This window comes from Streptomyces muensis, assembly GCF_021474425.1.
Taxonomy (GTDB): Bacteria; Actinomycetota; Actinomycetes; order Streptomycetales; family Streptomycetaceae; genus Streptomyces; species Streptomyces muensis.
Window position 1 is genome coordinate 1 of record NZ_JAKEIP010000046.1, and the last position, 45349, is coordinate 45349.

The 45349-nt window shown below is 71.4% G+C and carries 32 protein-coding genes and 1 pseudogene; 16 read left to right on the forward strand and 17 right to left on the reverse strand.

What is annotated here, in order from left to right; translation table 11 throughout:
* The first annotated feature begins 404 nt into the window (after positions 1 to 404).
* Together L0P92_RS14505 and ptsP are read left to right on the forward strand one after the other, a co-directional pair.
* Complete coding sequence (locus L0P92_RS14505; protein WP_234763065.1) at positions 405 to 854, forward strand: PTS sugar transporter subunit IIA; 450 nt, start codon at positions 405 to 407, stop codon at positions 852 to 854.
* 82 nt (positions 855 to 936) lie between these two features.
* Positions 937 to 2607 carry a phosphoenolpyruvate--protein phosphotransferase gene (ptsP, locus tag L0P92_RS14510; protein WP_234763066.1) on the forward strand — a complete coding sequence of 557 codons (1671 nt, stop codon included), beginning with the start codon at positions 937 to 939 and terminating at the stop codon, positions 2605 to 2607.
* Positions 2608 to 2673: 66 nt separating this feature from the next.
* Here ptsP and L0P92_RS14515 read toward each other — a convergent pair whose 3' ends face one another.
* Positions 2674 to 3567, reverse strand: coding sequence for a DUF8829 domain-containing protein (locus tag L0P92_RS14515; RefSeq protein ID WP_234763067.1), 894 nt, complete (start codon positions 3565 to 3567; stop codon positions 2674 to 2676).
* A gap of 135 nt (positions 3568 to 3702) precedes the next feature.
* Entirely contained in the window at positions 3703 to 5670 is a 1968-nt protein-coding gene (locus L0P92_RS14520) for an acetoacetate--CoA ligase (protein WP_234763068.1), read from the reverse strand.
* A 212-nt stretch (positions 5671 to 5882) separates the two neighbouring features.
* Here L0P92_RS14520 and L0P92_RS14525 point away from each other — a divergent pair, with 212 nt between their 5' ends.
* Positions 5883 to 8255, forward strand: a complete 2373-nt coding sequence (locus L0P92_RS14525) for a glycoside hydrolase family 31 protein (protein WP_234763069.1) — start codon at positions 5883 to 5885, stop codon at positions 8253 to 8255.
* Here the strand turns inward: L0P92_RS14525 and L0P92_RS14530 are convergent.
* Positions 8246 to 8782: an NUDIX domain-containing protein gene (locus L0P92_RS14530; RefSeq protein ID WP_234763070.1), complete on the reverse strand. Its 537-nt coding sequence runs from the start codon at positions 8780 to 8782 to the stop codon at positions 8246 to 8248. The genes L0P92_RS14525 and L0P92_RS14530 overlap by 10 nt on opposite strands.
* Positions 8783 to 9103: 321 nt before the next feature.
* Between L0P92_RS14530 and L0P92_RS14535 the strand changes: the two genes are divergently transcribed.
* The 5 genes from L0P92_RS14535 (at position 9104) to glpK (ending at position 15216) form a co-directional block, all read left to right on the forward strand.
* Positions 9104 to 9529: a Zn-ribbon domain-containing OB-fold protein gene (locus L0P92_RS14535; RefSeq protein WP_234763098.1), complete on the forward strand. Its 426-nt coding sequence runs from the start codon at positions 9104 to 9106 to the stop codon at positions 9527 to 9529.
* Positions 9526 to 10716: a lipid-transfer protein gene (locus L0P92_RS14540; RefSeq protein WP_234763071.1), complete on the forward strand. Its 1191-nt coding sequence runs from the start codon at positions 9526 to 9528 to the stop codon at positions 10714 to 10716. The genes L0P92_RS14535 and L0P92_RS14540 overlap by 4 nt, the downstream gene beginning before the upstream one ends.
* A 107-nt stretch (positions 10717 to 10823) precedes the next feature.
* Entirely contained in the window at positions 10824 to 12476 is a 1653-nt protein-coding gene (locus tag L0P92_RS14545; RefSeq protein ID WP_234763072.1) for an EAL domain-containing protein, read from the forward strand.
* A gap of 480 nt (positions 12477 to 12956) precedes the next feature.
* Entirely contained in the window at positions 12957 to 13682 is a 726-nt protein-coding gene (locus tag L0P92_RS14550) for an MIP/aquaporin family protein (protein WP_217208585.1), read from the forward strand.
* A 22-nt stretch (positions 13683 to 13704) separates the two neighbouring features.
* On the forward strand, positions 13705 to 15216 hold the full coding sequence (gene glpK / locus L0P92_RS14555) for a glycerol kinase GlpK (RefSeq protein WP_234763073.1): 1512 nt from the start codon (positions 13705 to 13707) through the stop codon (positions 15214 to 15216).
* 134 nt (positions 15217 to 15350) lie between these two features.
* On the opposite strand, the gene L0P92_RS14560 is transcribed toward glpK, so the two are convergent.
* The 5 genes from L0P92_RS14560 to L0P92_RS14580 are packed head-to-tail and all read right to left on the reverse strand — an operon-like array spanning position 15351 to position 23318.
* Complete coding sequence (locus L0P92_RS14560; protein WP_234763074.1) at positions 15351 to 15956, reverse strand: GTP-binding protein; 606 nt, start codon at positions 15954 to 15956, stop codon at positions 15351 to 15353.
* Complete coding sequence (locus tag L0P92_RS14565; RefSeq protein ID WP_234763075.1) at positions 15937 to 19587, reverse strand: hydantoinase B/oxoprolinase family protein; 3651 nt, start codon at positions 19585 to 19587, stop codon at positions 15937 to 15939. The genes L0P92_RS14560 and L0P92_RS14565 overlap by 20 nt, the downstream gene beginning before the upstream one ends.
* A gap of 24 nt (positions 19588 to 19611) precedes the next feature.
* Positions 19612 to 20007, reverse strand: a complete 396-nt coding sequence (locus L0P92_RS14570; protein WP_234763076.1) for a DUF742 domain-containing protein — start codon at positions 20005 to 20007, stop codon at positions 19612 to 19614.
* A gap of 9 nt (positions 20008 to 20016) precedes the next feature.
* Positions 20017 to 20454 carry a roadblock/LC7 domain-containing protein gene (locus L0P92_RS14575; protein ID WP_234763077.1) on the reverse strand — a complete coding sequence of 146 codons (438 nt, stop codon included), beginning with the start codon at positions 20452 to 20454 and terminating at the stop codon, positions 20017 to 20019.
* On the reverse strand, positions 20451 to 23318 hold the full coding sequence (locus tag L0P92_RS14580) for a sensor histidine kinase (RefSeq protein WP_234763078.1): 2868 nt from the start codon (positions 23316 to 23318) through the stop codon (positions 20451 to 20453). Before L0P92_RS14580 ends, L0P92_RS14575 begins: the two co-directional genes overlap by 4 nt.
* A 421-nt stretch (positions 23319 to 23739) precedes the next feature.
* On the opposite strand from L0P92_RS14580, the gene L0P92_RS14585 reads away from it, so the two are divergent.
* Positions 23740 to 24390, forward strand: a complete 651-nt coding sequence (locus L0P92_RS14585) for a hypothetical protein (protein ID WP_234763079.1) — start codon at positions 23740 to 23742, stop codon at positions 24388 to 24390.
* A 40-nt stretch (positions 24391 to 24430) separates the two neighbouring features.
* Here L0P92_RS14585 and L0P92_RS14590 read toward each other — a convergent pair whose 3' ends face one another.
* The 4 genes from L0P92_RS14590 to L0P92_RS14605 form a co-directional block, all read right to left on the reverse strand.
* Positions 24431 to 29143 carry a hypothetical protein gene (locus tag L0P92_RS14590; protein ID WP_234763080.1) on the reverse strand — a complete coding sequence of 1571 codons (4713 nt, stop codon included), beginning with the start codon at positions 29141 to 29143 and terminating at the stop codon, positions 24431 to 24433.
* A gap of 115 nt (positions 29144 to 29258) precedes the next feature.
* Positions 29259 to 30140, reverse strand: a complete 882-nt coding sequence (locus L0P92_RS14595) for a hypothetical protein (RefSeq protein WP_234763081.1) — start codon at positions 30138 to 30140, stop codon at positions 29259 to 29261.
* A gap of 31 nt (positions 30141 to 30171) precedes the next feature.
* Positions 30172 to 31698 carry a hypothetical protein gene (locus L0P92_RS14600; RefSeq protein WP_234763082.1) on the reverse strand — a complete coding sequence of 509 codons (1527 nt, stop codon included), beginning with the start codon at positions 31696 to 31698 and terminating at the stop codon, positions 30172 to 30174.
* 99 nt (positions 31699 to 31797) lie between these two features.
* Complete coding sequence (locus tag L0P92_RS14605; protein WP_234763083.1) at positions 31798 to 32490, reverse strand: GntR family transcriptional regulator; 693 nt, start codon at positions 32488 to 32490, stop codon at positions 31798 to 31800.
* Positions 32491 to 32619: 129 nt separating this feature from the next.
* On the opposite strand from L0P92_RS14605, the gene L0P92_RS14610 reads away from it, so the two are divergent.
* The 5 genes from L0P92_RS14610 to L0P92_RS14630 all read left to right on the forward strand — a co-directional run bounded on the left by L0P92_RS14610 (position 32620) and on the right by L0P92_RS14630 (position 37154).
* Positions 32620 to 33933: an MFS transporter gene (locus L0P92_RS14610; RefSeq protein ID WP_234763084.1), complete on the forward strand. Its 1314-nt coding sequence runs from the start codon at positions 32620 to 32622 to the stop codon at positions 33931 to 33933.
* A gap of 20 nt (positions 33934 to 33953) precedes the next feature.
* On the forward strand, positions 33954 to 34823 hold the full coding sequence (locus L0P92_RS14615; RefSeq protein ID WP_234763099.1) for a putative hydro-lyase: 870 nt from the start codon (positions 33954 to 33956) through the stop codon (positions 34821 to 34823).
* 62 nt (positions 34824 to 34885) lie between these two features.
* A complete protein-coding gene (locus L0P92_RS14620; RefSeq protein ID WP_234763085.1) occupies positions 34886 to 35644 on the forward strand; it encodes a LamB/YcsF family protein in 759 nt (252 codons plus the stop codon).
* Positions 35641 to 36288: a 5-oxoprolinase subunit B family protein gene (locus tag L0P92_RS14625; RefSeq protein WP_234763086.1), complete on the forward strand. Its 648-nt coding sequence runs from the start codon at positions 35641 to 35643 to the stop codon at positions 36286 to 36288. Before L0P92_RS14620 ends, L0P92_RS14625 begins: the two co-directional genes overlap by 4 nt.
* Complete coding sequence (locus L0P92_RS14630) at positions 36285 to 37154, forward strand: 5-oxoprolinase subunit C family protein (protein WP_234763088.1); 870 nt, start codon at positions 36285 to 36287, stop codon at positions 37152 to 37154. The genes L0P92_RS14625 and L0P92_RS14630 overlap by 4 nt, the downstream gene beginning before the upstream one ends.
* A gap of 271 nt (positions 37155 to 37425) precedes the next feature.
* On the opposite strand, the pseudogene L0P92_RS14635 reads toward L0P92_RS14630, so the two are convergent.
* The 5 genes and pseudogenes from L0P92_RS14635 to L0P92_RS14655 all read right to left on the reverse strand — a co-directional run.
* Positions 37426 to 38250 (reverse strand): annotated as a pseudogene (locus L0P92_RS14635) (SGNH/GDSL hydrolase family protein); the annotation flags it as partial.
* Positions 38247 to 39434 carry a glycosyltransferase gene (locus L0P92_RS14640; RefSeq protein ID WP_234763092.1) on the reverse strand — a complete coding sequence of 396 codons (1188 nt, stop codon included), beginning with the start codon at positions 39432 to 39434 and terminating at the stop codon, positions 38247 to 38249. The gene L0P92_RS14640 and the pseudogene L0P92_RS14635, both read right to left, overlap by 4 nt.
* Before the next feature lie 8 nt (positions 39435 to 39442).
* Entirely contained in the window at positions 39443 to 40573 is a 1131-nt protein-coding gene (locus L0P92_RS14645) for a glycosyltransferase family 4 protein (RefSeq protein WP_234763093.1), read from the reverse strand.
* 198 nt (positions 40574 to 40771) lie between these two features.
* Positions 40772 to 42190, reverse strand: coding sequence for a HEAT repeat domain-containing protein (locus L0P92_RS14650; protein WP_234763094.1), 1419 nt, complete (start codon positions 42188 to 42190; stop codon positions 40772 to 40774).
* 301 nt (positions 42191 to 42491) lie between these two features.
* On the reverse strand, positions 42492 to 42884 hold the full coding sequence (locus L0P92_RS14655; RefSeq protein ID WP_234763095.1) for an ankyrin repeat domain-containing protein: 393 nt from the start codon (positions 42882 to 42884) through the stop codon (positions 42492 to 42494).
* A 355-nt stretch (positions 42885 to 43239) separates the two neighbouring features.
* Between L0P92_RS14655 and L0P92_RS14660 the strand changes: the two genes are divergently transcribed.
* Positions 43240 to 43434 carry a hypothetical protein gene (locus L0P92_RS14660; protein WP_004002760.1) on the forward strand — a complete coding sequence of 65 codons (195 nt, stop codon included), beginning with the start codon at positions 43240 to 43242 and terminating at the stop codon, positions 43432 to 43434.
* A 40-nt stretch (positions 43435 to 43474) separates the two neighbouring features.
* Entirely contained in the window at positions 43475 to 45139 is a 1665-nt protein-coding gene (locus L0P92_RS14665) for a hypothetical protein (RefSeq protein ID WP_234763096.1), read from the forward strand.
* The last annotated feature ends 210 nt before the right edge of the window (positions 45140 to 45349 follow it).

Consider the following 45349-nt stretch of genomic DNA (forward strand, 5'->3'; position numbering starts at 1 on the left):
TGACTTTTGGCACGCTGTTGAGTTCTCAAGGAACGGACGCTTCCTTTGTACTCACCCTCTCGGGCTTTCCTCCGGGCTTCCCTTCGGTGTTTCAAACTCTATCAGGGTTTTTCCGCCCCCCTGACCACCGTCCTGCAGGCATGCAGAAAGCGACCCCAGGGATAGGATCTGACAAGTTTGGTGCTGCTGGGCGAGGATGCGTAGTTGCGTCACTCACTCCCAAGCAGGAGTACGACTGTACACGCGCTGACACAGCGGGTGCAAATCGAAATGGGGTATGGTCTAGACCACTCTGGAGTGCCCGCGCGGAACCGGCACTTCGTGTGACATACCCTGCTGAACAGTGTGCCGTCCGGCACAGGCAGCGACGGCCCATACCGATCTCCACCCCTGGGAGGCTTCCCATGACCACCGTCACGTCCCCACTTGCAGGACGCGCCGTCGGACTGGCGTCGGTGCCGGATCCGGTCTTCTCCGGGGCCATGGTCGGCCCGGGCACGGCGATCGACCCGGTGCGCGAGCCGTCCGAGGCGGTGTCGCCTGTGGACGGAGTCATCGTCTCCCTCCACCCGCACGCCTTTGTCGTCGTCGACGAGCACGGCCACGGTGTACTCACCCACCTCGGTATCGACACCGTGCAGCTCAATGGCGAGGGCTTCGAGCTGCTCGTGAACAAGGGGGACACCGTGACGCGCGGCCAGGGCATCGTCCGCTGGAACCCGTCGGCCGTCGAGGCAGCCGGCAAGTCCCCGGTCTGCCCGATCGTGGCTCTCGAAGCCACGGCAGAGGCCCTCTCCGAACTGCGTGACGACGGCGATGTGAAGGCCGGCGACAGTCTCTTCGTCTGGAAGTGACTTCGGTGCCGTCCTACGGCGGCAAGTAAGGACGACAACCACCGCGGCGGCGGGACCCGCCGCACTATCGGAGACGGGTGAGATGGAGACAACGCTGCGAGGCGTCGGCGTGAGCCACGGTGTGGCGATCGGCGAGGTTCGGCACATGGGAACGGCGGTACTCGAGCCGCCTGCCAAGCAGATTCCGGCCGAGGACGCGGAGCGTGAACAGGGGCGCGCCCGCAAGGCCGTGGAGGCCGTGGCAGCCGATTTGATGGCGCGCGGCAATCTGGCGGGGGGCGAAGCACAGGCAGTGCTCGAGGCCCAGGCCATGATGGCCCAGGATCCGGAACTGATGGCGGACGTGGACCGGCGTATCGCCGTGGGCAGCACTGCCGAGCGTGCTGTGTACGACGCGTTCGCCGCGTACCGCGAGCTGCTGGCGGGTGCCGGCGAGTACCTCGCCGGTCGTGTGGCTGACCTCGATGACGTGCGGAATCGTATCGTCGCTCGTTTGCTCGGAGTCCCGATGCCGGGTGTCCCTGACAGCGACGAGCCGTATGTCCTGGTCGCTCGCGATCTCGCTCCGGCCGACACGGCGCTGCTGGACCCGGCTCTCGTTCTCGGCTTCGTCACCGAGGAAGGTGGGCCGACCAGTCACAGCGCGATTCTGGCGAGGGCGCTGGGTGTGCCGGCCGTCGTCGCGCTGCCGGGTGCCGGTGAGCTCGCCGAAGGCACGGTCATCGCTGTCGACGGCAGCACGGGCGACATCTTCGTGAACCCGACCGATGCCAAGAAGGCGGAGCTGGAGGCCGCGGCCGCGGCGCGCAAGGCCGCACTCGCGGCGTCGACCGGGCCGGGTGCCACCGCGGACGGCCACAAGGTGCCACTCCTTGCCAACGTCGGCGGGCCGTCGGACGTGCCGGCCGCTGTCGAGGCGGGTGCTGAGGGTGTCGGTCTGTTCCGGACCGAGTTCCTCTTCCTCGACGACAGCAAGAAGGCGCCGTCGGAGGAGAAGCAAGTAGAGGCCTATCGGCAGGTGCTGGAGGCCTTCCCCGAGGGCCGTGTCGTCGTACGTGTCCTGGATGCGGGCGCGGACAAGCCGCTTGACTTCCTGACTCCGGCCGATGAGCCGAACCCGGCGCTGGGTGTGCGGGGTCTGCGGACGCTGCTGGACCACCCCGAGGTGCTGCGCACCCAGCTGACGGCGCTCGCGAAGGCGGCGGAGGGGCTTCCTGTCTACCTCGAGGTCATGGCCCCGATGGTGGCGGACCGTACCGATGCGAAGGCGTTCGCGGACGCGTGCCGTGCGGCCGGGCTTCAGGCGAAGTTTGGTGCGATGGTGGAGATTCCGTCGGCCGCGCTGCGGGCGCGTTCGATCTTGCAGGAGGTCGAGTTCCTGTCGCTGGGTACGAACGATCTCGCGCAGTACACCTTTGCCGCGGACCGTCAGGTGGGTGCGGTGTCCCGGCTTCAGGATCCGTGGCAGCCGGCGCTGCTCGACCTGGTCGCGTTGTCCGCGGAGGCGGCGAGGGCCGAGGGCAAGAGCTGTGGTGTGTGTGGTGAGGCGGCGTCGGACCCGCTCTTGGCGTGTGTGCTGACCGGTCTGGGCGTCACCTCCCTGTCCATGGGTTCGGCGTCGATTCCTTATGTCCGCGCGACGCTGGCGAAGTACACGTTGGCGCAATGTGAGCGTGCTGCTGCGGCCGCGCGGGCGGCGGACAGCGCCGAGGAGGCGCGCAACGCCGCTCAGGCGGTGCTGTCCGGCGAGTAGGGCCGGCCGGTCGCGTCGGTTTTGTCGTGGGGCGCTCCACTCTTTGGGTGGAGCGCCCCACCGCGTTCAGTGGTGGTGTGCCGGTGGGGTTTCCTCATTGCCGAGATCCGGCGGCACGCAGTAGTCGACGTCCGATTCCGGGGCGATGAGGTCTCCGGAATCGATGTCGGTGCAGTAGGCGTCGAAGACCTCGCCTGCTGTGAGAGGTTCCAGGCCCTCTCCGCGCAGGCGCCATCCGTAGATGCGGTCGGAGGTGCCGGGGGCGCTGGTCCGCATGACGAGTCCGCCTGGGCTCTGGGTGGCGAGGCCGAGGGCGAGGACGGTGGTGAATTCGAGGGCTTCGGCCTCGTCGAGGTGTGTGGCGCCCTCGGTGTCTTCGTCGGCGTGCAGGACGGAGACGAGTGTCTCGGGGGTTCCCGTGACACTGCAGACGAGGTGTCGGCTTCCCGGGTCGGCCGTGTCGAGGATGCGGACGAGCAGGTTCGAGGCGCGGGCGAAGGCCGCGCGGCCGATGTCCTCGCCGCAGGTGGCGCATGCTCCGAGGCGTGCCAGGAGTGTGGACGCGTACTCCCAGGTGGCTTGGCGGACGGCTTCGTCGACCAGGGCTGGGACGAGGTCTGCCAGGGGCTGGCCCTGGTAGGGGATGGTGGGGCCGGTCGTGGAGAGTTCGGCGGTGAAGCGAGTGCGGCTCTGCGGGTTGTCGGGTTCAAGGCCCGTTGCCGTGCAGAACTCGGCGTATTCCTGTGGGTCGAAGAGGGCGATCGTCGTATGGCTGCCTTGGGAGGCCCGGGTCCTGAGGAGGGCCTCCACCTGTTGGAGATAGATCTTGTGATCGTCGAAGGTGAAGCTGCGATAGTGCCTCATGGCGCGGAAGTCGTGCTCGTCGGTCAGCAGGCCGATCGTGCCGGCGATTTCGCGGCGCAGGATGCGTCGCATCGTCTGGTCGTCGGTGTGTGCCATGTTTCCCCCTGTACGCAGTCGATCAATGCTCACTCACAGTAACCGGCGGCACTGACAACGGCGTCGGGCGATGGTGGCGCAGGCGTCCAGCCTGGGGCTTTGCCTGGTTTGGCGAGGCCCGAGGCCGGGTGCGGTTCAGGCGCGCTTGCGGGCGAGGTCCTCGTAGAAGTGCAGGAGGTCGAGGTTGTCGATGGAGCCCGGGTTGACCGCCTTCTGTAGCGGGGTGCCCTGGAGGAGGCGCTTGACCGGGACCTCGATGCGCTTTCCGGTGAGGGTGTGGGGGATGCCGGGGACCTCGATGACCTCGTCCGGGACGTGGCGTGGTGAGAGTTGTTCGCGGATGGTCCGCTTGATGCGGTTGAGGAGGTTCTCGTCGAGTACGGCTCCCGGAGTCAGGTGCACGAACAAGGGCATCCAGTAGCCGCCGTCGGGCTGTTCGATGCCGATGACCAGGGATTCCTTGATCTCGGGGAGGCGCTCCACCGCTTCGTAGATGTCGGCCGAGCCCATGCGGACTCCCTGGCGGTTGAGCGTCGAGTCGGAGCGGCCGTGGATGACGACGGAACCGCGGGAGGTGACGGTGATCCAGTCTCCGTGGCGCCATACGCCGGGGTAGGTGTCGAAGTAGCTGTCGTGGTACCGGCTGCCGTCGGGGTCGTTCCAGAAGTAGATCGGCATGGACGGCATGGGGTTGGTGACCACGAGCTCGCCGACCTCGTCGGTGACGGGCTTGCCACTGGGGTCCCAGGACTGCAGGTCGGTGCCGAGGCTGGGGGCCTGGAGCTCGCCGATGTGGACGGGCAGGGTGGGCACGGCTCCCGCGAAGCAGGAGCACACGTCCGTGCCGCCGCTGACGGAGGCGATCCAGAGGTCGTCGCGGACCTCGTCGTGCAGCCAGCGGAATCCGTCGGGCGGCAGTGGTGATCCGGTGGTGGCGACGCACTGCACCTTGGTGAGATCGAAGTCGCGTCCTGGGTGGATGTCGGCCTTGCGGCAGGCCATGACGTACGCGGCGGAGGTGCCGTAGAGGGTGGCTCCGGTGCGTTCGGCGATGCGCCATTGCGCGCCCGTGTCGGGGAAGCCGGGACTGCCGTCGTACAGGACGATCGTGGTGCCGGTGAGGAGGCCGGAGACGAGGAAGTTCCACATCATCCAGCCCGTCGACGTGTACCAGAAGAAACGGTCCTGGGGGCCCAGGTCGCAGTGCAGGCCGAGTTGTTTGAGGTGCTCGACGAGGATGCCGCCCTGGGACTGGACGATGGCCTTGGGGAGGCCGGTCGTGCCGGAGGAGTAGAGCACCCAGAGGGGGTGGTCGAAGGGGACCTGCTCGAAGACCGGTTCCTCGTCGGCGGCGGTGAGGGCCGACCATTCCAGCGCGCCTTCGGGAGCCTCGGTGCCGAGGAGCGGGATGTGCACCACGGCGCGCAGTGTGGGCAGTTCGCGGCGCAGTTCGGCGACGATGTCGCGACGGTCGTGCTCCTTGCCGCCGTAGCGGTAGCCGTCGACGGTGAACAGGACGATCGGTTCGATCTGCTGGAAGCGGTCGAGGACGCTGCGGGCGCCGAAGTCGGGGGCGCAGGACGTCCAGACGCCCCCGACCGCGGCGGTGGCCAGGAGGGCGACGACGGCCTGGGGGATGTTCGGGAGGTAGGCGCTGACGCGGTCTCCGGGGCGTACGCCGAGGGCGCGCAGTTCGGCGGCGAGGGAGCCGACCTGGCGGCGTAGTTCGGCCCAGGTCACGGGGCTGGGGTCGTGGGCCTCGTCGACGTACAGGAGCGCGGGTTCGTTCGCGCGGGTCGCGGCTGCGCGCAGGGCGTGCTCGGCGTAGTTCAGGGTCGCGCCGGGGAACCACTCGGCGCCTGGCATCGAGCGGTCGCCCAGCACGCGCGCGTAGGGGGTGGAGAAGCGTACGTCGAACCACTCCGTGACGGCTTTCCAGAAGGTGTCCAGTTCGTCGACGGACCAGCGGTGCAGGGCCGCGTAGCCGCCCGTGGCGGGGGCGCCGTGGTTTTCGGCGGCCCAGGCCTGGAATTTGGTGACCTGAGCCTGGGCGATGCGTTCCGGATCTGGCTGCCAGAGCGGCTGAGGGTTCATGATCGACATGGAGCGGCTCCCGGACTGTGCGCGTCGTGTGCGTCTCCCGCGCACGGCTGGGTTGTGCGCGTGACGCGGCTGACACGGACGATGCCATGTGATCGACTTCTACACCAGGGTCCGCCCCACATAGTCCGTGTCGTGAAGATGTGGTCCCGGCACGGGTGAACGGCAGTTGAACGACACGCGCGTGTGGGGCGGTCGATGGCAGGCTGAGCAGCATGGACGGTCGTGACCTGGTGCGTTCGATGAAGGTGGTCGGTTCTGTGGGGGCGGCCCAGAGGTTGCGTACCGTACGAGCGGCGTGGCGCCGGAGGCGTGTCGACGCCGCAGGGCTGCCGCCCCGGGGGGCCGAGCGCGCTCGGGTGCCCGGTCCTGTGCAGGATGTGCGGCCCGGTCCGGGTGGTGGTGTCATCCGGTTCAGCCGGTCCGAGCTGCGCGTCGCCGTCGCCGTGAACGGGGCCGTCTTCTGGGGCTGGGACGGGGCCGCTCCCGAGCCGTCGTACGCGCTCGTGGACCGCTGTCCGGAGCCGGATCCCCGGGCGGTGCTGGAGCCTGACAAGGACGGTGGCTGGCGGGTCGTGGCCGAGCGGGTGACGGTCGTCATCTCGCGGCACGGCGCCGTGGAGGTGCAGACGCCCGGGGGCGTGACGCTTCGGCGTGAGTTGCCGCCGCGCTGGTGGGAGCCGGTGGGTGGTGGGTCCGCACGGTGGATGCAGCGGTCGGAGGTGGCTGCGGACGCTCGGTTCTTCGGGCTCGGGGGGCGGGCGTCGGGCCCTCGGTTGAGGGACGGAACGTATCGGCTGTGGAACACCGACCCCGGCCGTGCGTTCGGCCCGGGCGACGACCCGCTGTACATCACCATGCCGGTGCAGCTGGTGGTGGCAGACGCGGCCACGCACCTGGTGTTCTACGACACCACGTGGGACGGCGTGGTGACGCTGCGGGAGGGCGAGGAGGGCGCCGGTTCCGGGCATGACCGAGCGGGGACGAGCGAACTGCGGATGGACGGCGGTCCGCTGCGTTGCTGGGTCATAGTGGGTACCCCCGCGCGCGTGCTGCTCGTCTGGGCCTCTCTCACCGGTGCGGCCGCGCTGCCGCCGGCCTGGGCGCTGGGCCACCAGCACGCGCGGTGGGGCTTCGGCAGCGAGCAGGAGGTGCGGCGGATCGTCTCGGGGTATCAGGAGCGGGATCTGCCGTTGGATGCCGTCCATCTGGACATCGACCACTACGACGACCACCAGGTGTTCACGGTCGACCAGGAGGGTTTCCCGAAGCTGCCGCGGCTCGCCGAGGACTTGCGCGGGGACGGCGTCCGCCTGGTGTCGATCGTCGACCCGGCGGTCAAGGCCGCGCCGGGCAATGCCGTGTATGACAGCGGGTCGGCCGAGGACGCGTTCGTGAGGGACGCCTCCGGGCGGCTCGTGCGAGGGGTCGTCTGGCCCGGGGAGGCGGTCTTCCCGGACTTCACGCACGCGCGCGTGCGTGCGTGGTGGGGTCGTCTGTATGAGGAACGGCTGGGGCAGGGGTTCTCGGGCTTCTGGCATGACATGAACGAGCCGACCTCGTTCGCGGCGTTCGGGGAGTCGACGTTGCCGCGTTCGGCGCGGCACTCCCTGGAAGGGCGGGGCGGGGACCATCGGGAGGCGCACAACGTCTACGGCCTGTGCATGGCCCGGGCCGGTTACGAGGGGCTGCTCGAACTGGCGCCCGAGGAGCGGCCCTTCGTCTTCTCGCGTTCGGGGTGGGCCGGCATGCAGCGCTACGGCGGGACGTGGTCCGGGGATGTGGCGACGGGTTGGCCGGGGCTGCGGGCCTCGTTGTCGCTGGTCATGGGCCTCGGGCTGTGCGGGGTGCCGTACTCGGGGCCGGACGTGGGCGGATTCGACGGGAGTCCGTCGCCGGAGCTGTATCTGCGGTGGTTCCAGTTGGCCGCGTATCTGCCGCTGTTCCGCACACACGCGAGTCTGCGGGCGGGGCGCCGGGAGCCATGGGAGTTCGGTCCCGAGGTGCTGGAGCACGCGCGCGTGGCGCTCGTCGAACGTCGGAGGCTGCTGCCGTACTTCGTGACGCTGGCGCATCTGGCGCGGCGCACCGGGGCTCCCTATGTGCGTCCGTTGTGGTGGTCGGCGCCCGAGGACCGCGCGCTGCGCGACTGTGAGGATGCGTTTCTGCTGGGCGACTGCCTACTGGTGGCGCCGGTGCTTGATCCGGGCGCGGACCGGCGTGCGGTGCAGCTGCCTCGAGGGCGTTGGTACGACACGGCGACGGGTCGGGCGTACGAAGGGCCGGGACAGGTTCTCGTCGAGACGCCCGCGTCCCGGATCCCGGTACTGGCGCGCTCGGGCGCCGTCGTCCCCGTGCGTGGGGACGACGGCGGGCTGGAACTGGAGGTGTGGGCGCCCGCTCAGGGGCGTACCGGGGGCGGGCTGGTCGTGCCTGACGCGGGTGACGGGTGGGACGAACCGGAGATCGAGCGCTACGTCACCCGCTGGGAGGGCCGAAAGCTGCTGGTCGAGCTGGAGCATGAGGACGGCGTGATCGCCTCACCCCGGCCGGTGCGCGTGCGAGGGCTCGATGAGCGTCAGACGTAGCGACCCTCGAAGAACGCCTTCACGGCCAGCGTGTGCAGTGGGAAGGCCAGCTCCTCAGGCCTGCGCAGGAGGTGCCAACCCTCGGTCTCGTCCGTGGCGGCCGAGGTCGGGAGACGGTCGGCGGGCCGTTCCGGCAGGAGACCGAACAGCAGCAGATGGCCGTCCGGGGAACTCATCGCGTCGACGAGTCGTACGTCGCGGCCGGCCGCGTCGATGCCGGTCTCTTCCTTGAGTTCGCGAACGACGGCCTGCCGCCAGTCCTCGCGATCGTCGATATAGCCGCCCGGCAGGGCGATGCCCCCGCGCGCGGGCGGGACGGTTCGGGTGATGACGACCAGGGCCGTGCCCTTGGTGTCGTACACGGGCTGGAGCGCGACGGCTACCGGCAGCGGGTTGCGGTAGGCCACCGTGCCGCACGCCGGGCAGGTGCGAGGCCAGCCGGAGACGCCCTCTCCGTAGGGCGCGCCGCAGCTCGAACAGTGGGAGCCTGCTGCGGAGTTGGGGGTGGAGAACTGAGTTTCGGACACGCGGCGGACTGTATCCGATCAACGGAAGGGCGTCTTCCGGGGGCCGGTCGTCAGGGCCTGGTGAGGCCGGGCTTCGCTTGCGCGGTGGCGGAAGCGGCGATCACAGCGAGAAGGGTGGCGAGGATGGTGACCAGCCCTCGTGCCGCGATCGAGAGTCGTGTCATGTCTCCTGCATCTATCAGGAGGCCGTTCCGCGAGGGAAGCGGTGGGACGCAGTCCACTCGCAAGGTCACTCTGCCGCTTCACGGTTGTCCGTGACACACTTCTGATGCTCCGTCAGATTTTGCCTCGGGAGGGACCATGTCACGCACACGCACGCCTGTGGTCGCCGGGTGGTTCGCAGGTGATGGCGACGAGTTCCGGCTGCTGGGCACCCGTTGTTCGACCTGCGCCTCGGTCTTCTTTCCACGCGAGGACGCCCACTGCCGGAACCCGGACTGCTCGGGCGGCGATCTGGAGGAATTCCCGCTCTCCCGGCGCGGACGCGTCTGGTCGTACACGGACAGCCGGTATCGACCTCCGTCACCCTATGTGACCGATCCGGAACTTCCGTGGGAGCCGTACGCGTTGATCGCTGTGGAGCTGGAATCCGAGCGCCTCGTGGTGCTGGGGCAGGCAGCTCCCGGGTTCACCGTCGCCGATCTGACGGTGGGCATGGAGGTCGAGGTCGTCCCGGGCGTGCTGCACGAGGACGCCGAGACCGTCTGGACGACCTGGCATTGGCGGCCTACGGGGGTGGCAGCGTGACGGACGAGGTGGCGGTGCTCGGGGTGGGCATGCACCCCTGGGGCAAGTGGGGGCGCGGGTTCGTCGAGTACGGAGTGGCGGCGGCCCGCGCGGCACTCGCTGATGCGGGCCTGGAGTGGCGGGACATCGGGTCGATCGTGGGTGCGGACACCGTGCGGGGCGGCTATCCGGGCTATGTGGCCGGGGCGACGTTCGCGAAGGCGCTCGGCTGGCAGGGCGCCCGGGTCACGAGCGTCTACGCGGCGTGTGCGTCAGGGGCGCAGGCCGTCAACACCGCGCGGGCGCAGATACTTTCGGGGCTTGCGGACGTGGTGCTGGTGGTGGGCGCCGATGCGGCACCCAAGGGGTTCTTCCGGCCTGCGGGCGGTGACCGACCCGACGATCCGGACTGGCTGCGCTTCCGGGTTCTCGGTGCGACCAATCCCGCGTACTTCGGGCTGTACGCCCGTCGGCGGATGGCCGTGCACGGGGACACAGCGGAGGACTTCGCGCAGGTCAAGGTGAAGAACGCCGCCATGGGTGCGCTCAATCCCCATGCCCGTTACCGCAAGGCGGTCACCGTCGAGGAGGTCGCCGCCTCCGCGATCGTCGCCGACCCGCTGCGGCTGCTCGACATCTGCGCGACCTCGGACGGAGGCGCGGCGCTCGTGCTGGCCGGAATGGAGTTCGCGCGTCGGCACGGTGCCACGGATCCGGTGCGGATCCGTGCGGTGTCCACGGTGACGCCGCGCTACCCCAACACGGTCCTGGACCTGCCCGACATGGCGACCGATTCGGCGGCGGCCGTGCGACCGGCGGAGGGGACGTTCCGGGAATCGATCGCGCGCGCTGCCTACGAGGAGGCGGGCATCGGCCCCGAGGACCTGGCCTTCGCGGAGGTCTACGACCTGTCCACCGCACTGGAGTTGCAGTGGTACGAGGATCTGGGGCTGTGCGGCCAGGGCGAGGCCACGAAGCTGCTGCGGGAGGGCTCGACAGCGCTGGGTGGACGCGTACCGGTGAACATGAGCGGGGGCCTGGCGTCGTTCGGGGAGGCTGTTCCGGCCCAGGCCATCGCCCAGGTGTGCGAGCTCACTTGGCAGTTGAGAGGAGGTGCGGGTGACCGGCAGGTCGCCGGGGCGCGGGTGGGCATTGCCGCGAACCAGGGGCTGTTCGGGCACGGGTCCGCGGTGATCGCGGTGCGCTGAGGAGCGACGACCAGGCATGCGTCTACGCTGCGTAAGCGACCCGGAATCCTGTGTGAACGTCTCATGAACTGGGCTCGGGCATGCGTGGTCGGCGCAATCATGCTGCCGTGGACTCCTGGACGGATACTCTCCGCTTCGCTTTCCAACCGGTGGTCAATCTGACGACCGGAGGAGTCGCGGGGCTGGAGATACTCGCCCGCCCGGAGACCGGCGACGTCCTGGCGGAGGCCCGCCGCGACCCTGAACTCGACGGTCGGCTGGCCGTGTTGGCGTTTCGTTCGGCAGCTCGCAAGGAGACACTGCTGCCGCTGTACGTCAACGTGTTCGCCGGCACTCTGGCCGATCTGGGCGGGCTCACGCCGTTGCACGACGCCGTGCGCGCGGCTGGTCGGCTGCCCTGGGAGGTGACCATCGACATCGGGCCGCCGTACACACACGTTCCTCAGCAGGCACTGCTGGAAGCGATCGGCGCGCTCCGTGGCCAGGGTTTCCGGATCTGTGCGGACGGCGTCGGCGACGGAGACGTCCCGTTGCGGTTGCTCACGGACATGGCACCGGACCTGGTGAAGCTCGACGCGTCCCTGCTGGCGCGGCCGGCGGGGGTACGGGCGATGCGGACGCTGTGCGAGCAGTTGGGCGCGCTCCTGTGCGTCGAGGGCGTGGAGACGGAGTTGCAGTGCGCGTCCGCTCGGTCGGCCGGTGCTCAGCTGGCTCAGGGTGAGCTGTTCGCCCCGCCGGCTCGGTTGCCCGCGGCGGAGGTATACGTTCCGCCGCGCTCCCCCGGACCGACGGCGACACCACGATCGGGGCCGTCGGTACGGGAGTTCGTGCGGCCGGCCGCACTGCTGCCCGCCACCGCGTCCGCGGGCCAGGTTCGGGCGCTGCTGACCGGGTCGCCGGATGTGTCCGGGGTCCTGCTGGTGGACCGGAGCGGTGTTCCCGTGCGATCGGTGCATCGCTCCCGCTTCCTGCTGTCCATGTCGGGGCGATACGGCCACGCACTGTACGCGGACCGCCCTGCGGCCAAGCTGGGGGACCGGCCGCGCACGGTGGGCGTCGACGCCACAGCGTGGGAGGTGCTGGACGTCGTCGCGGACGGCGGCAGGGACCGTACGTCGGACGATGTGGCCGTGGTCGACCGGTACGGCCGGTGTGTGGGCGTCGTGCGGCTCGCGGATCTCGTGCGGGCCCTGGCCGAGACCCGGGTCGAGGAGGCGGCCGGGCTCAACCCGCTGACCCGGCTGCCGGGCTCGGACGCGATCACCGGCGAGGTTGACCGGCGGATCGCGGACGGGCGGGCGTTCGCACTGAGTTGGCTGGATGTCGACCACTTCAAACAGGTCAACGACGGGGCCGGCTTCGCGGCGGGCGACGAGCTCATCCGGTCGGTGGGACGGGCGCTGCAGCACGCGGCGTCGGGGAGCACGCGCGTGGGCCACATCGGAGGGGACGACTTCCTGGTGCTGGCGGATCCGGAGGGGTTGAGTCCGCTGGCCTCGTCGGTCCTCGACGCACCTTGGTCGGCTGCTGGACATCCCGTCACATTGTCCCTGGCCACCGTCCTGTGCGAACCCGGAAGCGTGACGGATCACCGACAGGCGGCCTCCTGTCTGGCTCCGCTGAAGAAGGCCGCGAAGTCACTGAGCGGGGCGAGCTGGGTGCTGGGCCGCGCGGGGCTGCCCGGGCTGGAGATCCTGCGTGGGGTGTCGGCCGCCCCGCCCCAGGCCGAGTGCGCGGTGGCGGAGCCCGGCAGGGGGTGAGACGCTTTCTCCACGTGGCCGACGGTGGCTGAAAGGTGACCGCTGGCCTCAGCACAGCCATGACCATCGGCCTCTGCCGGGTCCAGCAGGAACTGGCCTGCCTGCCGGCCTCAGCAGGGCCTCGGTGCCCATCCCACCCACCAGCGGGCGCGCCGGGAGCACGGTCGGCGTGGGTCCGTGACCCGTCGGCACGCCCTCAACCGTTGGCGTCGGCGACCTTGACGCCCCCTGGACGCCGGTGAACACTTCCCGGTGTCAGCCGACATCGTCGTACATTCTCGGCGTATCCACGCACTGCGCCGTGCGGTTCTGCCTGTACCAAGGCCCACTCCCCCACGGGCGATTCGGCTGCTACGGCACGCTCGTCACGGACGCCGGGCGGGGCTCGGGACCTTCCCTGCCTTCGGCTGAAGTCGCCATGGGAAACGCACCCCGCACAAGCACCGGGCCGATGGTCCCGGTCAGGGCCTAGGAGCCGCCATGAGCAATGGAGACATATTCCTCGGTGAGGTCATCGGGACCGCGATCCTGATCCTCTTCGGGGCCGGCGTGGTCGCCGCTGTCGTTCTCAACTACTCCAAGGCCAAGGACGCGGGCTGGGTCGTCATCGCCTTCGGCTGGGGCTTCGGCGTGATGGCCGGGGCGTACACCGCCGCGCCGCTGTCCGGCGGACAGCTCAACCCGGCCGTGACGCTCGGGATCGCCATCGACACCGGGGAATGGGACAAGGTGCCGGTCTACATCGCCGGCCAGATGGTCGGCGCGATCCTCGGTGCGGTGCTGTGCTGGCTCGTCTACTACGCGCAGTTCCAGGCCAACGCCGACGAGGACATCGCTCAGCCGACCCTCGGGATCTTCTCCACCGCGCCCGCGATCCGCAACACCGTGGCGAACCTCATCACCGAGATCATCGCGACGATCGCGCTGGTGCTGCCGATCCTCGCATTCGGTCTGACCAAGGGCCTCGGTGTCTCCGGCACCGCGATCCTGATCGTCTCGTTCCTGGTGGTCGGCATCGGTCTGTCGCTCGGCGGTCCCACGGGATACGCCATCAACCCGGCCCGTGACCTGGGTCCCCGCATCGTCCACGCCCTGCTCCCGATTCCCAACAAGGGCACCTCGGACTGGGGTTACTCGTGGATTCCGGTGGTGGGACCGCTGATCGGCGGGGCCCTGTCCGGGCTCATCTTCAACGCAGCCTTCTGAAGGAACCGACGAAGGGGACGCCATGACGGACAAGTTCGTCGCCGCCATCGACCAGGGCACGACCTCGAGCCGCTGCATCATCTTCAACCAGGACGGCGCCATCGTCGCCGTCGACCAGCGAGAGCACCGGCAGATCTTCCCCAAACCCGGCTGGGTGGAACACGACGCCACCGAGATCTGGTCCAAGGTGCAGGCCGTGGTCGCCGGCGCCATCGCGAAGGCCGGGCTGCGCGCCGACCAGCTCAGCGCGCTCGGCATCACCAACCAGCGTGAGACGACGGTCCTTTGGGACCGCGCCACAGGCAAGCCGGTGCACAACGCGATCGTGTGGCAGGACACGCGTACGGCGGCCTTGTGCAACCAACTGGGCGGCTCGGACGGGCAGGACCGTTTCCGCGAGCAGACCGGACTGCCACTGGCCAGCTACTTCTCCGGCCCCAAGGCGGCCTGGCTGCTGGACAACGTGCCCGGTCTCAGGGCCCGTGCCGAGCGCGGCGAGATCGCCTTCGGCACCATCGACTCCTGGCTGATCTGGAACCTCACCGGCGGCACGGACGGCGGGCACCACGTCACCGACGTGACGAACGCCGGACGCACCATGCTGATGAACCTGGAGAGCCTCCAGTGGGACTCCTCGATCCTCTCCGCCATGAGCGTGCCGGAGGCCGTGCTTCCGGAGATCAGGTCCTCCGCCGAGGTGTACGGGACCGCCGTCGGACAGCTGGCCGGAGTGCCCGTCGCCTCTGCCCTGGGCGATCAGCAGGCCGCCGTGTTCGGGCAGGCCTGCTACGACGTGGGCACGGCGAAGAACACGTACGGCACGGGCAGCTTCCTGCTGCTCAACACCGGCAACCGGCCGGTGCCGTCGAAGAGCGGCCTGCTGACGACGATGGGCTACAAGATCGGCAGTGAGGCGCCGGTGTACTGCCTGGAGGGGTCCATAGCCATAACGGGCGCGCTGGTCCAGTGGTTCCGCGATCAGCTCGGCATCATCCGCACCGCCGACGAGATCGAGTCCCTGGCGGCGAGCGTCGAGGACAACGGCGGCGCGTACATCGTGCCCGCCTTCTCCGGGCTGTTCGCACCGTACTGGCGTTCCGACGCGCGCGGGGTGATCACCGGACTGACGCGGTACGTCACCAAGGCGCACCTCGCCCGCGCGGTCCTGGAGGCGACGAGCTGGCAGACGCGCGAGGTCGTGGACGCGATGTACCAGGACTCCGGGGTGCAGATCACGACCCTGAAGGTCGACGGCGGCATGACGAAGAACAACCTGCTCATGCAGCACCAGGCGGATGTGCTCGACGTGCCGGTGATCCGGCCGAAGGTCTCCGAGACGACCTGTCTGGGGGCCGCGTACGCGGCCGGACTGGCCACCGGGGTGTGGAACGACCTGGACGAGCTCAAGGCGCACTGGGCGAAGGACGCCGAGTGGACGCCCGCCATGACCGCCGATGTACGGGACCGCGAGTACCACAACTGGCGCAAGGCGGTGGAGAAGAGCTTCGGCTGGCAGGAGGACGGCGAGAACTGACGGGACGGCTGAAGCCGAAGACGGTCCACGCGTGCGTGCGTCCCGAGAGAGCCACGCGCGCGTGCCCTTGAGCCACGGCTCGTACCCCGGTCGGCGGGGGTACGGGCCGTGCCCGTCTCCTGCCCCAGGTGGGTTCAGGTGGTCACGGTCTCGCGGCGGTCCGCCTGGAAGGCCATCGCGTGCTGGACGACACCGATGAGGATCTCCTTCACGGACTCCCTGTCGCGGGCGTCGCAGAGCAGCAGCGGTACGTCGCTGTCGAGGTCGAGGGCCTGCCTGATGTCCTCCGCCGGGTAACGGTCGGCTCCCTCGAAGCAGTTGACGCCGACGAGGAAGGGTATGGAGCGCCGCTCGAAGTAGTCGACGGCCGCGAAGCAGTCCTCGAGACGTCGGGTGTCGGCGAGCACGACGGCCCCGAGGGCGCCCTCGGACAGCTCGTCCCACATGAACCAGAACCGCTCCTGGCCCGGTGTGCCGAAGAGGTACAGCACCAGGTCCTCGCGCAGGGTGATGCGGCCGAAGTCCATGGCCACCGTGGTGGTGCGCTTGCCCTCGACACCGCTCGTGTCGTCGACCGGGCGTCCGGCCTCGGTGAGCAGTTCCTCGGTACGCAGCGGCCTGATCTCACTGACCGCGCCGACGAGGGTGGTCTTGCCCACGCCGAAGCCGCCAGCCACCAGGATCTTGAGCGTGACGGGCTCGACCGGAGGCTTCCCGCGCTCAGAACGCCCGAAGATCATCGATCTCTTCTCCTGCTTGATGGGGGTCTCGCGGCGGCCGGCCGTAGCCTCCGCCGCCAGGGGTTTCGATGACGAGTACGTCGCCGGGTCCGACGTCCGCCGAGTCGCTTCCGCCGAGTGCGGTCACCGTCCCGTCGGCGTGTTCCACGCGGTTGGCTCCCAGTGCACCGGGTTCGCCGCCCGCCATGCCGTACGGCGGGACCCGGCGGTGCTGCGACAGCGTGGAGACGGTCATGGGCTCGTGGAACCGGATGCGGCGCACGGCACCGTCCCCACCCCGCCACTGCCCGGCCCCGCCGCTGCCACGCCGTACGGCGAACTCGTCGAGCTGTACGGGCAGTCGCCACTCCAGCACTTCGGGATCGGTGAGCCGCGAGTTGGTCATGTGGGTCTGGACGACGGGCGCGCCCGGGAACCCGTCGCCCGCGCCGGATCCGGAGGCCACGGTCTCGTAGTACTGGTGGCGCTCGTTGCCGAAGGTGACGTTGTTCATGGTGCCGGAGCCCTCGGCCTGGACGCCGAGTGCGGCGTAGAGGGCACCGGTGATGGCCTGGGAGGTCTCCACGTTGCCCGCGACGACCGCCGCCGGGGGTTCGGGGGCGAGCATGGAACCGGGCGGCACGATGATGTCGAGGGGGCGCAGGCAGCCGTCGTTGAGCGGGATGTCGTCGTCTACAAGGGTGCGGAAGACATACAGGACCGCGGCGTTGACGACCGAGAAGGGGGCGTTGAAGTTCGTGGCCAACTGCGGGGACGTGCCGGTGAAGTCGACGGTGGCGGAACGGTTCTCGCGGTTCACACGCACACGTACCCGGATGTACGCGCCGGAGTCGGTCTCGTAGGCGTACTCGCCGTCGTCCAGGGCGTCGATGACCCGCCGGACCGCTTCCTCCGCGTTGTCCTGGACGTGCTTCATGTACGCCTGGACGACGGCCAGGCCGAAGTTGTCGATCATACGGGCGACTTCGTCGACGCCCTTCTGGTTGGCCGCGATCTGGGCGCGGAGGTCCGCCAGGTTGGTCTTGGGGTTGCGGGACGGGTACGGCGCGTCGGTGAGCAGCTGGAGGGTCTCCCGCTCGCGGAAGCGACCGTTCTCGGCGAGCAGCCAGTTGTCGAAGAGGATTCCCTCCTCGTCGATGGTGCGGCTGTTGGCCGGCATGGAGCCGGGCGCGATGCCGCCGATCTCCGCGTGGTGGCCGCGTGAGGCGACGTAGAAGAGGATCTCCGGCTCACGCTCCGTGTTCGTCGCGCTGTCCGTGTCGAAGACGGGGGTGATCACGGTGACGTCGGGGAGGTGGGTGCCGCCGTGGTACGGGTCGTTGACGGCGTAGGTGTCGCCGGGGCGCATCCGGGAGGCGCGGCGCCGGATGACCTCCTTGACGCTGGTGCCCATCGAGCCCAGGTGGACGGGGATGTGCGGGGCGTTGGCCACGAGGTTTCCGTCGGGATCGAAGAGCGCGCAGGAGAAGTCCAGGCGTTCCTTGATGTTGACGGACTGGGCCGTTGATTCGAGGCGGGCGCCCATCTGTTCGGCGATGGACATGAAGAGGTTGTTGAAGACCTCGAGAAGAACCGGGTCGGCTTTCGTGTCGAGATCGGAACTCTCCGTAATCGCCACGCGTTCCATGACCAGATGCCCGTCGTCGGTCGTCGCGGCTTGCCAGCCGTCGTCGACGACGGTCGTCGCACTGGCCTCGGTGATGATCGCCGGGCCGGTGACGGTCTCGCCGGGGGGCAGGTACTCACGGCGGTGGAGGGGTACGTCGCGCCAGGTGCCGCCCGTGTGGAGGCGGACGGTCTCCGGTGCGGCGGGGCTGCCTTCAGGGGCGGCTTCGTAAGGGGCGAGGACGGAGAGATCGGGGGGTTCGGTGATGCCGGTGGCTTCGACGGACAGGGCTTCGACGACGATCGGGCGGTCGAGCGTGAAGGAGTACGTGGCGCGATGACGATCTTCGAAGGCGCGCCTCATGGTGTCGGGTTCGGTGAGTTCGACGGTGAGGGTGGTGTCGGTGCCGTCGTAGCGGAGTTGGGCGCGGCGGGTGGCCTTGACGTGGTCCTCGGGGACGTCCTCGTCGAGGAGTTCGGCGCGGGCGGCGGATTCCAGGTCGTCCGCGGTCTTCAGGACGCCGGGCATCGAGGTGGCCTCCAGGGTCGCCTCGACGGACTGTTCGCGCATGGCCGTGGTGTCGGCGAGGCCGATGCCGAGGGCGGAGAGGACTCCGGCCATGGGCGGCACGAGGACGGTGCGGATACCGAGGGAGTCGGCGACCATGCACGCGTGCTGACCACCTGCTCCACCGAAGGTGGTGAGGGCGTAGCGGGTGACGTCGTGGCCCTTCTGCACGGAGATCCGCTTGACGGCGTTGGCGATGTTGGCGACCGCGATCTGAAGGTAGCCCTCGGCGACCTGCTCGGGAGTCCGTTCGTCGCCGGTCTGCTCCCGGATGTCGTGGGCGAGGGCGGTGAATCGCTCGCGGACGAGGGCCGCGTCGAGCGGCTGGTCGCCTTCGGGGCCGAACACCTTGGGAAAGTGAGCGGGTTGGATACGGCCGAGCATGACGTTGGCGTCGGTGACCGCGAGCGGGCCGCCGCCCCGGTAGCAGGCAGGTCCCGGGTCCGCGCCCGCCGAGTCCGGCCCTACGCGGTAGCGGGACCCGTCGAAGTGGAGGACGGAGCCGCCGCCCGCCGCGACGGTGTGGATGTCCAGCATGGGGGCGCGCAGCCTGACCCCGGCGATCTGGGTGGTGAAGACGCGTTCGTACTCGCCCGCGAAGTGCGAGACATCGGTGGAGGTGCCGCCCATGTCGAAGCCGATGACACGGTCGAAGCCGGCGAGCTGCGACATGCGCGCCATGCCGACGATGCCTCCCGCAGGGCCGGAGAGGATGGCGTCCTTGCCGCGGAACTGTCCGGCTTCGGCGAGTCCGCCGTTGGACTGCATGAACATCAGCCGTACGCCTTCGAGCTCGTCGGCGACGTGCTGGACGTAGCGGCGCAGCACGGGCGAGAGGTAGGCGTCGACGACGGCGGTGTCCCCGCGCGGGACGATCTTCATCAGAGGGCTGACCTCACTGGACAGCGAGATCTGCGGGAAGCCGATGCGGGCGGCGAGCTGCCCGACGGCCTGTTCGTGGGCGGGGTGGAGGTGGCTGTGCATGCAGACCACGGCGACGGCGCGGATACCGTCGTCGTACGCCTGCCGGAGGCGGCCTTCGAGGGAGCCCAGGTCGGGTGCGCGCACGACGGTGCCGTCGGCGGCGATGCGCTCATCGATCTCGACGACCCGCTCGTACAGCAGCTCGGGCAGTTCGATGCGGCGGGCGAAGATGCGCGGGCGGTTCTGGTAGGCGATGCGCAGGGCGTCGCGGAAGCCCTGAGTGATGACGAGCAGGGTTGGCTCACCCTTGCGTTCGAGGAGGGCGTTGGTGGCGACCGTCGTACCCATGCGGACCGCCTCGATGGGGTCCTGGGAACCGTCGAGCAGCTCGCGTACGCCCGCGACGGCCGCGTCGGAGTAGCGGGCCGGGTTCTCCGAGAGGAGCTTGTGCGTCAGCAGCCGGCCGTCCGGGCGGCGCGCGACGATGTCCGTGAAGGTGCCGCCTCGGTCGACCCAGAACTGCCAGCCTGTCACGTCACTACCCCGCTTCCGCGCCGCTCACAGCGCCCGCAGGCCGTTGATCACGTCGCGCAGAATACTCTCGTCCACCAGCTCCGCAGGCGGTACTGGCCGGTTCACATGGACGAATTCCGAGTCCACGAGATCCCCGATGAGGACCCGCACCACTCCGATGGGCAGATCGAGCTCGGCGGAGAGTTCGGCGACGGACTGCGGGGCGTGACGGCACAGTCCGACGATGTCCACGTGTTCCGGGGACAGCGTCGAGTCCGCTTCCGGGTCGTCCGCGTGCGGTTCCGCGACGACCACCGCGATCAGGTCGAGGCGGTGCTGGGCCGCACTGGTGGTGCGGCCCCGCGTCATGGCGTACGGACGAACGACTGGTCCTGCCTCGTCGTCGAACCAGTGGCTTCTTCCCTGACCGTCAGCGCTCATGCCATCCCACTACCCGCCCGCGGGCAGATCGGTGCGCGGAGCGGTCCCCAGGTGCACTCCGACACGCTTGACGAGCAGTGTCATCTCGTAGGCGACCAGGCCGACGTCGGAGTCCGCGTCGGAGAGCACCGCGAGGCAGCTGCCGTCGCCGGCGGCCGTCACGAACAGGAAGGCGTCGTCGAGTTCGACGACGGTCTGCCGGACGTTGCCCGCCTCGAAGTGGCGGCCCACGCCCTTGGCGAGGCTGTGGAAGCCGGACGCGACGGCGGCCAGGTGCTCGCTGTCCTCGCGGGTCAGGTCCTTGGACACGCCCGTCGGCAGGCCGTCGCCGGAGAGCACGAGGGCCTTGCGAATGCTGGCGACGCGGTCCACCAGATCGTCGAGGAGCCAGTTGAGCTCGCCGGACTGGTTGGTCGCGGCGTGGTCGGTCGCCTTCGGTGCGGTCATCGACCGTCCCCCTTAGTCGTTCGTTGTGGTGCTGTGCCGGTGTGGGCGTCGTCGCCCTCGGCGTTCTCCTGGCGGCCGCGCTGCCAGCCGCGTTGGAGGGAGGCCATACGGCTGCGGACCTCGTCCGCGTCCCGCTCGGCGAGCTCCGCACGGTCCTCGCCGCGTCGCGCGGGGCCCTGCTTGAGCTGTGGAGCGAGGTTGGCCTGTCTTACGCGCCGGGGCAGGGGCCCCACGCCGGAGGTGGTCTGCGGTTGTGCGGCGGCCGGGTTCGGGGCCGGGTCGTCGGGACCGCTCGACGCGATGGCGGGACGCCGTGCGCGCCTCGGAAGAGCCGGGGGCTCCGGCGGCTCGGCGTGGCCGTGTCCGGTGGAGGGCGGGGCGTCGTCGCGGTCGCCGATCCGATCGGGGGTAGCGGCTCCCTCGCCGTGGTGTCCGCCGGCTCGGCGGCGCGTCGGCAGTGGAGCGAGGCCGTTCGGGTCGGGACGGCTCGGGTTCGGGCTCGGGCTCGGTGAAGGCTCCGGGTCCGGTTTGTCCCGCCGGGAGCGCTGCTCGGTGACCGGACGCCCGTGCGAGCTGACCAGCTTGGGTGTCCGGCTGCGGCGGGGCAGCGGGACCGGGGCGCTCACCTCGTCGTCCGAGTCGGCCTGGGCCGGGCCGCCATGGATGCCGGAGACCGGGCGCTGGTCGCCGAGAGGGCCGGTCGTCTCGTCCTCGGTGGCGGCGAGGGTGCGACGTGGGCGGAAGAGGCCGCCGCGTTCGGCTTCCTCGTCGTCGAGCCCCTCCGGGAAGTCGCTCAGGGCGTCGAGATCGACGGGGGCCTCCAGCTCGACCGGGCCGTCGAGGAGCGAGGCGGGCAGACCGGGCGCGCGGGCCGGCACATGGGACAGGGCGGCCCGCCGCGCCTCCTCCAGCTCGGCCTCCTTGGAGGGAGTGGGGCGGTCCAGGCGGAATCCGATGCCGTTGGTGTCCGGGACGTCGTCGGTGAGGAGCGCGTCGGGGATGAAGACGACGGCAGTGGTCCCGCCGTACGGCGACGGCTGCAGCGAGACCCGGACGTTCTGCCGCTGGGCGAGCCGGCTGACCACGAACAGGCCGAGCCGGTCGGTGTCGGACAGCTCGAACTCGGGTGTCTCGGCGAGCCGGAGATTGGCGTCCAGCAGGACGTCGGCCGCCATACCCAGGCCGCGGTCGTGGATCTCCAGGGTGAAGCCGTTGGCGACCCGCTCGCCGAGCACCTGGACGGCGGTGTGCGGTGGGGAGAACACCGTGGCGTTCTCCAGGAGTTCGGCCACGAGGTGGGTGATGTCCGCGACGGCCGGGCCGGTGACGGCGACGCGCGGCAGACGGCGGACCTCGATGCGCTCGTAGTCCTCGACCTCGGCCACGGCGGCACGGACGACGTCCATGAGCTGCACGGGTTTGCGCCACTGCCGGGAGGGGGCGGCGCCGGAGAGGATCACCAGGCCCTCGGCGTGCCGACGCATTCGGGTGGTCAGGTGGTCCAGGCGGAACAGGTCGGCGAGTTCGTCGGTGTCCTCGGTCCGGCGTTCCATGGTGTCGAGGAGGGTGAGCTGCTTGTGGAGGAGGACCTGGCTGCGCCGGGCGAGGTTGACGAAGACCTCGGAGACGCCGGCGCGCAGTTCGGCCTGCTTGACGGCGGCCTCGACGGCCGCGCGCTGGAGGGTGTTGAGGGCCTGGCCGACCTCGCCGATCTCGTTCTTGTCGTACTCCAGGCGAGGGACCTCGGTCTCCACGTCGACCTGTTCTCCGGCGGAGAGGCGGCGCATCACGCTGGGCAGCCGGACGCCGGACGCCTCATGGGCTTCCAGGCGCAGCTGCCGCAGATCGCGAATGAGGGCACGGCCGATGCGCACGGACAGGACGAGCGAGAACAGCAGGGCGAGCAGACCGAGGACGCCGGCGATGGCCGCCTTGACGATGACGCCCATCGCGACGGGGCTGACACGGTCCTGATAGCGGGTGCCCGCCTCGTCGTTCATCTGGCTGAGCTCGTCGAGGACGCCTGCGGCCGCGGTGTCCCAGGTCTTGGCGTCGACGGTGCTGGGCTTGCCGGGCTGGGTGGCGATGACGGCCTGTTCGGCGTCGTGCAGTGGCGCCGTGGAGGCGTTCCGCCAGAACCGCTCGTAGCGTTCACGTTCCGAGGACGGCAGGTCCGCCAGGCTGATCTCGTACATCAGCGTGCGCTGGGCGACGAGATCGGAGACGTCGTGGATCTCCTCGCGGGAGAGCTTTCCGACCACGAGGGCGGAGCTGAGCAACGCGTCCTCGCGGGAGAGCAGTTCGCGGGCTCGGGTGACGTTGAGAAGGGCGCGGGCCTGTTTGTCCATCGCCACGCTGTCGATTCCGTCGAGGGAGCCCAGCAGGGCGTAACAGGGGTCCACGAGCCGGTTGTAGAGGTCGAGGGCCTTGGTGCGGGTGACCGTTCCGTCCTCGACGCTGCGGCGGAGGGGGCTGATGCCCTCGAAGGCGTCGAGGACGGCGGTGAGTCGCTCGCTGTCGCCCTGGTCCAACCCGTCGCGGACATCGGGGTCCTTGGCGTTCTTGCGGATCTCGGCCACGGCGGCGTCGGTGGCGCTCCGGGTGGACCGCAGTGCGGTCAGCGCGTCCGAGGCGCGGCGATCGGCGAGATAGACCAGCGCCTGGCGGCGTTCCTGTTGCAGGACGCGGACGGCGTCCTCGGTGGAGTAGCCGATCTTCTCGACGAGGGACGACACCGTGAACAGCTGGGCCACACCTCGCCCTGTGAGTACCGTGGCGAAACCCCAGATGGCGGTCAGGGACACCAGCGGCACGAGAAGCAGCGCCACCATCTTCCGGCGGATCGACTTCCCGCGAAAGCGCATGGCCTCCCCCAGCTCAAACCCCCCAACCGGGCAGGGGGCACACCTGTGCGTCAACAATTGGCGCGAGCCTACTACCGACACACAACTAACTCGAAGAGACATCCGGAAGCTGAACTTCCGCACTGCCGACAAGACATGGGGAGTTGTCCGGGCATTGCGGGAGATTGCCTCCCGCGATCCCCCGGCACTCCCACGCACCGATCCAGCCGGTCTGCAAAGCCAGTTGGCCGGAAATTTATCTTTCTCGGGAATCTTCGGGACGCGTCGATCGTCCTTCTGTACGGGAAAGGGGGCGGAATGGGCCACAGGAGCCGCATGCCGTCCCTGGGCGGCGTAAAACAGCGCAAGCCGGGCAGCCACTGGGGAGCCGAGTCTTCAGGCACGGGCAAGCGGTCTGCTGGCGGTGGGGAGTGACACGGTGATGGGCACGGCGGAGCGGCACGAGGCGGCCGAGGACGGCGCCACGGCGCATGTGACGGTGCGGCGCGGCCCGGAAGCGCTGGATCGCGACATTCCGGTGGACGGGCGCGAGGCGACAGGCGGCGGCCGAGAAGCCGCGGTGGGCGTGGGTACGGTGACAGCGGACGAGCGCGAGGTCTCGGTCGACTCCGGCGTCGCGGCCGCGACGGACGAGGGCACGGCCGTGGCAGGTGACAGCGGGGCGAGTCGAGCTTGGTCCGGCCACCGGTCACTGTGGGTGGAGGAGCCCGCGCGACGGCCCCGGATGCCGGATCCGGTGCGGACGTCGGCCGTGCGAGCGGTGCTGATCATCGCGATCACACTGATCCAGGCGATGGTGGCCTTCCTGTGCACCATGGCGGGATCATGGCTGGCCTTCCCCATGGTGATCAGCAGTGTGGTCAGCACCGTGGTGGCCACCTGGGGTGCCCTGGACGTCTGGGTGACCCGCCAGGTGTGGAAGCAGCGCAACGGTGTGGTCTCGACGCCGAGCAGCACAGCGCGCGCCCTGCGCCGGGAGCGCAGGCGGATGCGACGCCAGGCACGACAGGCCGAGCGCGCGCAGGAGCGGATACGGCGGCAGGGCGCGGCCGGGCAGTTGTCGCACTCCTGAGCGCGGTCGAGCGGCGCGGATCCGGAGGCCACGGCCTCTCCTACCTCGGGGTGACGGCACCGATGCTGGCCGGCCGTTTGTACATGCGGGTCGCCGTGATCTCGCTGTGCACCGCCTCGCCCGCCTGGGGCTGCTGGGGAAGTCCTGGGCGGAGGTGTTCCTCCACGCTGATGTACTTCAGGCCCGCCCTGAGGTCGGCGTCGTTGCGCAGTCGGATGACCAGCGGGAACTCGGCCAGCGCGGTGGTGTCGAACAGGCCGGTGGTGTAGAGGAGCTGGACCCCGAGCGCGTCCGACACCGCGCGCTGGAGTTCCAGCAGGTAGGTGGCGTTGGCGCGGCCGATCGGGTTGTCGAGGAACAGGGTTCCGGCGTGCCGGTGCTTGTCCCGGCCGCGGTCGTTCGAGCGCAGCGCGGCCATGGTGCAGTACAGGGCGATGGCGGCCGTGAGCAGCTGACCGCCCGAGAACACGTCGCCCATCTGCCCGACGGGCACACGCTCGGCACGCAGCACCGCGTCCGGTTTGAGGATCTCGACGGCGACGCCCTTGGGCTGGAGTGCCGCGGCCACGCCGCGCAGCAGCAGGGACATGCCGTCGCGCCGCAGGTCCGAGTTCTTCTTCACCGCGGCCCGGGTCGCCTCGTCGATGACCTCGCCCAGCCGTTCGGTGAGCGTGGCCTGGTCGGGCTCCTCGAAGCGGATGCGCAGGAACTCCTGCCCGGACCACTCACCGAGCCCCTCGGGCAGCCGGGACAGCCGCTGGGCGGACCGCAGGGTCGTCAGCGCCGATTCGACCAGGCCCCTGAGCCGGTCCACGATCGAGTCGCGGTTGCGCTCGAGTTGCGCCAACTCGTCGGTGAGCACGCGGAGTCGGGGCGCGAAGGCGTCCGCCCACTTCTGCGCGTGCTCGGGCAGCGCGGACGCGGGCAGGTCGCGGATCTGCTGGCGGGCGGGGGTGCGGACCTGCTCGTAGCGGGTGGAGTTGGCGTGCCGTACGAGCACGTCGCTAGCCTCGCGCACGGCGGCCTCGGCGGCCGAGAGGTCGGCGGCGCAGCCGCGCAGTGACCGGCGGGCCTCGGCGGCGGAGTGCCGGGCCTCCTCCGGGCTGCCCGGGTAGGCCTCCGGCGTCTCCTGGTCCTCGTCCGAGGTGTGCTCGCGCAGCAGGTCACGCAGCATGGCGGCGATCTCGTCGAAGCCGCCGGCCGCGTCCTCGGCGGCACGGTGCGCTTCGAGGAGCTCGGTGTGGGCCTCGCGGGCCTGTGTCAACGCCTCGGTGCGGGAGGCGAGTTCGGCGGTCGCCGTGCGCAGCAGGGCCTGCGCGTGCTCGGCGTCGCGCGGCTGGAGTTCCTCGGACAGCTCGGTGTGTGCCTCGCCGTCCTCGGGCGCGTGCCGCTCGGCCTCGCCGCGCAGTCGCCCGAGCTGCTCGCTCGCACTGGACATCCGCGTCTCCAGAAGCTGAACGAGCTCCTCGGCGCGCGTGGCGGCCGCCTGCCGCGAGGGGCCGTCGGAGCCGTCGGGCGACTGAAGGAGCTGTTCGGCCCGGGTGCGGACCTTGTTGCTCAGCCGGTCCAGCTCGGCGCGGGCCGCGCTCTCGTCGCTCTCCGCGCGGGCCTGCTCGGCCCGCAGATCGGCGCCGACGCCGACCTTCTCGTACACCTGGGAGGCGGCCCGGTACGCCTCGCGCAGCGCGGGCAGGGACGACCTCGGGGCATCGGCGTCCGCGTCCGTTTCCGGTACGTCGTCGGGGGCGCCGGCGATCTCCGAGCGCTCGGCGCGCAGGGCACGCGCGGTGCGGCGCGCGTCGTCGGCGGCGCGCTGGGCGGCACGGCGGTCCTCGTCGGCGGCGCGGGCGCGCTCCAGGCACACCTGGGCGCGGGCCTCGGACTCGGTGGCCTCGTCGGCGAGTTCGCGCAGCTTGACCTGCCAGCCCGCCCGCTCGCGCAGCCGGAAGGCCAGACCGGCCAGGGCATCGGCGGCGCGCCGCGCCTTCTGCGCGGCCTCCTGGCGCTCGTCGCGAACCTGGGCGGCCTCGGCGGCGGCTTCGTCGGCCTCGGCCCGCACGGTCCGCGCCTCGGCCAGCTCGGCCTCGGACTCCTCGGCGAACGCGCGCGTGTCCCGGGCGGTCTGCGCCAGCTCGACCAGGTGGCCGGACGGGCAGCCGGTCCGCCAGGAGGCGAGCCGCGCCGCCAGTTCCCGGTCCTTGCCGAGCCGGGCGGCGAGCGTACGGATCTCCTCGTCCCGCTCGGTCGCCCGCGCGCGCAGCGCCTGTCGTTCCTCGTCGGCGGCGTGCTCGTCGTGCATGGCGGGGTTCGGCGGTACGAGGAAGACGTCACCGCTGCGGGAGTCGGGCGCCGGGGTCGGGGCGAGCAGGGCCGCCGCGGTGCCGACCGCGACGGCCGACCGGGGCAGCAGGGCCGCGTCGCCAAGCGCCTCGCGAGCACGCGCGTGGGTGTCGGGGTCGGTGATGATCACGCCGTCGACCAGTTCGGGCCGGGCGGCCAGCACACGAGCGTGGTCGGCGGGGTCGACGGCCTGCGCGAGGTAGCGCCAGCCCGGCAGGGCCGGGATGCCCTGCTCACCGAGGAACTCCACGGTGGCCAGCACGTCCGGCCCGGGCGGCAGCAGCCCGCCGTCGCCGAGCGCGCCGAGGATCCGGGAGTCGTCGGCGGCTGCCGTACGCAGCTCGAAGAGCTGCCGCTCGGCGGCGGAGACGGCGTCGTCGAGCAGTTCGCGCAGCTCGTCGGCGAAGCGGTCCAGATCCTCCGGCGTCAGGCCGCCTTCGGCGGCGGCACTCGAGGCGGCGTCCTGCGCGCCGTCGCGCGCGGTCGTGGTCCCGTTGCCGTCGTCACCGCTGCGCGGAGCGGGCACGGTCCCGCGCCGCGCACCGGATTCGCCTACACCCCCGAACTCGCCTGTCAGACCGATCAGTTCGGCCAGCCGCTCCTCCGTCGCCAGTCCCTCGGCGAGACGGCGCTCGGCGTCGTAGGAGCGCTCCGCGGCGGTGGCCGCGTCTGCCGCGCGGGCTGCCGTCAGCTCCGCGCGGGACTCGGTGGAGGCCGCCTCACGCGCGTGCTCCGAGGCTCGCCTCGATGCCTCGCGGGCGGTGTCCCAGGCGGCGACGGCCGTCTTCTCGGCGTCGCTCGCCGCGAGGGCGGCGCGGGCCGGGTCGGCGTCGGGCGCGCTGTCGTCGAGCCAGCCCGCGCGGACGGCCTCGGCGGTCTCCTGCTCGACCTCGGACAGCCGCTGCCGCAGATGCCCGACCTCGCTGCGGGCCCGCTGCGCCTCGGTGGCGGCGGCGGTGGAGTCCCGGTACGCGCAGTCGCTGACCTCCTGGAGGGCGGCGGACCGCTCCTCCTCCTCGTTGGCGAGGGTCTCGGCGCTCTGCGCGGCCGCCTGCAGGGCCCGTACGAGATCGACGGCGGCCTTGGCGCGGGCGGCCAGCGCGGGGGCCGCGTCCCGCTCGGCCTCCTGGATCGCGGCGGCCACGCGCGCGACGCGGTCGGCGGCGGCGCGGTGCCGCAGGGCGGTCTCCGCGGCCTGCCAGGCGGAGTGCAGCGTGCGCGCTTCGGCGAGCTCACGCTTCTGTGCGGCCGCCGTCTTCTCGGCCGCCGCGAGGGCCAACGAGGCGTGCCGATAGGCGAGTTCGGCGGCGATCAGGGCGCTGCGCTCCCGCGCCGCCTCCGAGTGGGTGACGGCGTACGCAGCGGCGGTGACTCGCTGGGCGAGGTCGCCCGCCCGGACGCGCTCCTGGACGCCGCGCGCGGACAGCCGCCTGGCCAGGGTCCGGGTCCGTCGCTCGGCGCCGGCGTGGATGTCACGCGCGCGTGAGCGTGTCTCGGCGGCCTCGACGATCCGTCCGAGCAGGTCGACCGACCCCGCGGTGAAGTCCCGCTCGGCGATCAGTTCGGCACGCCGGCCCAGCTTGTTGCCGAAGCCGCTGACCAGGTCGGCGAGGCCGTCGGTGTCGCGGGTGTCCGTGACGGCCCGCAGCAGCAGGTCGGTGAAGTCCGAGTCCTTCTTGACCGCGAAGAGGCCGGCTGCCTCACCCTCGTCGGCGTTCATCTCCCGCTGGTAGCGGAAGAGTTCGGGGTCCAGGCCGAGGTCGCCCAGGTGCTCGATCCAGCGGTCGTGGATCTCCTCCCAGTGCACTTCCAGATGCGGATATGCCTTGCCCGCCTCGGTGATGGCGTCCCGGAAGCCCTTCATGGTGCGGCGCCGGCCCTGCGCGCCCGACTGGCCCTCGACGGGCGGCCGTACGGCGGTGGACTCGGCGACGGGCAGGTTGTCCAGGCTCAGCCCGGGTCCGGGGCGGAAGGAGTACCAGGCCTCGGCGAACTTGCGCGGGTCGTTGGAGACCTGGCGCCCGCGCCACTCGCTGACCTTGCCGACCACGACGCACTCGCCGGTGAGCGTGTGCTGCCACTCCAGCGCGACATGCCCACAGTCGTCGGCGAGCAGGAACTTGCGCAGCACTCCGGAGCTGGCGCCGCCGAGGGTGTTGCGATGGCCCGGCAGCATCACGGAGAAGATCAGCTTGAGCAGGACCGACTTGCCGCCGCCGTTCTCCAGGAAGAGCACACCTGCGGGAGCGGGCCGGCGCGGCGGGCCGACGGGCTCCTCCTCGAAGAACTCCGCCTGTGTGGGCGCGGGATCGGGCACGGGCTCGCCGACACCGCGCAGGTCCAGCACGGTGTCGGCGTAGCGCGCACCGGCCGGCCCGATGGAGTAGAGGCGGACCCGGGACAGCTCGTACATGGCGGACTCTCGTAAGTCTTCGGCTAGGTCTTGGGCGGATCAGGGACGTTCGGGAATTCAGGTGGAAGGGAGTCGGGCGGAGGGATTCAGGCGAGGGCACACAGACGCAGGGAACTCAGGCGGAGTGGAACGGCAGCCCGGCGTCGGCCACCAGCTCCAGGTCGTCGGTGTCCTCGGCGGCCAGCAGCGTCGGTGTGCCGTCGGTGACCGGGACCACGCCCAGCTCCAGCAGCTCGGCCATGGCGGCGCTGCCCGCCATGTCACGCACCTGGAGTTGGTAGCGGGCCGTGGTCCGGTAGGTGCCGCCGTTGTCGTCGCCGGTGCGCTGGAGGAAGCCGGAGTCGGTGAGGAAGGCGGCCGCCTTGCCGACGATGCCGGTGGTGGAACCGGCGAGTCTGCGCGCGTCCTTGGTGGCGCCGGTCGCGCTGCGTCTCACCCAGATCCGCCAGGCGGCCTCCAGGCCGGGCGCGTCCGTCGCCGGGTCGGTGTTCTCGCCCTGTTCGTCGGCTCGCTCCTCCAGCCGTCGGCAGGCCTGCCGTACGAAGGCGTCGACACCGTTGACCGTGACGCGCCCGATGTAGCCGTCGTCGGCGAGGTCCTCGGGCCGCGGGAACGCCATCGCGGCGATGGCGAGATGGGCCAGGCCGTGCAGGAAGCGGTCGCCGCCGTCGGCGGAGGTACGACGCGCGTAGTCGCCCATGCGGACGGCGAACACGGAGTCCTCGGCGGCGGTCACGGCCATCCCCGCGCGCGGGGACACCTCCAGCACGACGAGTCCGAGCCCGGCGGCGACGGCGTCCGCGAGCCGTGCGAACGGCGGGTCCTCCCGGTACCGCCGCAGCAGTTCCGCGTACTCCTGGTCCCGCGCGGGCTGCAGCTTCGGCTGGAGGCCGAAGGCGACCAGCCGGGCCGCGTCGGCCGCGTCGGCGGGGGTGACCACGGCGGTCGCCGCCGGGGCGGGGGCCTCGGTGTCACTCCATTCGACGTGCTCGCTCACGGTCGGTGCTCCTTGCTGCGCTGTCGCTCACTCATGCTGCTTCCGTCCTGTCCGCCGCCATGCCGGCCGCGTCCAGCAGGGCCGTACCGACGATGAGGTCGGCTCCGCCGAACTCGGGATCGTCCAGCTCGGTCCCGTCGTCCACGGCGAACAGCAGCTTCTCCTCGCCCTGCCGGTAGGCCGTGCCGACCGGCGGGCTGGCCGCGTGGACGGCCAGCAGTGCGACGAGATACGGCAGATCGGGGTCCTGTCGACGCGCCTGGGCGAGCAGCCCGGACAGTCTGCGCGGCGCGTCGGCCGGCAGGTCCAGCAGCTCCATCGCCGCGGCCAACTGCTCCTCGCTGAACCGGCTGTCGTCCGGCGTCGCGATGAGGTCGGGCTCGGGCATCTCGGCGCCCAGGTGCTCGCGCTCCACGGGCGGCGTCAGCAGTATGTCGACCAGGTCACCGACCCGCACCGACACCGGCGTACGCAACCCGGTCCCGCGCGCGAAGAAGGCGTCCGTGACCCGGACGGACTGCTCCAGGGGCAACGGCAGGACGGGGGCGACGAGATGGCCGTACAGGTCGATCCCCGACGTCGTCATCGGCGTCGCGAAGGCCTGCCGGTCCTGTTCGGCCCGGAAGAGCGGTCCGGCCTCCAGCAGCCGCGACTGCAACTGCGTGTGCCGTCGGATGCAGTCCTTCACGATGTCGACGAGCTCGGCGGCGCGCCGCTTGTGCTCCGGGTCCTCGGTCTCGTCGCGGGCCTTGCGGATGTTGGTGAGGATCGCGTTCTCGTGGCGGTACCGGTCGGCGACGTGGTCCAGTGCTTCGGCGATCATGTCCGGCACCGCGTTCAGCCAGTCGACCGCGCGGACGTTGCGGCGGGTCGCGTCCAGGGCCCTGCGGAGGGTCTCGGAGTACTGCACGGTGCGGTACCGGGCCTGCTCGGCGGCGAGCTGCGCGTCGGCGAGGCGGCCGCGGTTGATCAGCACCTCCAGCTTGACCTCGGCGGCGATCTGGGCGCTGGTGACGTCGGTGTCGAGGGCGCCGACCAGGACGTTGACCGCCTCGTCGGTCGTGCGCAGGTACACGGTGCCGCCCGGCCCCGGCACCTCCTCGATCAGCTTGAAGTCGTAGTCCCGGCGGACATAGCTGCCGTCCGGCGCGAAGGTGCCGTAAACGGCACGAAAGCCGCGGTCCACGCTGCCGACGTTGATCAGGTTCTCCAGGACCCAGCGGGCCACCCGCTCGTGCTCGGCGACCGGGCGGTGCGGGGCCTGGGCGGCGATGCGCGGGATGAGGCGGGCGACGATCTGGTCGTGGTCGGCGCCCGTGTCGAAGTCCATGTTCAGTGTGACCAGGTCGATGGCGGCGAGGGCCACCTCGGCCATGCCGTACACCGAGTACTCCCCGGCGAGGTTGGCCTTGCGGGCGTCGAGGTCGTGCAGCGGCGCGGTGCAGGCGAGCGCACGCAGCCGCCGCGCCAGGCCCTCGTCGGCGGCCGGACCCGGAGCCGGGCGCGGCCCCGCGCTGAGCTGGGGCGGAACACGGTCCGTCGATGCAGGCGAAGTCACGGTGCACAGACTAGGTCCTGGGTCTGACATCGGCCCAAACGAACGCGTACCGCCTGGCCCCCGAAGCCCAGGTCGGGCCGGTCGTGGCCGGTCCTGGCCCTACGGGGCGCTCACCCGCCGCCGGTAGACCTCCACGACCCGTTCCAGCGAATCGTCGAGATAGACCGCGAGGAGCTTCTCCGCCTCACCCTTGTCGCCCGCTTCCAGGGCCCCGAGGATCTCCCGGTTGCGCGCGAGGTAGGGCTCGTGCAGCCGGTGCGGGTCGTCCACCACGTGGAAGGCCAGCCGAAGCTCCGCGAAGACGCTGCGCATCAGTTCGTCGGTGCGGGCGCTCCCGGCGAGCGAGACCAGTTCCCGGTGGAAGTGGATGTTGGCCGTGCCCAGCCCTTTCCAGTCACCTTCGCGCACCGCGCGCCGCCCCTCGGCGACCGCTTGGGCGGGCCCGTCCAGGGGGTACGGCGGTTCGCCGAGCCCGCGCACGACGGCGCACTCGACGAGGCGGCGGGTGCGGTAGATGTCCTCGACGTCCTCCACCGTCAGGACCCGTACGAACACGCCCCGGTTCAGCTCGTGCACCAGCAGCCGTTCATGGGTGAGCAGCCGGAACGCCTCGCGCAGTGTGTTGCGGGACACACCGAGCGCGCCTCCGATGCTGTCCTCCGACAGCCGGGTGCCGGGTGGGAAGAACCCTTCGGCGATACGGCTCCTGAGGATGTCCGAGACCCGTTCCGCGGTGCTCGTGCGGCCCAGGAGGGCACGGTCGTCGGCCAGTCCGCCCAGCTGCTCTGCCATGCCCGGAATTCAACCGCAGACACGAGAACGAAACAACAGGGGTATTGAAGGATCGTTCAACGATCCTCTACCTTGCTGCTCACCGTTCAGCTCAGTCCCGCACCCTCCGTCCCTCTCTGCGAGGTGCCCATGAGCACGACCCCTCCGCCGAAGGCCCTGACCGACGCCCACTCCACCGCCGATGAACGAGCCGCCGGCGAACACGCCGGTGACGACGGCGCGTTGGCCTGGCTGCGCGCCCTTGGTCCGCGCGGCCGCCGCGCCTTCGCGGGCGCTTTCGGTGGCTATGCCCTGGATTCGTACGACTACTTCACGCTGCCGCTCAGCATGGTCGCCCTGGCCGCGTACTTCGGCCTGGACAGCGGCCAGACCGGCCTGTTCACCACCGTCACGCTGGTGGTCTCGGCGATCGGCGGCGCCCTCGCGGGCGTGCTGGCCGACCGGATCGGCCGGGTCAGGGCGCTGATGATCACGGTCGTCACCTACGCGGTCTTCACCGTCGCCTGCGGCTTCGCGCCCAACTACGAGACGTTGCTGGTCTTCCGCGCCCTCCAGGGCCTCGGCTTCGGCGGCGAGTGGGCGGTCGGCGCGATCCTGGTCGCCGAGTACGCGAGCGCCAAGCACCGGGGCCGCACCCTGGGCGCGATCCAGAGCTCCTGGGCCGTCGGCTGGGCGCTGGCCGCGATCATGTACACGCTGGTCTTCTCGCTCGTGGACGACGACCTGGCCTGGCGCGTGATGTTCTGGACCGGCGCGCTGCCCGCCCTGCTCGTCATCTGGATGCGACGTCGGGTGCACGACGCTCCGGCGGCGGTGGCCGTACGCGAACAGAGCCCGCAGAAGGGGTCGTTCACGGCCATCTTCAAGCCCGGCCTGCTGCGGACGACGGTCTTCGCGGGGCTGCTCTCCACCGGTGTCCAGGGCGGCTACTACACCCTGGCCACGTGGGTGCCGACGTATCTGAAGACCGAGCGCGACCTGTCGGTCGTCGGCACCGGCGGCTATCTGACGTTCCTGATCTCGGGCGCCTTCATCGGCTACCTGACCGGTGGTTACCTCACCGACCGGCTGGGCCGCCGGCGCAACATCTGGCTGTTCGCGCTGCTGTCGGCCGTCTGTATCCTGGCGTACGCGAACATCCCGGACGGCGCCAACACCCTGCTCCTGGTGCTCGGTTTCCCGCTCGGGTTCTGCATGTCGGCGATCTTCAGCGGCTTCGGGTCCTACCTGAGCGAGCTGTACCCGACGGCGGTGCGCGGTACGGGACAGGGCTTCACGTACAACACCGGCCGCGCGGTGGGCGCCGTCTTCCCCACCGCGGTCGGCTTCCTGGCGGACAGCTGGGGCGTGGGCGGCGCGCTGGTCTTCGGCGCGATCGGCTACGGCATCGCCGCGCTGGCCCTGCTCGGGCTGCCGGAGACGCGCGGGAAGGAGCTGGCGTGAACCGCACCGAGGACCGCCCACTGGTTGTCAACGGCGAGCACCCGCTCACGGTCGCCAAGGACCGCCCTGCCACCGTCGCTGAGGACCGCCCCGTCACCCTCGTCGAGGAGCACGCGCACGCGTGGAGCCCGGAAGCGGCGCGCGCCCGCTTCCGGGAGGGCCTCACGGGCCCCACGGCCGGGGTCGCGGCGGGCCACACCCAGGTCAACCTGATCTCGGTGCCGGCCGACTGGGCGTACGACATGCTGCTGTTCTGCCAGCGCAACCCCAAGCCCTGCCCCGTCCTTGACGTCACGGACGCCGGTTCCTGGACGACCGTCCTCGCCGAGGGCGCCGACCTGCGCACCGATCTGCCGCGCTACCGGGTGTGGCGGGACGGCGAGTTGGTGGAGGAGCCGACGGACGTGCGCGCGCACTGGCGCGGTGATCTGGTGTCGTTCCTGGTCGGGTGCAGTTTCACCTTCGAGTGGGCGCTGATCGCGGCGGGCGTCCCGATCCGCCACGTCGAGCAGGGCCGCAACGTCCCGATGTACGTGACCAACCGTCAGTGCCGTCCCGCGGGGCGGCTGCGCGGCCCGATGGTGGTGTCCATGCGCCCGGTGCCACCGGCCCACGTGGCGGCGGCGCTGCGGGAGAGCAGCCTCCTCCCGGCGGTGCACGGCAGCCCCGTGCACTGCGGCGATCCGTCCGTCCTGGGCATCGCCGACCTGGGCCGGCCCGACTTCGGCGATCCGGTGGACGCCGGGCCGGACGACATCCCGATGTTCTGGGCGTGCGGAGTGACCCCGCAGGCCGCGGTGATGGCCTCGCGTCCGCCGTTCGCCATCACCCACGCGCCGGGCCAGATGTTCCTCACCGACGCCCGCGACGAGCAGTACCGCGTCGCCTGACAACCGTCCGGCGCGCGACGCGGCGGACCAAGAAGAGACAAAGAAGAGACACGGAAGGACCCATGACCTCGATCGATCTGAACGCCGACCTCGGCGAGGGCTTCGGCCGCTGGCAGCTCACGGACGACGAACGCCTGCTGTCCGTCGTCACGAGCGCCAACGTGGCCTGCGGCTTCCACGCCGGGGACGCGGTCACCATGCGGCGGGTGTGCGAGCAGGCGGCCGAGCGCGGCGTACGGATCGGCGCCCAGGTCTCCTACCGGGACCTGGCGGGGTTCGGGCGGCGCGCGATGGACGTGCCGCCCGCCGAGCTGGCGGCCGAAGTGGCGTACCAGATCGGCGCCCTGGAGGTTTTCGCGCGAGCGGCCGGCACGCGCGTGTCGTACGTCAAACCGCACGGCGCGCTCTACAACCGGGTCGTGCACGACGAGGAACAGGCCGGCGCGGTCGTCGACGGCGTGCTCCTGGCGGACGCCACGCTGCCCGTGCTCGGCCTGCCGGGCTCGCGGCTGCTGGAGCTGGCTGCCAAGGCCGGACTCCCGGCCGTGGCGGAGGCGTTCGCGGACCGCGCGTACACCGAGCAGGGCACGCTCGTGCCGCGCGGCCAGGACGGTGCCGTGGTCACCGACCCGGAGGCCGTCGTGGAGCGCTCGGTGGGGCTGGCCCGCGCGGGTGTGGTCGCCTCCCGGTCGGGGGCCCGGGTCGAGGTACGCGCGCGTTCCCTGTGCCTGCACGGGGACACGCCCGGCGCCGTCGAGCTGGCCCGCCGGGTGCGGGCGCGGCTGGAGGAGTCGGGTGTCCGGGTGGAGGCCTTCGTATGAGGGCGCTGCCCGTCGGCGACGACGCCCTGCTCGTGGAGGTGGCCTCGGGCGAGGAGGCCCAGGCACTGCACACGGAGTTGCTGCGGCGCCGAGGCGAGGGCTCGCTGTCGGTCCGCGAGATCGTCCCCGCGGCCCGGACGGTCCTGCTCGACGGCCTGGCCGACCCGGCCCGCCTGGCCGCCGAACTGACCACCGCCGAAGTCCCGCCCGCTCCCCCGCGCGCGCGTGATGTCGTCGAACTCCCGGTGCGCTACGACGGCCCCGACCTGGCCGACGTGGCCGCGCACTGGGGCGTCGCCCCGCGCGAGGTGGCCCGTATCCACGCCGACACCGAGTTCAGCGTCGCCTTCTGCGGCTTCGCCCCCGGGTTCGGCTATCTGACCGGCCTGCCGCCGCGCTACGACGTCCCGCGCCGGGCCACTCCGCGCACGGCCGTCCCCGCGGGCGCGGTGGCGCTGGCGGGCCCGTACACGGGCGTGTACCCGCGTTCGTCGCCGGGCGGCTGGCAGCTGATCGGCACCACGGACAGCGTGCTGTGGGACCACACGCGCGTGCCGGCGGCGCTGCTGTCGCCGGGCACGCGCGTGCGCTTCGTTCCGGTGGGCTCGGCTCCGATGGGCTCGGCAACGGTGGGGAACTCATGACCGACCGCGCGCTCTCCGTCGTCCGCGCCGGGGCGCTCACCACCGTGCAGGACCTCGGCCGCCCCGGACACGCCCACCTGGGCGTGCCCCGCTCGGGCGCGCTGGACGGCCCGGCGGCGGCGCTGGTCAACCGGCTGGTCGGCAATGCCCCCGAGGCCGCCGTGCTGGAGACCACGCTCAACGGCTGTGCGCTGCGGCCCCGTTCGACGGTGATCGTCGCGGTCGGCGGCGCGCCCTGCCACGTCACGGTCGACGGGCGTCCGGTCGCCTGGGGCGCTCCGGTGCGCGTGCCCGCAGGTGCGCTCCTGGACGTCGGCACGGCCGTGTCAGGTGTACGCGCCTATGTGGCCGTCTCCGGCGGCATCGCCGTCGAGCCCGTCCTCGGCAGCCGCTCCACGGACCTCCTGTCCGGCCTCGGCCCACCGCCCCTCACGGACGGCACCGTGCTCCCCCTGGGCCGGTCGACATGGCTCCACGCGCGCGTGGACGCCGCCCCGCAGCCCGCGCCGCCCGCCGAACTCGTCCTGCGCGTGACACCGGGCCCGCGCGACGACTGGTTCACACCGGCCGCCGTACGTGCCTTCACCTCCCGTGCGTACCGCGTGTCCGCCGCCAGCAACCGCATCGGGCTGCGCACCGAGGGCCCCGCCCTGGAACGGGCGATCACCCGCGAACTCCCCAGCGAGGGCGTCGTCCTGGGCTCGGTCCAGGTCCCGCCCGACGGCCGTCCGGTCGTGTTCCTGGCCGACCATCCGACGACGGGCGGCTACCCGGTCATCGCCGTCGTCCGCGCGGCCGACCTCCCGGCCGCCGCACAGGCGGTACCGGGCACCCCCGTGCGTTTCGTGGCCGTACGCCGTCGCTGACCCGGCTCTCCGCCACGCACGCGCGCTAGGCCGCCTCCGGCGCGGGCCGCTGCCCCGGGACCGAGCGAGGTCCGGGCACCGACAACCCCTCCGGCAGCGGCCACTGCCCCGACATCGGCCGGGGCTCCGGCACGGGCCGCTCCAGCACAGGCCGCTCGATCACCGACCGAGGCTCCGGCACGGGCCGCTGCTCCGGCACTACCCGCTGCTCCGACAAGGACATCCGCTGCCCCGACACCGACGCCTGCACCGGCACCGGCACCGACCCCGGCACCGCCAGCGAAGCCAGCGCCACCGACACCGACTGCGCCGCGCGCAGGTCGAGCCGGCCGCAGGTGCCCTTCGCACGGTGCCGCATCTCGGTGACGGCGAGGCGCAGCAGCTGGGGCAGCAGGTCGTTGCAGCGCCGGACCACCCAGGCGGTACCGGCCGTGGCCAGCCACAGCAGACTCGCCGACCTGGTGGGCGGCGGGAACTCGGGCTCGGCCGAAGGCGCGGCCCCGGTCGCGATGCCCCGCTTCGCCAGCATCGCGTGGAAGCGCAGCGCCAGTTGCCGGTGCCCACGCTCCCCGGGATGCAGCCGGTCCGAGCTCCACATCGCGCGGTCGCCGATCCAGTCGTCGTCGACCGCGTGCAGATGCACGGCCCCGTAGCGCTCGGACAGCGTGTGGACCACCGTGTTGACCGCCCGCTGCCGCCGGGCCAACGGATGGCCCAGCACCCCCGGCAGCCCCAGCATCGTGCCCGGGTCGGGCAGACAGGCCGTGAGCACGGCGGTGCCCTGTCGGGCGAAGGACGCGTAGACCCTGTCGAGGCGGTCGGCGATCTTCTCGATGTCGTAGGTGCCGCGCAGCGTGTCGTTGACGCCCACGACGACGGACGCGATCTGCGGGCGCAGGGCCAGCGCGGCGGGCAGCTGGGTCTCCAGCACGTCTCGCGTCTGTGCCCCGCTGACCGCCAGGTTGGTGAACTCGGCGGCGGGTTCGGACAGCCCGGCGGCGAGCAGCGCGGCCCAGCCGCGCCACCCGTCCCCCACGGGATCGCCCACCCCCTCGGTGAGCGAGTCCCCGAGGGCGACGTACCGGAGCGGTCTCATGCCGCGCCCTCCGCGCGCGCGAAGGGACGGACCGGCACCGCCGCGTCGTGCGCGGTGAGGAAGGCGTCCACCGCCGTGCCCCACCCGAAGCACTCCGCACGCGCGCGTGCCGCCTCCCGGCGCTCGCGCTCGGGACGGTCGAGCAGCATCTCCACGGCGTCCGCGAAGGCGTCCCCGTCGTTGGCCGCGGTGGCCCCGGCGGAGCCGATCACCTCCGGCAGCGCGGACGACGAACTCGCCACCACGGGCGTTCCGCAGGCCATGGCCTCCAGCGCGGCGAGCCCGAACGTCTCGGCGGGTCCGGGGGCCAGGCAGATGTCGGCGGAGGCCTGGAGCGCGCCGAGCAGGCTGCGGTCGGCGACATGCCCGAGGAAGGTCACCGGCAGGTCGCGCTCCTGCGCCCGCTGTTCAAGACGCGCCCGCAGGGGGCCGTTTCCGGCCACTACGAGCACCGCGCGCACCCCGCGTCCGCGCAGCGACTCCAGGGCGTCCAGCGCGGTGCCGGGCCGTTTCTCCACGGAGAGCCGGGAGCACATCACCAGCAGCTTCTCGTCGGCACGCGCGTGTGTCTCGCGCAGCGCCGCGTCCCGCAGGGTGGGACGCCGGTTCATCAGATCGACGCCCAGCGGGGCTCGTACGACGTTGCGGGCGCCGATCCGCACGAACTCCCGCTCGGCGAACTCGGTGGTGCAGACGACCTTCGAGTACGTGTGGGCCGTACGGACGTTGAGGGCGTCGGCGGCGCGCCGGGACAGGTTCTCCGACAGGCCCCAGGTGCGCAGCACTCCGTCGGCGGTCTCGTGGGAGACCATCACGGCGGGGACCCGGGCCCGGCGGGCCCACCTGCCCGTCCAGCGCAGCGTGGTGCGATCGGAGACCTCCAGGCGGTCGGGGGCGAGTTCCTCCAGGAGGGCCGCGACCCGCCGTTTGTCGAGGAGCACGCGGTAGCCGCCGGTGCCGGGCAGCATCGGGCCGGGCAGGGTGATCACGCGGCCCTGCTCGGTCTCGCAGTCGCTGTGCTTCTCGCCCGGCACGACGAGGACCGGATGGTGGCCCGCCAGCTTGAAGCCCTTGCCGAGCTCGCGCAGCGCGGTCCGCAGCCCTCCGGAGGCGGGGGCGACGAAGTTCGCCAGCCGGACGATGCGCAAGGAGGCGTTGGCCGGCGCGTTCGTGGACGTGTTCATCGAGCTGTTCATACCGCCACCGCCGGCCTCCGTGCCTTCAGCACGGCCTCGTAGTGGGCGATCAGCTGATCGCCGATGACAGCCCAGGTGCGTCCCTCGACCGTGGCACGTCCGGCGGCCCCATAGGCGGCCCGCAGCGCGGGGTCGGCGACCAGGGACCGTACGGCGTCCCGTACGGCGTCGGCGTCGCGCGGCGGCACCAGGAGCCCGGTGCGGCCGTGGTCGACGAGGTCCAGCGGGCCGCCGGCGGCGGGCGCGACGACCGGCACGCCGCTGGCCATGGCCTCCTGCACGGTCTGACAGAAGGTCTCGAACGGACCCGTGTGGGCGAAGACGTCGAAGGAGGCGAAGATCCGGGCGAGGTCGTCGCCGCCGCGACGGCCCAGGAACACCGCGCCGGGCAGCGCCTCGGCGAGTGCGGGCCGGCTCGGCCCGTCGCCGACGATCACGACCTTCACGCCCGGCAGTCCGCAGACGCCGGCGAGCAGGTCGATGTGCTTCTCGGGGGCGAGACGGCCGACGTAGCCGACGATGGTCTCGCCGTTCGGGGCGAGTTCGCGGCGCAGTGCCTCGTCCCGGAGTCCGGGGCGGAAGCGGGCTGTGTCCACGCCGCGTGCCCACAGCTCGAGCCGGGGAACTCCGTGGGCCTCAAGGTCGTTCATGGAAGCGCTGGAGGGGACGAGTGTGAGGTCGGCGGCGGAGTGGACGGACCGTATGCGCCGCCAGGCCGCGGCCTCGCCGGCGCCCATGTAGGTGCGGGCATATCCGGCCAGGTCGGTCTGGTAGACGGCGACGGCGGGGATGCCGAGCCGGGCGGCGGCGGCCATGCCACGGACGCCGAGGACGAAGGGGCTGGCCAGGTGCACGATGTCGGGCTGGTGCTGGATCAGCGCTGCGGCCAGGCGCCGACTGGGGAGCGCGACCCTGACCTGGGGATAGCCGGGGAGCGGGAGGGAGGGGACATGGACGACGGGGCAGGGCGCCAGAGCGGCGGCCGCCTTGTGCCCGGGAGCGGGGGCCGGGGCGACGACGATGGGGGCGTGACCGCGATCGACGAGGTGTCGGGCGGTCTGGAGCGCGCAGTGGGCCACGCCGTTCACATCGGGGGGAAAGGATTCGGTCACGATGACTACACGCATACCGGTGTTGTCGCCGTGCTGGACGTGGCCGCGTCAAAGTGGATCTTTCCGAACGACAAACGTCCCATGAGCGTTCCGCTGCGCCCCCGGGCGGGTCAGGTCATGTCCATGCACGCCTGACCCGCAGGTCACCCGGAGTTCACCCGGCGGGCGGATCTCCGCGACTTTCACAGCGCGGACACAGGCCCGCCCGTTGGGTCAGCCGGCGGCCGTGTCCGGCCCGATGCGACTGCGTACAGCCGTCTGCACCTCGGCCTCCTCGGCCGGGTCGGCGGCCAGTCGGCGCAGTCGCTCCACGACGCGCGTGTCACCGGTCTCGGCGTGCCGGGCGGCGATCTCGCGGGTGGTCTCCTCACAGTCCCAGAGGCACTCGACGGCGAAGCCGGAGGGGAAGGAGGGGTCGGTGGCGGCCAGGGCGCGGGCGGTGCGGCCGCGTAGGTGGGAGGAGGCGGTCTCGCGGTAGATATGGCGCAGGACGGGGGCGGCGCAGGCGATGCCGAGCCGTCCGGTGCCGTCGACGAGGGTCCACAGCGTCGGCGCGTCGGGGCCTTCGCCCCGTACGGCCTCCCGTAGTGCGGCCAGGACGAGGTCCTTGTCCTCGGCTCCGCCCCGGCAGGCGAGCATGCGTCCGGCGGCGGCGCCCAGCGGATCGGGCCGTCGGGCCCAGCCGCGCGCGCGGTCGACGGCGGCGACGCTGCGCATCCGTTCGAAGGCGTCGACGGCGGCCTCCACGACCGCCGACGAGCCGGTGACCACGGCCGCCTCGATCAGGTCGAGGGCGTCGGGATCATTGCTGTCGGCGAGGTAGCGCAAGGCGGTACAGCGGGCTCCGTCGGTGCCGTCCTTGGCGGCGGCGACGATCTCGGGCCGGTCCTCGGGGCCCGCGACGGCCATGAGGCACCGCGCGGCGGGCACATGGAGGGCCGCTCCGCGCTCGATGCCCTGCTGGGCCCACTCGAAGACCGCCTGCACGCTCCACCCCGGACGGGGCCCGGTAGGTCGCATCTGCCGCTGCCAGCGGTCGAAGCAGCCGGCCTCGTGCGCGGCACGCACACGCGTGGCGATCGACTCGCGCGGATCCTCCGCCCACAGCCGCCACGGCCGTGGCTCAAAAGCATCGCGTACGGCGGTGGCCAGCTCGGCCTCGCCCTCGGGATCGGCCGGGAAACGCGCGAGGACGGGCGCGGCGAGGGCACGCAGCCCCGCGTCGTCGTCCCGGAGCGCCAGCTCGTCCAGGGCCCAGGCCCAGTTGGAGCCCGTGGCGGCGTACCTGCGCAGCAGTTGGAGCGCGTCCCGCCTGCCGTAGGAGGCGAGGTGGCCGAGGACGGCCAGGGCCAGGCCCGTGCGTGACTCCTCGGTGTCGAGAGCGTCCTCGACGTCGAAGAGGTGCGCCTCGATCTCGTCCAGCTCACCGCTGAGGTCGAGGTAGAGACGGGCGTAGTAAAGGGAGCGGTTCTCCACCTGCCAGTCGTGGCGGGGGTCCCGCAGCACACAGTGGTTCAGGGCCGCGAGCGCCTCGGCGCGCGGGGCGGTGAGCGCGTGCAGTGTGCCGTCGCCGCGGCCCCGCTGGAGCAGGCCGAGCAGCGTACCGCTGGGCGCTATGACCGGTTCGAACATGGGAAACAGCCTCACATCAAGCGTCGACGCAACCGGGGTTCTTGCTTCACCTGGCCGCGTGACAACACGTCGGGGCGCCCGCCGTTTCCTGCTTGCTGTAGACCATCTTCCTCTGCCTCTCGTCGGTGGCCCATGCGGACCGCATCACGGCCCGCGCGGTGCGGCAACACCTGCCCAGCCATCGCGTCCGTGAATCACGACGTCATGATGACTCGGCACTTCCGTCTGCCGCGACCGAAATTTCGGCGGCCCTGTACCGCCTCCCCCGTTTTCCGTGTTTTCGCTGGTCAGATCATTCGGATCAGTGTGCGCCGAACAGCTCGAGCAGTTCGGTCTTGCCGAACATGCGGGCCGTGTCGACGGCCGACGGGGTCCCCGCGGCCGGGTCGGCACCCGCCTCCAGAAGGACCTTGATCACTTCCGTCTCACCCTTGAAGACGGCACCGGCGAGTGGCGTCTGGCCCCGGTCGTTGACACGGTCCCCCTCGGCCCCACGAGCGAGCAGGGCGCGGACCGCCTCGGCGTGGCCGTGATAGGCGGCGAGCATCACGAGGGAGTCGCCGCGGTCGTTGGTGAGGTTGGCCGGTACGCCCGCGTCGACGTACGCGACGAGCGCCTCGGTCTGCCCCTGCCGGGCCAGATCGAAGATCTTGGTCGCCAGCTCCACGACCTCGGGGTCGGGGGCATCAGTCATCGGCCGGACCGCCTCTCACTACGAACACGGGGACTGCGGGGAAAGCTGGAACTACTGGTACTGCTGGTACTGCCGGTACTGCTGGGGAGCACGGGTACGACCGGCGAGCGGTGTCGGCCGTACGAGTGATTCGCCAGGGTACTGGCTCGCGCGGCACATGACCCGATGCGTCCGCGGCAAAGATCATCGCAGACACGGCAGGACGCAACACCCAAGCTCATCCGGTCAAGGACACTCCGCCAACAGTAGGAAATCTGAGGAATTTCACCCAGTTGCACCTTTTATCGTATGGATACATCCTGTGAGCCTGGAAGTACTCATGGTGACTGTCCCCACCAAAACCAGGAGCACTCACATGATCCTCTCCATCTCAGGCGTCGTACTGCTCGGCATCGTCGTCTTCATCTTCTTCCGCAAGGACGGGCTCAAGGCGTCCCACGCCCTGATCTCGGCCCTGTTCGGCTTCTATCTGGCCAGCACGGCCATCGCCCCGAGCATCAAGGCCGGCGGCGAGAGCCTGGCGAGCCTCCTGGGCGGCATCCAGTTCTGACGCCGCCCGTCCAGCCCGTACGCACCTCCAGGAGACAGCAGTGGCCCGCCGCCCCCTCCCCCGCATCCTGAGCACAGGCAGCGCGCAGATCGCCCGAAGCCGGGAGCTGGCCCGGGCGCAGCTCACCCGAAGCCGGGAACTGGCCCGGACGGCGAGCGACAGCGCCTCTGACGTCCTCCATCCGCTGATCACGATCACCCGCGGTCTGCGCCGGCTGGCCTCGGCCGGGCGGCGCAGATGGGCCGACACCCCCAAGGACAAGCGCGGACCGCTGCTGTTCCTGGTGGCCTCGTTGATCCTGGTCGTGGCGCTGGTGCCGTACGGGCCGCTGCTCGCCGTCATCACCCTGATGGCGGCGGCAGCCTGGCAGGGCAGGGACCGTGCACCGGCCACGCCCGAGGGACCCGACGAGTCCCAGACGGAGCGGCTGAGATCGCTGTACGAGGCGCTGGTCCCGTACTTCTCCGCCGCCGACGATCCCGCGCCGCTCTACACCCACGGCGGCGAGTGGGAGAAGGCCTTCCCGGAGTACGAGTTCGACGGCACCAGCCGGATCAGCAGCCTTCTGGTCCGCTACCCGGCCTACTTCACCGACGGCGAGGCGCAGGCCCGCGCGCGGATCGAGCACCTGCTGACCGCGAAGTCGGGCCGTGGCCGGGAGTACCACTTCGCCTGGGACGAGGAGGGCAACGAGCTCGCGGTCAGCGTCCTCGCGCCGCTGCCCACCGACATCGCCGCCCAGCGCTTCGTCACGGCCCCCGGCGAAACGGTTCTCGGCTTCACCGACCCCACCCTGGTCCAGCGCACGCTGCCCCTCACCCACGGCGACCGGCAGCGCGACGTACCGCCGGTCGTCTGGCGCACCGGCATCCGCTCCACCGAGCCCCATCTGCTGGCCCTGGGCCAGCCCGGCAGCGGCACCTCGACCCTGCTGCGCTCCATCGCCCTGCAGGCCCTGCAGTACGGCGACGTCGTCATCGTGGAGGGCGGCGGCACCGGCGAGTACGCGTGTCTGACCGGCCGGGACGGGGTCCTGGCGGTCGAGTGCGGGCTGGCCGGGGCACTGGCCAGCGTGGAGTGGGCGGCGACGGAGACGGAGCGGCGCCTGATCGCCGTGAACCGGGCCCGCCAGGCGGGCAACCCGCCGCCGGAGGACACCAAGCGCCCGCTGTGGATCCTCCTGGACCGGCCGACCGCGTTCACCCACCTCGCCGCCGCGGACGACCGCAAGGACCCGCAGGCCCTGCTCCAGGTCCCGCTCCGGCACGGCCGCTCGGCCAACGTCACGGTGGTCGTGGCCGAGCAGTGGGACGCCCTGGACGCGCTGAGCGACGCGGTACGCCAGCACACGCGCGCGCGTGTCGTGCTCGGCCCCGCCACGGCCGAGCAACTACGCACGGCGCTGGGCGCTCCCCCGCACACCACGCCGGTCGCCGACGTCCCGCCCGGCCGCGGCTACGCCCGTCTGGGCACCGGCCCGGTCCACCGGCTCCAGGTCCCGGCGACCCCGGACCCGTACGACGACGCGACCAGCGACGCACACCGGCAGGCGGTACTGGAACTGCTGCCGGAGCGGACGACGCCGGTGGAGGCGGAGACGCTGGGCCGGCTGGACAAGACGGACCAGGAGCCGGAGCCGGTTCCTGCGGACGCGGTGGTGGCGGAGCCGGTGCCTGCGGAAGCCGTGGCGGCGGAGCCGGCGTGACCCGGGCGGCGTGCCAGGCGGCGTGAGCCACCGGCCCGGCCCGGGCAGCATGCCGAGCCGCGTGAAGCACCGGCCCGGCCCCGGCGATGTGTCGGGCTGCGTGCGCCACCCGCACACCGCCCCAGCGCCCACCCCGCCACGCCCGGGGCGTGTGCGGCCCCCCCCGCCTCGAACTCATCGGGCCGTACCTGGGACCGGCTGCGCCAGATG

Coding starts and splice junctions, on each gene's coding strand:
- L0P92_RS14525 (WP_234763069.1), top strand. CDS start 5,883: ATGGACGGTCGTGACCTGGTGCGTTCGATGAAGGTGGTCGGTTCTGTG.
- L0P92_RS14575 (WP_234763077.1), bottom strand. CDS start 20,454: ATGACCGCACCGAAGGCGACCGACCACGCCGCGACCAACCAGTCCGGC.
- L0P92_RS14620 (WP_234763085.1), top strand. CDS start 34,886: ATGACCTCGATCGATCTGAACGCCGACCTCGGCGAGGGCTTCGGCCGC.
- L0P92_RS14610 (WP_234763084.1), top strand. CDS start 32,620: ATGAGCACGACCCCTCCGCCGAAGGCCCTGACCGACGCCCACTCCACC.
- L0P92_RS14580 (WP_234763078.1), bottom strand. CDS start 23,318: ATGCGCTTTCGCGGGAAGTCGATCCGCCGGAAGATGGTGGCGCTGCTT.
- L0P92_RS14630 (WP_234763088.1), top strand. CDS start 36,285: ATGACCGACCGCGCGCTCTCCGTCGTCCGCGCCGGGGCGCTCACCACC.
- L0P92_RS14660 (WP_004002760.1), top strand. CDS start 43,240: ATGATCCTCTCCATCTCAGGCGTCGTACTGCTCGGCATCGTCGTCTTC.
- L0P92_RS14655 (WP_234763095.1), bottom strand. CDS start 42,884: ATGACTGATGCCCCCGACCCCGAGGTCGTGGAGCTGGCGACCAAGATC.
- L0P92_RS14645 (WP_234763093.1), bottom strand. CDS start 40,573: ATGCGTGTAGTCATCGTGACCGAATCCTTTCCCCCCGATGTGAACGGC.
- L0P92_RS14590 (WP_234763080.1), bottom strand. CDS start 29,143: ATGTACGAGCTGTCCCGGGTCCGCCTCTACTCCATCGGGCCGGCCGGT.
- L0P92_RS14640 (WP_234763092.1), bottom strand. CDS start 39,434: ATGAACACGTCCACGAACGCGCCGGCCAACGCCTCCTTGCGCATCGTC.
- L0P92_RS14505 (WP_234763065.1), top strand. CDS start 405: ATGACCACCGTCACGTCCCCACTTGCAGGACGCGCCGTCGGACTGGCG.
- L0P92_RS14570 (WP_234763076.1), bottom strand. CDS start 20,007: ATGAGCGCTGACGGTCAGGGAAGAAGCCACTGGTTCGACGACGAGGCA.
- L0P92_RS14515 (WP_234763067.1), bottom strand. CDS start 3,567: ATGGCACACACCGACGACCAGACGATGCGACGCATCCTGCGCCGCGAA.
- L0P92_RS14650 (WP_234763094.1), bottom strand. CDS start 42,190: ATGTTCGAACCGGTCATAGCGCCCAGCGGTACGCTGCTCGGCCTGCTC.
- glpK (WP_234763073.1), top strand. CDS start 13,705: ATGACGGACAAGTTCGTCGCCGCCATCGACCAGGGCACGACCTCGAGC.
- L0P92_RS14625 (WP_234763086.1), top strand. CDS start 35,641: ATGAGGGCGCTGCCCGTCGGCGACGACGCCCTGCTCGTGGAGGTGGCC.
- L0P92_RS14605 (WP_234763083.1), bottom strand. CDS start 32,490: ATGGCAGAGCAGCTGGGCGGACTGGCCGACGACCGTGCCCTCCTGGGC.
- L0P92_RS14550 (WP_217208585.1), top strand. CDS start 12,957: ATGAGCAATGGAGACATATTCCTCGGTGAGGTCATCGGGACCGCGATC.
- L0P92_RS14560 (WP_234763074.1), bottom strand. CDS start 15,956: ATGATCTTCGGGCGTTCTGAGCGCGGGAAGCCTCCGGTCGAGCCCGTC.
- L0P92_RS14585 (WP_234763079.1), top strand. CDS start 23,740: ATGGGCACGGCGGAGCGGCACGAGGCGGCCGAGGACGGCGCCACGGCG.
- ptsP (WP_234763066.1), top strand. CDS start 937: ATGGAGACAACGCTGCGAGGCGTCGGCGTGAGCCACGGTGTGGCGATC.
- L0P92_RS14520 (WP_234763068.1), bottom strand. CDS start 5,670: ATGTCGATCATGAACCCTCAGCCGCTCTGGCAGCCAGATCCGGAACGC.